57 protein-coding genes (1 of these 57 cut by a window edge) are annotated in these 57151 nt (G+C 57.5%); 41 read left to right on the top strand and 16 right to left on the bottom strand.

All coding sequences use genetic code 11. The annotated features are described in order from the left end of the window. A partial coding sequence (locus VOI23_RS09525) for a hypothetical protein (RefSeq protein ID WP_323784517.1) occupies positions 1-722 on the bottom strand: 722 nt, incomplete at its 3' end. A gap of 140 nt (positions 723-862) precedes the next feature. Here VOI23_RS09525 and flgB point away from each other — a divergent pair. The 13 genes from flgB (at position 863) to VOI23_RS09590 (ending at position 13232) form a co-directional block, all read left to right on the top strand. Beyond that, positions 863-1246, top strand: coding sequence for a flagellar basal body rod protein FlgB (flgB, locus tag VOI23_RS09530; RefSeq protein WP_323784518.1), 384 nt, complete (start codon positions 863-865; stop codon positions 1244-1246). Positions 1247-1249: 3 nt separating this feature from the next. Continuing rightward, the gene (gene flgC / locus VOI23_RS09535; protein ID WP_416376520.1) at positions 1250-1660 is read left to right on the top strand and encodes a flagellar basal body rod protein FlgC; all 411 of its coding nucleotides are present in this window, start codon (positions 1250-1252) and stop codon (positions 1658-1660) included. A 47-nt stretch (positions 1661-1707) separates the two neighbouring features. Further along, complete coding sequence (locus VOI23_RS09540) at positions 1708-2319, top strand: flagellar hook assembly protein FlgD (protein WP_323784767.1); 612 nt, start codon at positions 1708-1710, stop codon at positions 2317-2319. Positions 2320-2358: 39 nt separating this feature from the next. Further along, positions 2359-3618, top strand: a complete 1260-nt coding sequence (locus tag VOI23_RS09545; RefSeq protein ID WP_323784519.1) for a flagellar hook protein FlgE — start codon at positions 2359-2361, stop codon at positions 3616-3618. 24 nt (positions 3619-3642) lie between these two features. Then, positions 3643-4407 (top strand): flagellar hook-basal body complex protein, encoded by a 765-nt coding sequence (locus VOI23_RS09550; RefSeq protein WP_323784520.1) that lies wholly within the window; start codon positions 3643-3645, stop codon positions 4405-4407. 89 nt (positions 4408-4496) lie between these two features. Further along, positions 4497-5285 (top strand): flagellar basal-body rod protein FlgG, encoded by a 789-nt coding sequence (gene flgG, locus VOI23_RS09555; protein WP_323784521.1) that lies wholly within the window; start codon positions 4497-4499, stop codon positions 5283-5285. Between the two features lie 12 nt (positions 5286-5297). Beyond that, entirely contained in the window at positions 5298-5972 is a 675-nt protein-coding gene (locus VOI23_RS09560; RefSeq protein ID WP_323784522.1) for a flagellar basal body L-ring protein FlgH, read from the top strand. 59 nt (positions 5973-6031) lie between these two features. Next, positions 6032-7135 carry a flagellar basal body P-ring protein FlgI gene (locus VOI23_RS09565; protein ID WP_323784768.1) on the top strand — a complete coding sequence of 368 codons (1104 nt, stop codon included), beginning with the start codon at positions 6032-6034 and terminating at the stop codon, positions 7133-7135. A gap of 13 nt (positions 7136-7148) precedes the next feature. After that, the gene (locus VOI23_RS09570; protein ID WP_323784523.1) at positions 7149-7481 is read left to right on the top strand and encodes a rod-binding protein; all 333 of its coding nucleotides are present in this window, start codon (positions 7149-7151) and stop codon (positions 7479-7481) included. Further along, positions 7478-9802, top strand: coding sequence for a FlgK family flagellar hook-associated protein (locus VOI23_RS09575; protein ID WP_323784524.1), 2325 nt, complete (start codon positions 7478-7480; stop codon positions 9800-9802). The genes VOI23_RS09570 and VOI23_RS09575 overlap by 4 nt, the downstream gene beginning before the upstream one ends. An 8-nt stretch (positions 9803-9810) precedes the next feature. Then, the gene (gene flgL, locus VOI23_RS09580) at positions 9811-11088 is read left to right on the top strand and encodes a flagellar hook-associated protein FlgL (RefSeq protein WP_323784525.1); all 1278 of its coding nucleotides are present in this window, start codon (positions 9811-9813) and stop codon (positions 11086-11088) included. 14 nt (positions 11089-11102) lie between these two features. Beyond that, the gene (locus VOI23_RS09585) at positions 11103-11984 is read left to right on the top strand and encodes a lytic transglycosylase domain-containing protein (protein WP_323784526.1); all 882 of its coding nucleotides are present in this window, start codon (positions 11103-11105) and stop codon (positions 11982-11984) included. Between the two features lie 177 nt (positions 11985-12161). Continuing rightward, a complete protein-coding gene (locus tag VOI23_RS09590; protein WP_323784527.1) occupies positions 12162-13232 on the top strand; it encodes a sigma-54 interaction domain-containing protein in 1071 nt (356 codons plus the stop codon). Between the two features lie 150 nt (positions 13233-13382). Here the strand turns inward: VOI23_RS09590 and fliD are convergent, their stop codons facing one another. The 3 genes from fliD to VOI23_RS09605 form a co-directional block, all read right to left on the bottom strand. After that, complete coding sequence (gene fliD, locus VOI23_RS09595) at positions 13383-15692, bottom strand: flagellar filament capping protein FliD (protein WP_323784528.1); 2310 nt, start codon at positions 15690-15692, stop codon at positions 13383-13385. A gap of 75 nt (positions 15693-15767) precedes the next feature. Further along, complete coding sequence (locus VOI23_RS09600; RefSeq protein ID WP_323784529.1) at positions 15768-16961, bottom strand: OmpA family protein; 1194 nt, start codon at positions 16959-16961, stop codon at positions 15768-15770. Positions 16962-16982: 21 nt separating this feature from the next. Then, a complete protein-coding gene (locus VOI23_RS09605; RefSeq protein WP_323784530.1) occupies positions 16983-17744 on the bottom strand; it encodes a motility protein A in 762 nt (253 codons plus the stop codon). 210 nt (positions 17745-17954) lie between these two features. On the opposite strand from VOI23_RS09605, the gene VOI23_RS09610 reads away from it, so the two are divergent. Together VOI23_RS09610 and rpoN are read left to right on the top strand one after the other, a co-directional pair. Next, positions 17955-19439: a flagellin gene (locus VOI23_RS09610; RefSeq protein WP_323784532.1), complete on the top strand. Its 1485-nt coding sequence runs from the start codon at positions 17955-17957 to the stop codon at positions 19437-19439. Between the two features lie 185 nt (positions 19440-19624). Further along, positions 19625-20953, top strand: coding sequence for an RNA polymerase factor sigma-54 (rpoN, locus tag VOI23_RS09615; RefSeq protein WP_323784533.1), 1329 nt, complete (start codon positions 19625-19627; stop codon positions 20951-20953). Positions 20954-21164: 211 nt separating this feature from the next. Here the strand turns inward: rpoN and VOI23_RS09620 are convergent, their stop codons facing one another. Together VOI23_RS09620 and VOI23_RS09625 are read right to left on the bottom strand one after the other, a co-directional pair. Next, entirely contained in the window at positions 21165-21899 is a 735-nt protein-coding gene (locus VOI23_RS09620) for a hypothetical protein (RefSeq protein ID WP_323784534.1), read from the bottom strand. Beyond that, positions 21899-22663: a hypothetical protein gene (locus tag VOI23_RS09625; protein ID WP_323784535.1), complete on the bottom strand. Its 765-nt coding sequence runs from the start codon at positions 22661-22663 to the stop codon at positions 21899-21901. The genes VOI23_RS09620 and VOI23_RS09625 overlap by 1 nt, the downstream gene beginning before the upstream one ends. Before the next feature lie 155 nt (positions 22664-22818). Here VOI23_RS09625 and VOI23_RS09630 point away from each other — a divergent pair, with 155 nt between their 5' ends. Beyond that, the gene (locus VOI23_RS09630; protein ID WP_323784537.1) at positions 22819-23421 is read left to right on the top strand and encodes a hypothetical protein; all 603 of its coding nucleotides are present in this window, start codon (positions 22819-22821) and stop codon (positions 23419-23421) included. Positions 23422-23551: 130 nt separating this feature from the next. Here the strand turns inward: VOI23_RS09630 and VOI23_RS09635 are convergent, their stop codons facing one another. After that, positions 23552-24148, bottom strand: a complete 597-nt coding sequence (locus tag VOI23_RS09635; protein ID WP_323784538.1) for a gamma-glutamyl kinase — start codon at positions 24146-24148, stop codon at positions 23552-23554. Between the two features lie 196 nt (positions 24149-24344). On the opposite strand from VOI23_RS09635, the gene recA reads away from it, so the two are divergent. The 3 genes from recA to VOI23_RS09650 all read left to right on the top strand — a co-directional run bounded on the left by recA (position 24345) and on the right by VOI23_RS09650 (position 28572). Then, on the top strand, positions 24345-25415 hold the full coding sequence (recA, locus tag VOI23_RS09640; RefSeq protein WP_323784540.1) for a recombinase RecA: 1071 nt from the start codon (positions 24345-24347) through the stop codon (positions 25413-25415). A gap of 129 nt (positions 25416-25544) precedes the next feature. After that, positions 25545-28193, top strand: coding sequence for an alanine--tRNA ligase (gene alaS / locus VOI23_RS09645; RefSeq protein WP_323784541.1), 2649 nt, complete (start codon positions 25545-25547; stop codon positions 28191-28193). A gap of 91 nt (positions 28194-28284) precedes the next feature. Then, the gene (locus VOI23_RS09650) at positions 28285-28572 is read left to right on the top strand and encodes a DUF1330 domain-containing protein (protein ID WP_323784542.1); all 288 of its coding nucleotides are present in this window, start codon (positions 28285-28287) and stop codon (positions 28570-28572) included. Positions 28573-28715: 143 nt separating this feature from the next. Here the strand turns inward: VOI23_RS09650 and VOI23_RS09655 are convergent, their stop codons facing one another. The 3 genes from VOI23_RS09655 to ssb form a co-directional block, all read right to left on the bottom strand. Then, positions 28716-29297 (bottom strand): VOC family protein, encoded by a 582-nt coding sequence (locus VOI23_RS09655; protein ID WP_323784543.1) that lies wholly within the window; start codon positions 29295-29297, stop codon positions 28716-28718. Between the two features lie 60 nt (positions 29298-29357). Beyond that, positions 29358-31178, bottom strand: a complete 1821-nt coding sequence (gene typA / locus VOI23_RS09660; RefSeq protein ID WP_323784545.1) for a translational GTPase TypA — start codon at positions 31176-31178, stop codon at positions 29358-29360. A 188-nt stretch (positions 31179-31366) separates the two neighbouring features. Then, positions 31367-31891: a single-stranded DNA-binding protein gene (gene ssb, locus VOI23_RS09665; protein WP_323784547.1), complete on the bottom strand. Its 525-nt coding sequence runs from the start codon at positions 31889-31891 to the stop codon at positions 31367-31369. 211 nt (positions 31892-32102) lie between these two features. On the opposite strand from ssb, the gene VOI23_RS09670 reads away from it, so the two are divergent. The 5 genes from VOI23_RS09670 to VOI23_RS09690 all read left to right on the top strand — a co-directional run bounded on the left by VOI23_RS09670 (position 32103) and on the right by VOI23_RS09690 (position 35410). After that, complete coding sequence (locus VOI23_RS09670; protein WP_323784548.1) at positions 32103-32366, top strand: PepSY domain-containing protein; 264 nt, start codon at positions 32103-32105, stop codon at positions 32364-32366. Positions 32367-32431: 65 nt separating this feature from the next. Continuing rightward, entirely contained in the window at positions 32432-32962 is a 531-nt protein-coding gene (locus VOI23_RS09675; protein WP_323784549.1) for a cytochrome b/b6 domain-containing protein, read from the top strand. 4 nt (positions 32963-32966) lie between these two features. Then, positions 32967-33521: a helix-turn-helix transcriptional regulator gene (locus VOI23_RS09680; protein WP_323784551.1), complete on the top strand. Its 555-nt coding sequence runs from the start codon at positions 32967-32969 to the stop codon at positions 33519-33521. A 60-nt stretch (positions 33522-33581) separates the two neighbouring features. After that, positions 33582-34166, top strand: a complete 585-nt coding sequence (locus tag VOI23_RS09685; protein WP_323784553.1) for a lytic transglycosylase domain-containing protein — start codon at positions 33582-33584, stop codon at positions 34164-34166. A gap of 101 nt (positions 34167-34267) precedes the next feature. Further along, positions 34268-35410 carry a cytochrome-c peroxidase gene (locus tag VOI23_RS09690; RefSeq protein ID WP_323784555.1) on the top strand — a complete coding sequence of 381 codons (1143 nt, stop codon included), beginning with the start codon at positions 34268-34270 and terminating at the stop codon, positions 35408-35410. Positions 35411-35415: 5 nt separating this feature from the next. On the opposite strand, the gene VOI23_RS09695 is transcribed toward VOI23_RS09690, so the two are convergent. Beyond that, positions 35416-36252 carry a helix-turn-helix transcriptional regulator gene (locus tag VOI23_RS09695; protein ID WP_323784557.1) on the bottom strand — a complete coding sequence of 279 codons (837 nt, stop codon included), beginning with the start codon at positions 36250-36252 and terminating at the stop codon, positions 35416-35418. Positions 36253-36340: 88 nt separating this feature from the next. Beyond that, positions 36341-37222 carry a tRNA (adenosine(37)-N6)-dimethylallyltransferase MiaA gene (miaA, locus tag VOI23_RS09700; RefSeq protein WP_323784559.1) on the bottom strand — a complete coding sequence of 294 codons (882 nt, stop codon included), beginning with the start codon at positions 37220-37222 and terminating at the stop codon, positions 36341-36343. A gap of 139 nt (positions 37223-37361) precedes the next feature. Between miaA and pyrH the strand changes: the two genes are divergently transcribed. The 13 genes from pyrH (at position 37362) to lpxB (ending at position 49435) form a co-directional block, all read left to right on the top strand. Then, complete coding sequence (pyrH, locus tag VOI23_RS09705; RefSeq protein WP_323784560.1) at positions 37362-38111, top strand: UMP kinase; 750 nt, start codon at positions 37362-37364, stop codon at positions 38109-38111. A gap of 63 nt (positions 38112-38174) precedes the next feature. Further along, positions 38175-38738, top strand: coding sequence for a ribosome recycling factor (gene frr, locus VOI23_RS09710; RefSeq protein ID WP_323784561.1), 564 nt, complete (start codon positions 38175-38177; stop codon positions 38736-38738). 14 nt (positions 38739-38752) lie between these two features. Further along, complete coding sequence (uppS, locus tag VOI23_RS09715) at positions 38753-39478, top strand: polyprenyl diphosphate synthase (protein WP_323784562.1); 726 nt, start codon at positions 38753-38755, stop codon at positions 39476-39478. Further along, positions 39475-40263: a phosphatidate cytidylyltransferase gene (locus VOI23_RS09720; protein ID WP_323784563.1), complete on the top strand. Its 789-nt coding sequence runs from the start codon at positions 39475-39477 to the stop codon at positions 40261-40263. Before uppS ends, VOI23_RS09720 begins: the two co-directional genes overlap by 4 nt. Next, the gene (gene dxr / locus VOI23_RS09725; RefSeq protein ID WP_323784564.1) at positions 40260-41429 is read left to right on the top strand and encodes a 1-deoxy-D-xylulose-5-phosphate reductoisomerase; all 1170 of its coding nucleotides are present in this window, start codon (positions 40260-40262) and stop codon (positions 41427-41429) included. The genes VOI23_RS09720 and dxr overlap by 4 nt, the downstream gene beginning before the upstream one ends. A gap of 22 nt (positions 41430-41451) precedes the next feature. Continuing rightward, a complete protein-coding gene (gene rseP / locus VOI23_RS09730; protein ID WP_323784565.1) occupies positions 41452-42795 on the top strand; it encodes an RIP metalloprotease RseP in 1344 nt (447 codons plus the stop codon). A gap of 129 nt (positions 42796-42924) precedes the next feature. Further along, the gene (locus tag VOI23_RS09735) at positions 42925-43050 is read left to right on the top strand and encodes a hypothetical protein (RefSeq protein WP_323784566.1); all 126 of its coding nucleotides are present in this window, start codon (positions 42925-42927) and stop codon (positions 43048-43050) included. A gap of 245 nt (positions 43051-43295) precedes the next feature. Continuing rightward, positions 43296-45542 carry an outer membrane protein assembly factor BamA gene (bamA, locus tag VOI23_RS09740; RefSeq protein ID WP_323784567.1) on the top strand — a complete coding sequence of 749 codons (2247 nt, stop codon included), beginning with the start codon at positions 43296-43298 and terminating at the stop codon, positions 45540-45542. Further along, complete coding sequence (locus VOI23_RS09745; protein WP_323784568.1) at positions 45542-46117, top strand: OmpH family outer membrane protein; 576 nt, start codon at positions 45542-45544, stop codon at positions 46115-46117. The genes bamA and VOI23_RS09745 overlap by 1 nt, the downstream gene beginning before the upstream one ends. 77 nt (positions 46118-46194) lie before the next feature. Further along, entirely contained in the window at positions 46195-46665 is a 471-nt protein-coding gene (fabZ, locus tag VOI23_RS09750) for a 3-hydroxyacyl-ACP dehydratase FabZ (RefSeq protein ID WP_323784569.1), read from the top strand. 4 nt (positions 46666-46669) lie between these two features. Continuing rightward, entirely contained in the window at positions 46670-47455 is a 786-nt protein-coding gene (gene lpxA, locus VOI23_RS09755) for an acyl-ACP--UDP-N-acetylglucosamine O-acyltransferase (protein WP_323784570.1), read from the top strand. Between the two features lie 4 nt (positions 47456-47459). Then, positions 47460-48266 (top strand): LpxI family protein, encoded by an 807-nt coding sequence (locus tag VOI23_RS09760; RefSeq protein ID WP_323784571.1) that lies wholly within the window; start codon positions 47460-47462, stop codon positions 48264-48266. Then, positions 48266-49435: a lipid-A-disaccharide synthase gene (gene lpxB / locus VOI23_RS09765; protein ID WP_323784769.1), complete on the top strand. Its 1170-nt coding sequence runs from the start codon at positions 48266-48268 to the stop codon at positions 49433-49435. The genes VOI23_RS09760 and lpxB overlap by 1 nt, the downstream gene beginning before the upstream one ends. A 40-nt stretch (positions 49436-49475) precedes the next feature. Here the strand turns inward: lpxB and VOI23_RS09770 are convergent, their stop codons facing one another. Both VOI23_RS09770 and VOI23_RS09775 read right to left on the bottom strand, forming a co-directional pair. Beyond that, positions 49476-50102, bottom strand: coding sequence for a thiamine phosphate synthase (locus VOI23_RS09770; RefSeq protein ID WP_323784572.1), 627 nt, complete (start codon positions 50100-50102; stop codon positions 49476-49478). 137 nt (positions 50103-50239) lie between these two features. Then, positions 50240-50434, bottom strand: coding sequence for a hypothetical protein (locus VOI23_RS09775; RefSeq protein WP_323784574.1), 195 nt, complete (start codon positions 50432-50434; stop codon positions 50240-50242). Between the two features lie 176 nt (positions 50435-50610). Between VOI23_RS09775 and VOI23_RS09780 the strand changes: the two genes are divergently transcribed. From VOI23_RS09780 to VOI23_RS09795, 4 genes are all read left to right on the top strand, one after another. After that, positions 50611-51357: an RNA methyltransferase gene (locus VOI23_RS09780; RefSeq protein WP_323784770.1), complete on the top strand. Its 747-nt coding sequence runs from the start codon at positions 50611-50613 to the stop codon at positions 51355-51357. Between the two features lie 77 nt (positions 51358-51434). Beyond that, positions 51435-52577, top strand: coding sequence for a heme A synthase (ctaA, locus tag VOI23_RS09785; RefSeq protein ID WP_323784575.1), 1143 nt, complete (start codon positions 51435-51437; stop codon positions 52575-52577). Position 52578: 1 nt separating this feature from the next. Beyond that, a complete protein-coding gene (locus VOI23_RS09790) occupies positions 52579-54054 on the top strand; it encodes a carboxypeptidase M32 (RefSeq protein ID WP_323784576.1) in 1476 nt (491 codons plus the stop codon). Between the two features lie 61 nt (positions 54055-54115). Further along, entirely contained in the window at positions 54116-54580 is a 465-nt protein-coding gene (locus VOI23_RS09795; RefSeq protein WP_323784578.1) for an MAPEG family protein, read from the top strand. Between the two features lie 41 nt (positions 54581-54621). Here the strand turns inward: VOI23_RS09795 and VOI23_RS09800 are convergent, their stop codons facing one another. Then, positions 54622-55317, bottom strand: a complete 696-nt coding sequence (locus VOI23_RS09800) for a hypothetical protein (protein WP_323784580.1) — start codon at positions 55315-55317, stop codon at positions 54622-54624. A gap of 131 nt (positions 55318-55448) precedes the next feature. Further along, positions 55449-57151, bottom strand: partial view of a DNA gyrase subunit A gene (gyrA, locus tag VOI23_RS09805; RefSeq protein WP_323784581.1) — the 3' portion only. It continues 1054 nt past the right edge of the window; 1703 of the gene's 2757 nt are visible here — the last part of the coding sequence; the start codon falls outside the window, past its right edge; the stop codon is at positions 55449-55451.

A 57151-nucleotide genomic window follows, 5' to 3' on the forward strand; every position in this document is an offset into this window, starting at 1 on the left:
TGCATGGCGCCCATCAAAGCGGAGAGGTCGTCGTCGGAGGCGTCCGCGCTGGTGTCTTCGTCCTGCGGCTCTGGCTCCGCAGTCTGACCGGACATCGCGCTCATCAGTGCCGACAGGTCATCATCGCTTGGGTCTTCGCCGGTATCGCCCAGATCGTTCAGGGCCGACAAGTCGGGCATTTCAAAAGCCCCGGATTTCGAGGCGGAGGGGGCCGTGTCATCACTTTCGTCTGGGTCGATTTCTTTTTGCTGAGAGACGGCGTCTTGCGTATCGGGTGTTGGCGCGTCATCGGACATCAGCGCATTAAGTTCTCCGAAATCAACCGATCCGGTTCCGTTCTGTTTCTTTGGGGGGGCAGGGGGCGGCGCCGCTTCTGCCGCTTCGGCGCTGCGCTCGACAGCACCGAATAAAGCGCCGAGATTGTCCAGATCAACCGCAGTGACCGTGCCGGTTTTTTCCTCTTCGGGTTCCGGTTCGATCTCGATGACTTCTTCTACCACGGGGGCCGGTTTCGGCTTGCGCTTGCGTCGGGTGCGCTTGGGCTTTTGCGTGTCTTGCAGAAGTTTGATCCGTGCCTGTAGCAACAGGACCTGATTTTCAACCGAGTCCTCATCATCGGCCGCTGCCTGCAGGAGGCTGGCGGCTTCTACCGGCGGTTTGTCTTCGATCGCCTTCAAGATTTTCGATATGACCGCAGGTACACGCTTCTTGGTCCTGACCATGGTTTTTCCTCACTTCGCCCGGTTGGCATTGTCCTTGCATGGATCGCTACGAATGGCAGTCCGCTGGACGAAACAGGAAATGCAAGTATCGCACCAACCGGACCGGCCACCGAAAAAAAGCAAGTACAAGAGGTCAACCGATGTCTCTCATCCGCGATCACCTGAACGTCCATGCCCAGGCTTTGCAGTTGCGCGAACAGCGCGGCAATATCCTTGCCTCGAATGTCGCCAATGCCGCGACTCCGGGTTTCAAGGCCCGTGACATCGACTTCCAGGCCTCTTTGAAACAGGCCATCGGCAGCGGGGAACTGAAGACCACAAGCGTTGGTCACATCCCGGTCAGCGGCAACGCAGGCGATCAATTGCAATATCGTCAGCCGACGATCACATCGCTTGACGGCAACACCGTCGAAATGGGGGTCGAGCAGATGGAGTTCGCGGAAAACACTGTGCGGTATCAATCCAGCCTAGAGTTTCTCAATGCCAAAATCCGGGGCCTGACGCGGGCGATGAGAGGAGAATAACAGATGGCTATGAACGTTTTTGACATTTCTGGCCGCGCGATGTCGGCGCAGATGCTGCGGCTGAACACTGTGGCCAGCAACCTGGCAAACGCCAATACGGTCAGTACCAACAAGGAAGACGCCTATCGCGCCATCCGCCCGGTGTTCGAGACCGAATATAACGATCAATTGCAGCAAACCGGATTGTCCACGGTGAACGTGACCGAAGTTGTGCAGCTTGATCGTGAAGTCACACGCAGCTTCCAGCCCGATCATCCGCTCGCCGATTCCGAAGGCTATATCTACGAATCCGCGGTCAACACAGATGAAGAAATGGTCGAGATGATGGAGGCCAGCCGCCAATATCAGAACACTCTGGAAGTCGTTTCAACCCTGCGGACCCTGATGGCCAAGACGATGAGGATGGGACAATGACCGGAGCTAGTATCAGCGGTGTCAGCGGTATTCGCACCTTGTCGGATATGAATTCCAGCTCTGCTGCAACAAACAGCGCGGACTCAATGGGGAGTTCGGACTTCCTGACCTTGCTGACGACGCAATTGCAGAATCAGGATCCGTTCCAGCCGATGGAAAATGGTGAATTCCTGAGCCAGCTGGCGCAGATGTCCACCGTACGCGGGATTGATGATCTGAACGGCACCATGGGAGCAATGGCGGCGAGTTCGCAGATATCCGAAGCGTCGGGTATGCTGGGGCAGCGGGCGTTGGTCGACGGGTCGGTGATGCGCGCTGATGGAACCGGTACCGTCGCGGGACGCGCTATCCTGGAACAGGATGCGGATTCTGTCGTTGTTACCTATACCGACGCTGAAACCGGTGATGTTTTGCACAGTGATACGATCAACGACCAATATGCTGGAAATGTTGATTTTTCATGGGATGATGCCCCCACGGACGGTCGTCGAATTCGGGTAAATGTCACTGCTGCCAACGCAGATGGCACGCAAGATGCAACAACCCAAGTCTACGCCTTGATCGAAAGCGTTGAACTTAATGCCTCCGTCGGTGGCATGACGCTGCAGATCCAAGATTATGGAGCCTATCTGGGCTCAGAAATTACCGCTCTGCGCTAAGCGCGGACATTCACAAGTTCGCAACCGAAGAGGACGCAAATGACCAGTTCAATCGCATTGTCGGGCCTGAACGCCGCACAGGCAGACCTGAGCACGACGTCGAACAACATTGCCAATACAAGCACCTATGGTTTCCATGCCAGCCGGACGGAATTTGCCGATCTGTTCACACGTTCGCCCTATGCGAATTCGGGAACCGAAAGCGGTTCGGGCGTGCGGGTGAACTCTGTACGACAGAGCTTCACGCAAGGTGCAGTTAACCAGACTGCGAACACGCTCGATCTGGCTCTGCGGGGGCAAGGTTTCTTCGCGGTTAGCGAAGGTGCGGAAAATGGCGATGTCAGCTACACCCGTGCGGGTGCCTTCGGGGTCAATGCCGACAATTATCTCGTGAACGCATCGGGCGGTTTCGTGCAAGGCTATCCGAGCAACGCCGATGGCAGCATTTCGAACGAGATCGATATTCAAAGCATTCGGATCCCGTCGGAAAACGGTGAACCGAGCGCCACAACTGCCGTTGATCTGGCGGTGAACCTACCATTTGGCGATGCGGGGTTTGGCAACCAAGATGCCGTGCCGCCGACAAACGCCTTCGATCCGAGTGATGATACTACCTTTGCCGCATCCGCCGCAGTGAATGTCTGGAATGACGAGGGTGAAGCGGTGCCGGCGCAGGTCTATTTCATTCAGAACCAGTCACCGACGGCGGCTGATCCTTCCACCACCTATGAAACCCGTATGGTTGTGGGCGGTGAAGTTCTGACCACTGCGACGACTGCAGAATCGGAAATCAACTTTGATGAATACGGCACACCTTCAACGCCCATTTCTTCGATGGCGTTTTCCTCGACCAGCTGGTCGCTCAATCTGGATATGACCGATACTGGAATGAGCGACGAAAGCTTCGAGGTGATGACCAGCGCGCATGATGGCCAACGTCCAAGCGGCCTGTCAGGTTTGGAAATTGCTGAAGATGGTGTCGTTTGGGCTTCGTATGCGGGTCAGGGCTCTATTCCCTTGGGGCAATTGGCTGTGGTCAACTTCCCTAATGTGCAGGGTTTGAGGCAGCTTGGCGACGCCAGCTATGCCGCGACCGTTGATTCGGGCGATGCGATCTCTGGCCGCGCCGCGACCAACGGCATGGGTAAGATTGAATCGGGTTCTCTGGAAATGTCCAACGTGGACCTGACCTCGGAACTGGTGAACCTGATCACTGCGCAGCGGAATTATCAGGCTTCCGCCAAGGCTCTGGAAACCTCGAATTCGGTGACCCAGACAATCATGAACATCCGGAGCTAATCCGTAAAACAGTAAGCTGAAACCATGGACCGTATGATTTATACGGCGCTGAACGCCCTGAGCAATCAAAGGGATCAGCGCGTCACGCAAGCTCAGAACCTGGCCAACCAGAATGTGCCGGGCTATCGCAGAGACCTTAATAACGAAGGTAAGGCCTGGTTTGCGAATGCGATGGATACGGCCATGGTCCGGGCGTATCAGACAGAGACCGGGCCGGCGGGGTTTTCCCCCGATTCCGGCCCCCTCCAACAAACCGGCGAAACGCTGGACATGGCAGTTGTCGGCGAAGGCTATTTCTATGTTCAGCCTGACGGTGTCGGCGATCCGGCACTGTCACGCCGCGGCGATATGCGCCGGAACGCAGATGGAACATTGGTGAATGGGGGCGGCGATGTACTGCTCGATACCGCCATGCTGCCGGTCAAACTACCGCTTTATAAAGATCTCCAGATCACCGATATCGGTGAAGTCTGGGTTCAGCCGGTCGATGCAGACGCAGGAGAAGAGCCTCTTCTTATTGCGACATTGGCCACCGTTATACCGGACGAAAACCTGCAACTTCTCAAATCCGACGATTCCCAAATTCGGGCGGTTAACGGCACTGTGCCCGCGCCCAATCAGTTGGCGAAACTATCGCAGGGCGTTTTGGAAGGCAGCAACGTCAACACTGTCGAAGAACTGGTGAACTCCATCGAAATGCAGCGGAATTTCGAACTGGGTATTCGCATGGTCACTACCGCCAGCAAACTTGACGAAGCTGGTGAACGGCTTCTTCGGTCGCCCGAATAACCCTTTAAAATCATTGCGTCTCTTCTTGGCACGGCTTTTGCACCAGTAAGTGTAATCAAGCACGAAAAGCCGCCCGAAGGAGGATTGGCATGTCAACCAGCGCAATGCATGTGGCCAAGACCGGCCTGAACGCCCAGCAATCGCGGATCCAGGTGATTTCGAACAACCTGGCCAACGTGAACACAACCGGTTTCAAACGCGATCGGGCGAATTTCGAGTCTCTTCTGTATCAATCTTTCCGTCCCGCCGGGGCCCAGACCTCGGAAACGACCGTGCTGACGGCAGGGTCAGAAATCGGCACCGGTGTTCGCATGGTGAATACCGAAAAGATTTTCCAGCAGGGCAATCTGATGACCACCGACAACGCGATGGATATCGCGATCGATGGCGACGGATTTTTCCAGGTGCTGCTGCCTGACGGCCAGATGGGCTATACCCGCAACGGTACGTTTGGTCGCAATGCAGACGGGCTTCTGACAACGGCCAGCGGTTACGCTGTGCAGCCTGAAATCATCATCCCGGATAACGCGATGGAGGTGAATGTCTCCAAGGACGGTATCGTCAGTGTGCTGCAGTCCGGTGATGTCGCTCCGCAGGAAATCGGCCAACTGACATTGGCCCGCTTTATCAATCCGCGTGGTTTGACCCCGATCGGCGAAAATTTCTCGGTTGAAACACAGGCCAGTGGCCCGGCTGTCGTCGCTGAACCGATGTCGGAGGGCACCGGTTCGTTGATGCAGGGTGCGCTAGAAGCGTCCAACGTGAATGTGGTGCAGGAACTGGTGGAAATGATCGAGGCGCAGCGCGCCTACGAGGTGAACTCGAAATCGATCTCGGCCACCGACGAAATGATGCGCTTCCTGTCCAACAAGCTATAAGGAGAGACGGCTATGAATTTTCATAAAGTATTGGTTTTGTTAAGTGTTCCTGCCGCTATGTCCGTTTCTGGTTGTAGCACGGAGATGGAGGCGGCGGCTTCTGCGGATTGGGAGCCGGTCTATGCAGAACCGATGCAACAGCCCAGCAGCAGGATGGCCAGTGGCGCGATTTTTTCAGGCGGTCAGATGGGGCTCTTCGCCACCGACCGCCGTGCCGCACAGATCGGGGATATCCTTACCGTGGTGCTGAAGGAAAAATTCGCCGCCAGCAAGGCGCAGGGTGCTGCGACTTCGAAATCCGATAGTTTCTCGGTCAAGTTGCCGACCGCACTGGTGGGCGGGTTCGACAATGCCAGCCTGAGCGCGGGCACAGACCGGTCCTTTGATGGCAGCGGTCGTGCAACCCAATCGAATTCATTGACCGGCCGGATGTCAGTCAGCGTCGTGCGGGTCATGCCCAGCGGAAATCTGGAAGTGATGGGGCAGAAGAAGCTGACTTTGAATAACGGTGACGAATATGTCCGTCTGCGCGGTATCGTGCGGCAGGCCGACATTACCGCCGATAATACCGTGGATTCCGACCGTCTGGCCAATGCGGAAATCAAATATGTGGGCGCCGGAGATATTGCGGATACCAGCAAAAAGGGCTGGTTGCGGCGCGGTCTCGATACGGTTTCGCCGTTCTGATCGGTTGAGGACATAAAATGACACGCAATCCCAGAATATGGAAACTGATCAGCGCTTTGATGACGGTGCTGTGCATCTTCGCAGGTGCGGCAATGGCGCAGGCAGACCGGATCAAGGACATGGTCGCGGTCGCAGGCGTGCGCAGCAATGCTCTGGTCGGCTATGGGCTGGTGATGGGGTTGGCGGGAACTGGCGATGGTGGATCGCGGCTGACGCAGCAATCGATGCAATCGCTTATCTCGCGTCTGGGTTTGGATACCCAACCAACCGATCTGGATACCAAGAACGTCGCGGCGGTCATGGTAACGGCCGATATGCCGCCCTTTATCAAGCCTGGTCAGGTGCTTGACGTGACCGTGTCTACCGCGGGCAAGGCCAAATCGCTGAAAGGCGGAACCTTGTTGATGACGCCGTTGATGGGAGCCGATGGCGAAGTCTACGCCATTGCACAGGGCAATCTGGTCGTCGGCGGTTTGGGTGTCGAGGCCAAGGACGGGTCTTCACTTGTAATCAATGTACCGACCGTGGGCCGGGTGCCGGGTGGCGCAACCATTGAACGGATGGTCGAAACCCCGTTTCTGGAAGCCGAATATCTGGTGCTGAACCTGCATCGTGGGGATTTCAGCACCGCATCGGCAATGGTCGAGGCAATCAACGAAATTTTCGGCAAGGGCGTCGCGGTGGCGCTGGATGGCACATCCGTGAGGGTGCGTGCCCCGGCCGATCCGGCTCAGCGCGTGTCCTTCATGGGGCTGCTGGAAAATATCGAAGTTGTCCCCGCCGAAGCGCCGGCGCAGGTGATCGTGAATGCCCGCACGGGTACCGTGGTGATTGGCGGTTCGGTTCGGGTGACGCCGTCGGCGGTCAGCCACGGGTCGCTAACCGTTCGTGTGAACGAAGACTTCAATGTCGATCAGGGGGCTACAGTAGTGGCTGGAAATGGTGAGGTCGTGGTCGCCCCAGGCGAACCTGTCGTCACCCCCGATTCCCAGATCGATGTCACCGAAGCTACCAATCCTGCCTTTGTTTTCGATCCTGGCGTTTCGCTGTCTTCGCTGGTCGATGCCATCAATGCCGTCGGGGCAAGCCCCGCCGACCTGGTGGCGATCCTGGAAGCTCTTCACAAGGCCGGGTCGCTGCGGGCGGAGCTGATTATTATCTAAGGAGGTACCCGTCATGGTGGGGCCACTTACATCCAATACCGTACTCCCGGCCATCAAGACGCCGGATACCACCGGCAACAACACCGTCGAGGCTGCCAGAGAAATGCAGCGGATGCGCGATTCCGCCGAGGGTTTTGAAGCCCTGTTCCTGCAGCAGATGCTGAAAGCGGGCAGGGCGGCATCTCTGGGCGATGATTTGCTGGGGAGCAGCGGCGTTGATCAGATGCAGAGCATGCTCGACACGACCTTGACCGAAAGCGCTGGCAGTCAGGCCGGTCTGGGCATGGCCGACGCCATCGTGCGTCAGTTCTCGCCCTATATGAAGCACAAGGCCGATAACGCATGAGCGATCTCTTCAACGTCGCGAAATCCGGCATGGTGGCCAGCCGCGTCGCGCTGACCACCACCAGTGAAAACGTGGCCAACGCGAATACCGAAGGTTATTCGCGGCGCGAAGTGATCACCAGTGAACTGTCCGGAAGTTCGGCAAACCCTTTGTTCAGTTCGCTGAACGGTCACGGCGTGATGATTGAGGATGTGCGCCGGGCCTTCGACGCATTGGTGATTGGCCAGGTGCGTCAGACAACTTCGGCGCTGGCATCTGCCGAAACAATGGAACCGGCTCTGGAACAGTTGGAAAACCGGATGTTGCCCGACGCGGGCGGGGTCACCGAAATGCTGGACAGCTATTTCGAAGCGCTGGAAGGGTTGACTGCGGTACCCAACGACGCCGGTCTGCGTGGTGTTGTGCTGAGCGCGGGATCGGCGCTGGCCAGTTCGGTTGCCGATATGGCCGACGATATTACTGATCTGGCGGAATATCTGCAGGGTCAGGGCAGTCAGGTTCTCGACCGGGTCAACGGTATCCTGAAGGAAATGCACATCCTGCATCAACAGCTGGGCGTGTCTGCGGTACCTGGTGCCAATAATTCGGTACTGGACCGCCGTGACAAGCTGCTGACGGACCTGTCCGAACTGGTCGAAGTTCAGGTCAGCTATGGCGACGCAGGGGAAGCGACCATCACGCTGGGAAATTCGCCTGGCGGTCCGACACTTCTGGACAGAAGCGGAGCTGCCCGGGTGACGATGAACAGCGACCTAGCGCTGGTGGTTCGCCCTGCCATCGCCGCAAGTCCGCCTGAAAACACCGTGACCCGCTACGCCACTGGTGGGCAATTGCATGGGTTGTCCGGCGCGTTGAGCGCGGTCAATGCGTCACTGGACGATCTTAGCGGCTGGGCGGTGACGCTGACTGAACAGATGAACGCAGTTCATATGGCGTCGCGCGATGCAAATGGTGATCCCGGTGGCCGGTTGTTTTCGCTCAATGGCTGGGCTGCGGATCCCGCCCCGGCCAATCGCGGCACCTCGATCGTTACCATATCAGAGGTTGAGGGTGAAACGCCGCCCAGCGGGGATATCCGGTTGGTCCGGGACGATACCGCCGGATTGTGGATGGCCTATGACGATAGCAACACGTTGTTGGGATCGGGCGCCAATCAGGTCGTGCTTGATGGCATGGTTATCGACGTAACGGGCGACCCCATCGAAGGCGATGTGATCGATATTCAGGCCAATCATGGTCGGGCGCAGAATATGCGGTTTCTGCTGAACGATGTGGATCAGGTTGCTGCCGGCGGCGGGGTGACCGTGGTGACCGATGGAGCCAATACCGGGGATGCGGAGCTGTCGGTTTCGACCGTAGAGCTGACGGCCAGCAGTCAGCCGAACCTGTCCGATATCCTGCCCTCAGATGGCAGCAGCGCTACCTTGGCATCCGCCGGTGTTGTCGGCATGGTCCCGGCTGGTGCCACCGAATTGACGCTGGCCAGTCTCAATACCGGGGGCGGGGCCTCGGACATCATGGTGTTCACCCGTGAAGGCACGCAGATTGCTGGCCCGCCGATGAGTGCTGCGGCAGCGGGGTCGCTGATGACCGAAGCCAACGGATTCGCGCCGGGCGCGATCTATGACGATACGCTGACAGGACAGGCCGATAATTACCTTGGAACCCAGCTGTCTACCGATGGCAGCACGGCTTCGGCGCAATGGCTGCGGTTGACCGATCTGCCATATGAAGACCTGATCATCGTCGCCGGAGCGGGTGATCTGGAAATCGGCGGGAATGTCACCCTGGGTAACGGCGCTGAACCCGATGACCGGTCGGTCACACTGGAAGTGCTCAATGCCGGGACCGGTGAAGTGGAATTGCGCGATCAGGCAACCGGTCACCGGCTTGGCGGCGGTCTTTTGGATGCAAACGGGAATGTTGAAATCGCCGGGTTCAGTCTGACTCTGACCGGCACGACCCAAACCGGCGATCAATACGATATCGGCGCCACCAGTAGCGGGGCCGGTGACGCGCGTGGGCTCAGCGCTCTGGCTGCGCTTCGCAGTTACGATTCCGCAACCGGGGCAGGCGGCTATGACGCCCTTTTCGCCGGTATCAGGACCGAGGTCGGCGGTGCGCTGGCCGGTGTTCAGACCAAGTTGCAGGTGGCGCAAGCTCAGCATGAAGCCGCGCAGCTCGCCCATTCCGAAGCGTCCGGCGTCGATCTTGATACCGAAGCCGCCGCGTTGATCAAATACCAGCAGGCCTATCAGGCCAACGCCCGGGTTATGTCCGTGGCGCGTGACATTTTCTCGACCCTGCTCAATAGCCTCTGAGGTGAAACATGACGATCGGGACTTCTCTTCAACATACCCTCGCCAGTAAACATTTTACCCGGCTGGATTCGGAAATTTCCAGCCTGCAGTCGCAGATCGCGGCGGGCAAATCCGATCCCCGGTCTTCGGTTGATCCCGTGCGGGCGCTCAACATGTCGGCGGCGCAGGATCAGAAGGGGTTGCTGGAACAATTCGAAAAGAATCTGGAAACCGCAGACCAACGACTGTCGTTGTCGGATTCGGTGCTGGAAGAAGTCGGTAACATTCTGGAACGGTTTTCAGAAATCGCCATTCGCGGTGCTTCGGCATCGGTGTCCGATTCTGAACGCGACGCGCTGAGGATCGAAGCGGTTCAATTACGCGATAACTTCGTTTTGCTGGCGCAGACCCGCGACGATACCGGCAAAGCGCTGTTTGGTGGTTACCAGACTCAGGGCGATCCTTTTGTCGATAACGGGTCTAATGTGGAATATGTCGGCGATACTGGCCGCCATACATTGCGGGTGTCCGATAACGCCCTGCTGCCGACGTCACTGCATGGCGATGAACTGTTCATGCAGGTCGAAGTCGAAGGCGCTGATGGTTCTGCGACGACGCGTGACATCTTTTCCATCATCGAAGATACGCTGAGTACGTTGTCAAAAGGGGGAGGTGCGCGTCAGACCGGCGTCACCGTCGCGGATGACCTGCGCTTCAAGCCGGGTGGTGCGGCGGCGGAAATCACCATGACGATCGAAGGCCCGTCAGGCAGCGCCACTATCTCCGCGCCCTATATGGCGAGTTCCCCCGATGCGTTGCTGGCGGCAGTGAACGCGGTCAGTGCGACAACCGGTATCAGCGCAATCATCGACCCCTCCGATCCGGCCGCGCTCCGGCTGAGCGGGGGCGGTGACATCACCCTGTCCGATCTTCGCATGGAAGGCGGTGGCGCGCGGCAAGACAAAGAGGTGAAGATCACTCCAATGACCGGCGGTACCGAAGGCAATCTGACTATGTTGGTGCCCAAAACCCTGTCTTCGAATGCGCAGATCGGTGCAATTGGCGCGGCGCTCAATCATATTGCTGATAAGCGGGCCGAAGTTGGTTCGATCCAGCAGGTTGGCGAACGCCAAAGCGCCGCGCTGGACAACCGTAAGGAAATGGTGGAGCGCGCTCTGGCTGGCTATGAGGGATTGGATGTTGCCTCTGCGGTTACCGAATTGCAGGCGCTTTTGCTGAACCGCGAAGCGGCGCAGCAGACATATGCCAAGATATCGTCTCGGACGTTATTCGATTTTCTGGGCTGATCAGGGGAGCGGGCATGAATAATCTGGTGCAGGCACTGATCCGAAGCGGGTTTGCGTTAGTACTGGGGCTGTGTGCTCTCGGACCGGCTCCGTCCTGGGCCAGTACCGTAGATTGCGAAGCTCTTGCTGCCAAAACCGGGGTGCGTCACGGGTTGCCGCGCGATCTGATGCCAGCGATTTCCCGCGTCGAAACGGGGCTCAAACAAGGGGAAAAGGGCGTGCGCGCCTGGCCCTGGACACTGAACGTGCAGGGCAAGGGGTACTATTTCCCGACCCGGCAAGCGGCACTGAAGAAACTGCGCGAGGTGCTCGACAGCGGTGTCCGCAACGTCGATGTCGGCTGCATGCAGATCAATTATCGTTGGCACAGTTCTCAATTTGCATCGGTAGAAGAGATGATGTCGCCGCCGGCAAATACCGAATATGCTGCGAAGTTCCTGACCCGGTTGAAGGACCGGCACGGGTCTTGGGATGCCGCCACACGGCACTATCATTCCGCCGACGGTGATCGTGGCGAGGCCTATTTGAGCCGGGTTAACCGGGTGGTTGCAAAACTTCCGCAACAACAGCCTTCTTTCGTGGCCTCGACCGCTGCTGGCCGACCGGTAACTGAACCTCTGGCCACGGTGCAACCGGTGCGACGCAACGCTGTCGTGACCCAGCAGCATGGGGTTTTGGCCCTAGCCAGCACTCCGCTGATCGCCATTGACGGGCAGGATCACCAGAGCAGCCAGAGCGGGCAGGCAGGCTATCCTGATCTGCCAGCAAGCCCGCTGCCGAAACTGGTCGATATGAATCAACCGCAACGCAATATGCGCGGCCAGCGCAATCAGCAGCAGGTGTCAGCGGGACGTCACGATCTGGTTGCGCAGCTGCGCATCGAATTTGCCGATTAAGGACGACATTCAAGTCCCCAAAATACAAACGAAAGTATGTAAGGCACTCCTTAAGAGAGCCGGCCGTCAACGTCTGAGATATGGCGTCAATGTCGGCTTTTTGACTATGATGTGAATAAAGATGACGTGTCATTTTATTGAGTGACAAGGCGTCAATTCATCATCGAGGGTCGGTAAATGACGAATGTCTTCAGCAATCTTTTTTTCGATGCAGAAGCGCCGATTTTGTATGAGATTGATGCACTTATCGTAGGATCTTCACCCGCGACCCGCCGGATGAAACAGATGTTGACGGCTGTATCGCCTTCAGATGCACCCGTGATGTTGAGCGGAGATACCGGGTCCGGCAAGGAACGCGCAGCCACTGCTATTCATCAGGCGTCGGGCCGCAGCGGCAAACTGGTGGCGGTGAATTGTGCGGCGATCCCGGGAGAACTGCTGGAATCGGAATTGTTCGGCTATGAAAAAGGTGCCTTTACCGGTGCAGAGGAACAGCGTGTCGGGCTGATCGAAATGGCTGATGGCGGCACCTTGTTCCTGGACGAAATCGGCGACATGCCGATGGCGCTGCAGTCCAAATTGCTGCGGGTCCTGGAAGCACGTGAAATTCAGCGCGTTGGTGGACGTGAAAGTATCGCGGTCGATTTTCGTCTGATCACGGCGACGCATCGCCGTCTCACCGATTCCGTGGCCGAGGGCAAGTTTCGCGCTGACCTGTTTTATCGTATCAATGTTCTGCCGGTTCCGGTGCCGCCACTTGCAGAGCGGCTGGACGAAATCCCCGAATTGATCGACCGGATGTTGAGTGATCACACCAAGCAGCACCCTCATGCCAATCTGCCGCATTTCGCTATGGACGCGATCGAACGGTTGCAAGCGCATAACTGGCCGGGCAACATACGCGAATTGCGTAATGTCGTGGACCGCGCCATCGTGATGTTCCCCGGTCGCATGCTGCATGCCGGCGAGGTCGACAATTTCCTGCTGCTGATCGAGACCGAAGGTGAAAATACCGGCAAGGGTCCAGGTAGCGGCTTTGCCGTTGGCGATCAGGATGCGGTTTTGAAAATGCTGCGGGACAAGGGTGCGATCGATATTCGTCTGATCCTGCGCGATATGGAAATCAGCATGATCGAAGGCGCGTTGCAAATGTGCGAAGGCAATGTGACCGGCGCCGCCCAGGCACTGGGCCTGCAACGCACCACCTTGATTGAAAAAATCAAGAAATACGGCATTCAGAAACCTTAGTAGATCAAGAAATCCTCCCTCCTGTCAGACTGAAAGGCCGCTTCGTAAGAAGCGGCCTCTTTTTTGCGTCCCGACGGTGCGCGGGTTCCGAATTCATTGTGAAAGGGAAGGGCGGGCGGTCGGTTCGGGCCCCGATCCGCCTCAGCCGGATCAACCTTTGGCCGCAGCTTCCCATGCGTTCAGCAGACTTTCGATATAGCCGCCAGTATTGTTCAACTGCGTGATCATCGTTTCCATCGCGGTGAATTTCGACACATAGCGCGCTTCGATAGTGGTGTATTTATCATCAAGCACGACCAGTTCGTCTTCGTTATCGGTCAGGTTGTTTTTAAGTGCTGTTTCTCTTGACGCTATGGCGCTGTCGCCCAGCAATGTATCTTTGATCCGGTCAAGCATCTCCTCTGCAAAGCTGCGACCATAGGAAACCTCAAATTGAGTGACACCATCAGGAACGGTCAGAGAAATTCCCGACATGTCCCCCGAAGCGGCGATATAGAACGTCATACCGGCACCGGGAAACAACGAGGTCAGTTCCGAAGTGCCCAGATAGGCCGGGTCGAGGTCACCGGTACGTTGAAACGTTTGGGTCAGGGTGGCGGTTCCAGTTGGTGGCTTACCGGCAATCGATACCGATGGATCTGACGCGACGACCTGCGATTCAAACAGGGCCATGACCTTTTCCGGGGTATCATTCATGACAGTATTGAATGCTTTTTCATCTAGTTTCAGCGTCCCTTGACGCGTCGTCGAGATGCCAAAATCGCTGAGATACATCGTTTCATCACCGAAGCCGTTGATCCCAGAACGCATCATGCTTCGGATACTGCTTTTTACCGCTTCGATCGTGGTTTCACCTGCAAGTTCACCCGGTTCGGCACCTTCCAGGATACCGCGTGATGTTTTTTCCGTGAGATATTCCAAGGTTTCGTTGACCTTGGCGACTAGAACCTGTGCCCGCGCCAGAGCTTCCTCGTAATCGATCGCGGTGGTGATCGTCGCGGCACCGCCGGTAACGTCTTTGAGGTCAAGCGTTACGCCGTCGATCAGGTCGTCGACTTCGTTGGAAGAACGGTAGACGGTGATGCCGTTATATTCGAGAACTGCATCAGAGGCGGCGCGGATCTGATGGTCGGTGATCGTTGTGGTGAGATCGAAATCAGTCAGCGCGATTTCCGCATCCGAGTTCACAGTGGATGAGTTCGTCGCAGCGCCGAAGAAAGATGCCTGACCGGTCACGCTGTCCGCAACAGTGAAACTATCGGCCGAGGACATTTCAACCTGACCGGTGACAAAAGCCGAATTTGTCGGGCCAGTAGTGTCCTGCAGCGTGGCAGTCGTTCCGGTCGCGGAAAGGTCAGCATTGAGCGATTCAATGGTCAGTCCGGTGTCGTTAACGCTGGTGTCGTAACCGGTTAGGGCGATGTCGTTGCCTGCGCTATCGGTCAGGATAACCTCGCCATTGGTGTCGCCAAATGCGGCGGTCACGCCGGTCAGACCAGACTGGGCATTAATTGCGTCACGCAGCCCCGTCAGGTCAAGAGGGTCCGCGATGGTCACGTTACCAAGGGCGGTGCCGTTGATCGACAACGACAAGTCGGTCGCGGCAGTCAGTCCCGACAATTTGGCGTTGGTTACCGCCGTTGCTGACACATTGGTGCTGGCGGTCGCTGCGTTGACGGAGTCTGCCAGTTCCTTGGCTGACATGCCGGCAGTCGTGGTGATCGTGGTTGCCCCGGCGGATCCGGTAATGTCCAGCGAGGTCCCGGCCGCGATCTGTGTATCGGTCAGCGAGTCGCCAGCGGTGAGACCGGCAACCGTTTTCATCGAGCTCGACCCGGTACCGCCGCCGGTGACGCTGAAACTCAATCCGTTCACGCCGCCTGAATTACTGAGGATGCCGAGCGTGAAGGTCCCGTCGCCGACATCAATGATACTTGCGGTGACGCCGACGACATAGTCGAACTGCTCGGCTAATTGCTTGAGCGTCGTGCCATCTGCGACATTCATCGAAACTTGGGGACGGTCGCCCTGGTAAAAGACCGGAGGTGTATCCGCAGTCCAGACCCCGAAATCGATGTTGATGGTCCCGGCTTGCACAATCGCGCCTTCGCCGCTGAAACCCTCGAATTGAAGGACTTGTTCTTTGGCGGTCGCTACCACGCCGATATTTGCGCTGCCGGCTTTGACCTTGCTGGGGTCGGTGACCGTGGCAGAAATTGCCGAACTGCTGGAATTGGTCTGGATCAGAGAATCGCCGGTGATCACGTTCAGTGAATTTTCCAGATCCTCCAGCATCAAACGTGCTTCGGCCATTGCCGAAATGGATACTTCGATCCCGTCGATCCGATCCTCGACAATGCTGCGGCGGGGGCTGACCTCGGCGTTGGCGAGGCTTTTCGACAACTCTGAAATATTCAGGCCGCTACCATTGGTATTCAACGAGCTAAGAATGTCGGACATAACTGTCTCCACTTTCCCGCGATAACGTCGGCGGTGCGTTTTTGTTTAGGTATTGGTGCCCAGTTCGCGGGCGGCCTAGAAGCTGATTTCGATTTCGATCCGCCGGTTCAGTTCGCGCCCTTCGGGGGTGGAATTGTCGGCAATCGGATTGCTTTCGCCTTCGCTCGTTGCCGTCAGGCGCGTGGGATCGACAAGGTTGGTCGCCGCCAACTCGCGCACCACGCTGGCCGAACGGGCCGCAGCCAGTCCCCAGTTGTCGTGGAATGGCGACGAGGGGTTCAGCGGAATATCATCGGTATGACCGGTCACGGTGATGGTGCTGGCATCATTCATAGCTGCAAAAGCGATGCGTTCCATTATACTGCGTGCCTCTTGGGTCAGGTCGGCCTGTCCCGATGGGAAAGCTCCACCAGCGCCGACAGTGACGTAGACTTTGCCGTTCCGTTGTTCGACCGAGACCAGACCTTTGCCGACCTCGCGCCGCAGGGCCACCTGCAATTTATCGTTGGCGACGGCCGCTTTGCCTTCACCGGGATCGCCGGTCGGCTGATCCGAGGCGCCTTCGGCTGCGGAGGTGCCTTCCAATTGGGTTTCCATTGCCTGCTGCGCGATCGTGTTGATATTCTGCAGGACCTCGGCCAGCAGGTCTTCGGTCTGTTGCATCTGTTCCTGCTGCTGGGGTTGGCCAGTTGCCTGTTCGATCGAATCGGAGGGCTGGGTTTGCGGTTCACTTTGATCGAATGTGTTGGTGCCGGGCTGATAATCCAGAACCACCTGGTCGTTTTCGATCCGCGCCATCAATTCGCCGTCCTGCAACGCCTTTTTCAGCATTTCGGCAAGTTGACGTTTCTGTTCGTCCTTGTCCTGTTGATTGCTTTGAGTGTCGCGTCTTTGCTTTTCGTCCTGATCGGAACGAATCTTGGGTTGTTCGGTTGTGGTGGTGTCCTGCGTCATGGTGTCGGTGATCGAGGGTTCTGGTGAGGGGCTGAAATTGAGTTCCAGCACCGTCGTGCCGCGCGGCTGTTCCATCACCGGGATTTCACGCTGAACACCAAAGGAATCCTTCAGAGAACCGGCAATCATCTTGAACTTGGGCTGGTTGAATTCGGCAAAGGACAGAATCAACACGAAAAACGCCATCAGCAGGATGGCGATATCCGAAAAGGTGGCCATCCAGGCGGGGGCACCGACCGGAGGGCATTTGGGGCAGTCTTCCTGCGGCGGTTGTTCGACCGGCTGAACCGGCAGCGGGATCGGTTTCTTCGCCATTTTCAGTCCTTATATATAATGTCAGGCTGCCAGCAGCTTTTCGGCGACTTTCGGCGGAAGCGACGCGACCATCTGATCCTGAACCGCACGACCGGATTCGCCCTTGGCAATATTGCGCAGCCCTGCGACCACCAATTCGCGGTAAATCGTTTCGTCGGCGCTATAGGTTTCCAGCTTGGACAGGATCGGCCCAAAGATCACGTTGGCCAGAAAGGCACCATATAGAGTCGTCAACAGCGCCACGGCCATGGCCGGGCCAATCGACTTGGGGTCTTCCATGTTGCCCAGCATCTGTACCAGACCAATCAAAGTCCCGATCATCCCCATCGCCGGGGCGATGTCGATCCAGCCCTTGACCACGCCTTGGCTGGCTTCGTGCCGGGTTTTCATGGATTTGATTTCCTGTTGCAGCTGTTTGACCATCTTTGGTTCGTCCGCGCCGTCGACCAGCATCTGCAGACCTTTCTCAAAGAACTTGTCAGGCACTTCCTGGTTTTCCAAAGCCATCATGCCTTCTTTGCGCGCGAGATCGGAAAGCTCGACCATGGTTTCGACCAGCTTGCCATGTTTGGGGAGCTTGGGCATGAACGCTTTGGCCATGGAACCAAAGCTGCCAAGGAAAGTTCCCATCGGCGCGGTGAACATGACAGCAAAGAAAGTGCCGCCGCCCACGATCAATAACGAAGGCACATCAATGAACGGACCTAGGCCGCCGGCAACGATCATTGAACCGATGATCATGCCAACTGCACCAATCAGCCCTACAAGGGATGCGATATCCATATCGAATGCTCCATTCTCTATACAGGAAAGAACTGAGCAAGAAGCATACCAAGCCCGTAAAAACCGGGGTCAAGAAATATGCAAGGAAATAAAACGCAATAATATCAATGCGATAACTACTAAACTGATAGTTTCCTTTAAACTTTTTTGCCGTTTGTCGTTGGTAATTTCAAGCGCAGGACAGCGCTAGCCAACTTAATGGAGACGGCCATGACTACTATTAACACGAATATTGGCGCGCTTTCGGCACAAGCAACGATGTCGCGTGTGAATATGGAATTCCAAACCTCGATGGAGCGCCTTTCGTCGGGTCAGCGGATTAACTCCGCTAGCGACGACGCCGCAGGGATGGCGATTTCGGAAAAGATGACCGCGCAGATCAAGGGTCTGAGCCAAGCAATCCGGAACGCCACCGACGGTAAGAACCTGCTGGACACCACCGAAGGTGCACATGTCGAAGTTTCGAACATGCTGCAGCGTCTTCGCGAACTGTCTGTTCAGTCCGCGAACGACACGAACACTGCTTCGGACCGGAACAACCTGGCGTCGGAAGGTACGCAGCTGATTACTGAAATCAACCGCGTCGCCAAAGACACGACCTTCAACGGGATGAAAATTCTGGACGGTTCGTTCACCGGCAAGCAGCTGCAAATCGGTGCTGACTCGGGTCAGACCATCAACATCGACGTCGACAGCGCGGCAGCAACCGACATTGGTGCCCACACAGTGAACACCAAGGTGTCGCTGGCTTCCGGCGGAGCCGATACCGGTATCGCCGCAGGTACCACTCTGGACATCACCGGCTACTCGGGGTCGGCATCGATCACTACCACGGCGGGTCAGTCGGCCAAATCGCTGGCGGACGAAATCAACTCGCAGTCGGCCTCGACAGGTGTGGAAGCGACCGCAGTGTCCAAAGCCAAACTGTCGGGCTTCTCGGCCGCATCGACTGTGACCTTTGAAGTGAACGGCACCACGATCGGTAACGTGAACATCTCGGATACCGGCGATCTGCGTGGTCTGCGCGATGCGATCAACACTCAGGCTGGTCAGACCGGCGTAACCGCCACCATGGGCGACAACAACGGCGAAATCGTCCTGACCGACAAAGAAGGCAACGATATCGAGCTGACCAACTACGATACCGGCGTCGATGATACCACCCTGACTGTGACCGCTCTGAATGCTGACGGTACTGCAGCAGGTGCGGTGGCAGACACCCACACCACCACGCTGATCGACACCACCGGCGCGATCACCTCGTCGCATATCTCTGGCCAGGTTTCGATGACCTCAACCAAGGGCTTCTCGGTTGGCTCCTCGGTAATCGCCGCCGGCACCAGCTTCTTCGAAGCCGCCGCAAACTCGTCGACGCTGGAAGATGTCGCTTCGATCGACCTGACCACCGCGCAAGGCGCATCGAACGCGATCAAGGTGATCGACGTGGCGCTGAACAAGGTCAACCAGGCACGGTCCCAGCTGGGTGCGGTTTCCAACCGTCTGGACAGTACGATTTCGAACCTGACCAACATCTCGGTCAACGTCGAAGCCGCCCGGTCCGGGATCCGGGATGCCGACTTCGCCAAGGAATCCACTGCCCTGGCGCGCGGCAAGATCCTGTCGCAAGCTTCGACCGCGATGCTGGCTCAGGCCAACTCGTCCAAGCAGAACGTGATGCAGCTGCTCCGCGGCTAATCACAATCCCTGACGGGATTTTGACACCACTGACAAGATTTCGGCGCTTCGGCGCCGAAATTCATTTTTATCAACAGGTTAACCACCCATACTTTATGATGGGTTATATCCTGAAGGCTAAGTCAAACGTTTTACGTTGTTTAGGGCTAAAATGGACTTCATCCTTGTTTGCAAGGAGATGCCCAATGCAGATTTCAACGATTCAACATCTAGGTCAGCGTCAATCTGTCGTCATGACCGCACAGCTTCAGAAAGCGATCTGTCTGCTGCAGTATAGTAACGTAGATCTGCATTCGGTGATCGAAAGTGAATCCGAAGATAACCCGTTCATCGAAGTGAAGGCGGGGGCTGCGGGCGACAACCAAAGCATGCGCGGGACCGGTAGCCGGACGAGCGGCGGCGGTATCGATCAGGGCGATGTTCTGGCCCGTATCCAGGAACATGATCAATCGCTTTACAGTCACGTCGCGATGCAGTTCGACATGATGTTTCCCGACCCTGCGGATCGAATAAAGGCCGATATCTTCCTCGAAGCGCTGGAACCCAGTGGATGGCTGGGCGAACCGCTGGAAAATCTGGCGATGCGTCTTGGTGTGTCGCTGGAAGACGCCGAGGATTGGCTGGTTCACATCCAGCAGGTCGAACCCTCGGGTCTGTTTGCCCGTTCATTGGCCGAATGCCTGGCACTGCAGGCCGAAGAAAAGGGCGCGATGACGCCGTTGTTCCGTACGTTATTGGAAAACCTACCAAAACTGGCTCAGGCGGATCTGAAGGGGCTGATGCGCGCCTGTAACTGCGATATGGATAAACTGCGCCCGGCGTTGAAACTGTTGCGCAGCCTGAATCCCAAGCCGGGGGCCGATTTCAATGGGCCGGTGACGCCGCAGCGCGCGCCCGATCTGATCGTCAGCCGGGCAGACGAAGGCTGGAAGGTCGACCTGAACAAGTCCACCCTGCCCAGCGTAGTGGTCAACGAAAAGAAAGCCGCGACGCTGAAGGCCGCACATGGCGATTATGTCAACGATACGCTGTCTGTGGCGCTTTGGTTGCGCCGCGCGGTGGCGCACCGCAATCAGACCACGCTGGCCGTGGGCGCGGAAATCCTGCGTCGTCAGTCCAAGTTCATGGGGCAAGGGGCCTCGGGCCTTGTGCCGATGACTCTAAAGGATGTTGCCGAAGCGATTGGTGTTCATGAAAGCACCGTCAGCCGGGTGACCACCGATCTGCTGATGCAGACTCCGCAGGGTACTTTCCCTCTGAAATACCTGTTTTCCGCGTCGCTGCGCAAAGACGAAGGCGAAGGCGGTGAATCCGCCGCTGCCGTGCGCCATCGCATTCAGCAACTGGTCCGCGAAGAAGATGGCGCCAACCCGCTGAGCGACGATGCCATCGCAAAGATCATCACTGGCGAGGGTACTCATCTGGCGCGGCGGACTGTGGCGAAATACCGTGATATCCTGAAAATCCCGTCCTCTTTCCAACGCCGTCGCAACGCTTTGTTACAGGCGGATTGATCCAAGTTCCACTCTCGGACCGAGGGCGCAGTGATAGACGGTTAATCCGCCGATCTCTGCGCCCTTACCGCGTTTTACGGGGGGGCAGGGGCAGTGGACATGCGCCCTGCATTCAGATTGTGGCCGTGCAGTAGCTGCGGTCGCTTCTGCGCGGGGCGGGCATCCAGGGATAAAGGGTTATGAGCTGTCTTTCATGCCAGTCCGGAAACCGTCAGGCATTCGCTTCGCTGTAATCGCCAAGATCGCCGGGCACTGCAGACGGTTGTGCGACCGGGACGGAAACTCCGCCGAACAGGAACTGATCGTCCGGTTCCATATTGCTATAGGCGGTATGCGCCGCAGCTTCGCTTTCTGCTGCGACCACTGCATAGGGCACCAATCCTCGGGCCAGCCTGTCTGATCGGATCAGGTAGGCATAATTGCGCCGCACATAGACCGAGGACAGGCCGTACAGGACGATGGATGCCCACCAGCCCGCAGGCCACCCCAGAAGGACCAGCGCAACCAGACCGCCCAAATGCGGCCATAGCCTCATCTGGGCCAGCCAGATAGGTGCAACCATCCATGCCAGCGGTGAAACCCGGTGGCGGAACAAGTCGTAATGGCCGCGCGAAGAGCGCAACACTTCCCAGTTTTCAAGTCGCTCAGGGGCAATGTCGGGAAACTGTGGGTTGCCGACAGCCGGACAGGGGTGCCAGCGCCCCAACTTCGGGGTCACACTTATTACCGTCAGGTCCAGATCGCCGCGCTGGAAATGCAACACGACCTTCCGGGTCTGCATCGGTGAAAACCGGCGCGAGAATTCCCGCGCCCCATCGACGAAGGGCGTACCGTCAATCCCGACCAATTTGTCACCTGGGCGCAGGCCCAGTGAATTGCCCGCAGAGCCGACTTTGATCAGCTCCAGATGAATCTCGGAGGGCAGTTCTGGGGGCTGAGGCAGCATTACGGGTACTTGAACGGGTTCGTTGCGGATTTCGAGGTGGTTTTACGCGGAGTGGTCGCGGTCGCAGGTTTGCTGCGTGGCTTGATCACTTTTTTGGGCTGCGGCTGTAGGCGCGATGACGGTGATACTGCCGACAGCCGGGAATTCGGCTTGGTTCCTGCGGCCGGGGCCGAGGTGAGAATCTGATTGGCCAGCGTCGACAGCTTTTGCGACAAGGCCAGTTGCAGATCTGAAATCCCGGCCAGTACGTCATCGCGCGATTTGCCGATTTGCGGCTCGATCATGCTGCTCATATAGGTGGCAAATCCTTCGGGGCCCTGGCCCAGCGTGGATGTGATTGCGAGATTGGTGTCGGTCAACTGCGCTTCGAGCGCGTCGATCCTGCCATTCATGCCATTCAGCGCGGCGGTAACCTCTTGGCGTTCTGAGGATTGAGATTCGATCATCTCTGACGCCATTTCGACGGTCATTTTCAACTGATTGACGTTCTGCGTGAACAAATGCAGCGCCTCTACATGGGTGTCGCGCGCAGTGCGCAGGTCACCCAGAGTGCGGTAGAAAATCATCGCGCTCAGCCCGGCACACAGAATGATCCCGGCGATGCCGCCAATGGCGGCAGGGATCAGTTTGCGGTCCACCCAATCGGCCTTGTCGCTTAGCCGTTTCGAAGTATCTTCCGCCAGCGACGCCGCGTCGCTGGCGGTTTCCGCCGACGCGAGCGCGATCTTGATGGCTTCGCTTGCATCTGGTTGTTCGGTGCTCATTGCGCACTCCATGTCTGTCCGACAGACTGAATGCAGTTTTCGTGCCATTCATTCCGGCGTTTGGTCGGAAAAAAACAGCTGCCGGAAGTAAAAGCGTGGCGAATTGCGCCGTTTGTGAGATCAGACGATTGCGTTACCCCGTTTAGGAGGCACAGATGACGGTACATCACCCGACCTTTAGCAATGCTGGGCTTGCTGCGTCCCCCGAGGGGGCAGGCGCTGCAACAGAATCTGCGCTTGAGGTCGCGCCTTTCGCCCGACTGACCATTGGCGAAGCTGCCTATGACGTGGGCACAGTAAAAAACAGTCCCGAAGAGGCAACCCGTGAAATTCTGGCCTTCCGCTCGGGCGCAGATGCGCCCTGGAGACAACTCAAGGCAGGGCTTGATGACGGATGGCGACCGGTAGCTGCTGAAGTGGTCCGTAATACCCGCGACGCTCTGCAAGATTATGTGCGTATGCATATGATCCGCCGATCCGGAAAATTCACCGCCGGCGACAAGGTATCGCTGACGCTGTTCGGATTTGATTGGGAAGTGCGGGTTTCATCAGACGGTAAACGCGCTCAGGTCAAACTGCCCGAAACCGGTTGGGAAGAAGTGGACCGGTCTCTGCTTCAGGACTATTCCGATTTAAAGGAACTGGCGATCGCGGCTCTGATCAAATTTAGCCCGACGATCCACGAAGTCTTTGAAGACGATGTCGATGCCTGGGCCTTGCGCTTGGCTGCGGGGGCTTCGGTAACACCGATCATGTAACGCCGATCTGGGGTCTGACGATCTGATCATCTTAAACAGGAGCGACGCTCACGGCGTTCTGAACGGTCTTGAGCGTTCGTTGTCACAGGGTTTCCATTCTGGCTGAACATCCGTTCCTGCTGGCTAGAGATCAGGTGGTGATGCTTTCCCACAGTTCGAATTCCTCGCTCCGCGCCTGGCGCAGCTTGGCTTCGACGTCGCGCGATAACTGCAACTCCATCTTGGGGGATACGTTTTCGCGTGGCAACTCCAGTTTGATTGACAGCCGGTTTTCAAGAAACGCTATCAAACCGTCCTGATCTTCATAGCGGAACAGGTGGTCAATCGAAGTGCCGTTCGGTCGAGGTTCCAGAAATTTGGCCTGACTGCCGACATTCGCGAAACCGGGCGGTTTTCCCTGACAATAAGCGCTGACAAAGTCGTCGAAACTGACCTCGTGGGTCGAATTCGGTTTGCCTTCCATGAAGGGACGGCGGCGATATCTGTACCAGCTTCCCAGCCAACTGACCGGTTCGCGCATCACTGCCATGGTTTCCATCTGCGTGTTGCAGGCCTTTTCGAACATCGGCCGGAAAAACCGATTATATCGATAAAGCGGCGCATGCTTGAGTTCAGGAGGGTCCAGTACCGTCATTGATGCGATCGGGCCAAGCGCCTTTTCATAGGCCGTTGTGCCGGTTTTCGGAACAGACAGGAAAACCAATTTTTCTTTCCAAAACACCAGCATATCCAGATCTCTGCCCTTTTTGTTCAAGTCACCGCGCCCGATTAAATCATTCCTTAACCTAAACGGTCAAACCTGAATATGAAAAAAATATCATTGCAATGTTCTTGTTTTGATCTCATAAACGGCGACAAGAACAAGTGCAGAACATTATGGTGATTGCCGCACCGTCGCGGGTGTGGGATAAGGGACCGGAAAAATGGCAATGGCAGATCTACTTTCCATGGATAATAAACGTAACGCGGACAAGCAGAAGGCGCTGGACAGCGCTTTGGCCCAGATCGAACGGCAGTTCGGTAAAGGCTCGATCATGAAACTGGGCGGCGAAAATGCCGTGCAGGAAATCGAGGCGACATCGACAGGGTCCTTGGGCTTGGATATCGCGCTCGGAATCGGTGGCATCCCGAAGGGCAGGATCATCGAAATTTACGGGCCGGAAAGTTCGGGTAAAACCACGCTGACACTGCATTGCGTTGCGGAGGAACAGAAAAATGGCGGTATCTGTGCTTTTGTCGATGCCGAACATGCGCTTGATCCGCAATATGCCAGGAAACTGGGGGTCAATCTTGACGAGTTGCTGATCAGCCAGCCCGATACTGGGGAACAGGCGCTGGAAATCGTGGATACACTGGTGCGGTCCGGCGCGGTCAGCATGGTGGTGGTCGATTCGGTTGCCGCGCTGACGCCGAAGTCGGAACTGGAAGGCGACATGGGCGACAGCAGCGTCGGTGTGCAGGCCCGGCTGATGAGCCAGGCGATGCGCAAATTGACCGGGTCGATCAACCGATCGAAATGCACGGTGATCTTCATCAACCAGATCCGGATGAAGATCGGAGTAATGTTTGGCAGCCCGGAAACCACCACCGGCGGCAACGCGTTGAAATTCTACAGCTCGGTTCGGCTGGATATTCGTCGGATCGGCGCGATCAAGGACCGGGAAGAGATTGTCGGCAATGCCACCCGGGTCAAAGTGGTCAAGAACAAGGTCGCACCGCCCTTCAAACAGGTGGAATTTGACATCATGTATGGCGAAGGCATTTCCAAAACCGGCGAATTGCTGGATCTTGGCGTGAAGGCCGGGGTGGTGGAAAAATCAGGTGCCTGGTTCAGCTATAACGATGAACGCTTGGGGCAGGGGCGTGAAAACGCCAAGCAATTCCTGAAAGACAATCCCGATGCCGCGATCGAGATCGAAGACAAGATCAGGGCCGCCCACGGTCTGGAATTCGACATGAAGCGTGAAGAAGGCGACGATATCATCGAAGCCTGAGCGTTTCGAAATCGTGCAATTGGAAAGGCCGGGTGCGTTCTGTGCGCCCGGCCTTTTACTTGCTGTGGACACGGGGCCGTCGGAGGGATAAATCAGCTTGACCATTGTCTTGCCCGGGAACCCCAACCGATGCCCAGCCTCAACGACGTCCGTTCGACTTTCCTGAATTATTTCGAAAAACAGGGGCACGAGGTCGTGGCCTCCAGCCCGCTTGTGCCGCGCAACGATCCGACGCTGATGTTTGTAAATTCCGGCATGGTTCAGTTCAAGAACCTGTTCACCGGAGTAGAGCACCGCGACTACAAACGCGCCACCACAGCGCAGAAATGCGTTCGGGCAGGGGGAAAACACAACGATCTGGACAATGTCGGTTATACCGCGCGGCATCACACTTTCTTTGAAATGCTGGGCAATTTCAGCTTCGGCGATTACTTCAAGAAGGAAGCGATCCCGTTTGCATGGGATTTGGTGACCAAAGAATTCGGCATCGACAAATCGAAGCTGCTGACAACTGTCTATCACACCGATGACGAAGCGTTCGAAATCTGGAAAAAGGTCGGCGTGCCCGAAGACCGGATCATCCGCATCGCCACGTCGGACAATTTCTGGCAGATGGGCCCAACCGGCCCCTGCGGACCCTGCACCGAAATCTTCTATGATCACGGCGATCATATCTGGGGCGGGCCTCCGGGATCGCCCGAAGAGGATGGCGACCGGTTCATCGAGATCTGGAATGTCGTTTTCATGCAGAACGAACAGTTCGAGGACGGCTCGATGCGTGAACTGGACATGCAGTCGATTGATACCGGCATGGGGCTGGAGAGGATCGGCGCCTTGTTGCAGGGCAGCCACGACAATTACGACACCGATCTGTTCAAATACCTGATCGAGGCCAGCGCCAATGCGACCAACGTCGATCCGTATGGTGACAAGAACGTTCATCACCGGGTGATCGCGGATCACCTGCGTTCGACTTCGTTCCTGATCGCGGATGGGGTGATGCCCTCCAATGACGGGCGCGGTTACGTGCTGCGACGGATCATGCGCCGGGCGATGCGGCATGCGCACCTCTTGGGGGCAAAAGATCCGGTCATGCATCAGCTTGTCCCGGCACTGGTCACCCAGATGGGGGCGGCCTATCCCGAGCTCCGGCAGGCCCAGCCGATGATCGAGGAAACGCTAAAACTGGAAGAAACCCGTTTCAAGCAAACGCTAGAACGCGGGTTGAAGCTTCTGGACGACGAAATAGAAGCGTTGCCCGAAGGCGCGGCATTGCCCGGCGCGGCGGCATTCAAGCTGTATGACACTTTCGGTTTCCCACTCGACCTGACTCAGGACGCGTTGCGCGAAAAGGGCCTGGGTGTCGATACTGACGGGTTCGATACAGCGATGGAAGAACAAAAAGCCAAGGCGCGCGCCGCCTGGGCCGGGTCGGGCGAAGCGGCAGACGCGACCATCTGGTTCGACATTGCTGAAAACAAGGGCGTGACCGAATTCCTCGGCTATGACACTGAAACCGCCGAAGGTCAGGTGATCGCGCTGGTCAGGGATGGCGCCCAGGTCGACAAGGTCGGCAAAGGCGACAGTGTACAGATCGCAATGAACCAAACGCCGTTCTATGCAGAAAGCGGCGGTCAGGTCGGCGATAGCGGGGTGCTGAAAGCTGAAAACGGCACAGCCCGGATCATCGATACCAAGAAAGCTGCCGGAGTCTTCATCCATTTCGCCGAAGTGACTGAAGGAGAAATCGCGCTCAATGAAGGCGTGGTACTTGAGGTTGATCATGGCCGACGCACCGCGATCCGCGCCAACCATTCAGCGACCCATCTGTTGCACGAAGCGTTGCGCGAAACGCTGGGGAACCACGTGGCGCAGCGCGGGTCACTCAACGCGCCGGACCGTCTGCGGTTCGATTTCAGCCATGCCAAGGCTCTGTCTGATGCGGAACTGAGCAAAGTCACTGAAGATGTGAATAGTTTTATTCGTCAGAACACGCCGGTTGAAACCCGGATCATGACACCGGATGACGCCCGCGAAATCGGTGCGCAGGCCCTTTTTGGGGAAAAATACGGTGATGAGGTGCGCGTGGTCTCAATGGGCCGGGCGGCAACCGGAAAAGGGCAGGATGGTCAAACCTATTCGCTCGAACTCTGTGGCGGCACCCATGTGAAACAGACCGGCGATATTGGGATGTGCGTGATCCTCGGTGACAGCGCTTCCAGCGCCGGTGTGCGCCGGATCGAGGCGCTGACCGGGCAGGCGGCTCTGAACTATTTGCATGAACAAGCCGAAACGCTGGCCTCGGTCACGGCGGCGCTGAAAGCGCAGCCTTCGGAAGTCGCCGACCGGGTCGAGGCGCTTTTGGCCGAACGCAAGTCGCTGGCCAACGAAGTCGCGCAGCTGCGCCGCGAACTGGCGATGGCTGGCGGCCAGGGGCAGGGCGGCACCGATGCCAAAGACATCAATGGGGTGAAATTCTTCGCCCAGGTCCTGACCGGCGTGTCGGGCAAAGACCTGCCTTCACTGATCGACGAACATAAGGACCGGCTCGGCTCAGGCGCAGTCCTGCTGATTGCCGATACCGGCGATAAGGTAGCGGTGGCCGCAGGCGTGACCAAGGACCTGACCGACAAGGTGTCGGCGGTCGATCTGGTCCGCGCGGCGGTCCCGGAATTGGGCGGCAAGGGCGGCGGAGGACGTCCTGATATGGCGCAAGGGGGCGGCAAGGATGCGACGAACGCAGATGCCGCGATCAAGGCAGCCGAAGCCGTTCTGTAATTTTTTGATCAAGCGGTCGAAATATTCTCGATCTCTGTCCTGAACGGCGTATGCTGCCTCGAAAGTTCCGACCTGACGCAAGGAGAAGATAATGGGCGCACTTTGGATTGCACATGTGACAGTCACCGATGACGAAGCCTACGGAAAATACGCCAAATTGGCTGGCCCCGCCATTGCCAAACATGGCGGTGAATTCATTGCCCGCGGTGGCCGTTTCGTGCAGCTGGAGGGCAAGGAACGCCCGCGCAACGTGGTCGCGCGCTTTCCCGATGTGGACACGGCTGTCGCCTGTTATCACAGCCCGGACTACCAAGAAGCGCTGAGCCACGCGCGCGGTGCCTCTGAACGCGAACTGATGGTGGTTGAAACCAACGACTAAGGGATGCCCACCTGGCATTCATCTTGGTCAAAATACTCCGGGGGTGAATGTGGTGAAACTCTGCAGGAGTTCACCACAGAGGGGGCAGCGCCCCCTCAAACCCGCCCACGGCGGGCGCGAAAGGGGCGACGCCCCTTTTCCCCTCAATAGGGATCCTTCGCTGAGCGGTCTACTGACAGCGAACTCTGCCGCCGCGCCACCAATATTTCGATGGCATCGGCCAGATGCTCTTCCTGAATATTGTAATCACCGCGTCCGACCCGTAATTTGTGCGCCTCGATCATGACATCGGCATGCGAGCTCCCCATCGGCGGTTCAAACCGATAACAGGCCAATTCGATCAGGAACCCCATGGGATCTTTGAAATAGATCGAATCCATGAAGCCGCGATCCTTGACCCCGGAATGGGTGATGCCGCGTTCGTCCAACCGTTTCACCGCCTGAGAAAACGTCGCTTTGCTGATGTTGAGCGCCAGATGGTGCACGCAGCCGGGATCTGTCGGTGTCCGGCTTGGGTCGGGCTTGCGGGTTTCATTGGTGAACACCGTGATCAGGCGCCCATCCCCGGGGTCGAAATAGAGATGGCCTTCATCCGGGTTGTCGAGATTGGGCTGATCGAAAACAAAGGGCATTCCAAGCAGCCCTTCCCAGAAATCGATCGATGTCTGCCGGTCGGCTCCGGTCAGGGTGATGTGGTGAATGCCTTGGGCCTGCAATTTGCGCATAACAACCGTTCCTCCCTGAAGCAGTGTTAATCAGACAGTAGCGCAAGATCGGGTTTTGTGTCAGCTATTCGTTTTTGCCATGCGTTTGCGTTCATGCGGATCAAGATAGCGTTTGCGCAGCCGGATCGCATTCGGGGTGACTTCGACCAATTCGTCGTCGTTGATATAGGCGATCGCCTCTTCCAGCGACAGGGTTATTGGCGTGGTCAGGCGGACCGCTTCGTCGGTGCCCGAGGCCCGCACGTTGGTCAGTTTCTTGCCCTTCAGCGGGTTCACTTCCAGATCGTTGTCGCGGCTGTGCTCGCCGATGATCATACCCTGATAAACCTTGGCCTGCGCGCCGATGAACATCTTGCCGCGATCCTCGAGGTTCCACAGCGCATAGGCTACAGCTTCGCCGTCTTCCATCGAAATCAGGACGCCAGCGCGGCGGCCCGGGATCGGACCCTTGAACGGGGTCCAGCCGTGGAACACGCGGTTCAGCACACCGGTACCACGGGTGTCGGTCAAAAATTCACCGTGATAGCCGATCAGGCCGCGCGACGGGACATGGGCGATGATCCGGGTCTTGCCGGCGCCAGCCTGACGCATTTCGACCAGTTCGCCTTTGCGGGCACCGGTGATCTTTTCGATCACTGCGCCAGAATATTCGTCATCGACATCGACAGTGATTTCTTCGACGGGTTCCATCCGCTGACCGTTTTCTTCGCGCATGATCACTTGCGGGCGCGAAATGGACAGCTCAAAACCTTCGCGGCGCATGTTTTCGATCAGAACGCCCATCTGCAATTCGCCACGGCCGGAGACTTCGAAAGCCTCGCCGCCGGGGGTGTCGGCGATCTTGATCGCGACATTCGATTCCGCTTCTTTCATCAAACGTTCGCGGATCACCCGGCTTTGCACCTTCTTGCCATCGCGGCCTGCCAGTGGGCTGTCGTTGATGCCGAAGGTGACGGTGATGGTGGGCGGATCGATCGGTTGCGCATCAAGCGGTTCTTCGACCGCCAAAGCACAGATCGTGTCGGCCACGGTGGCCTTGGACATGCCCGCGATGGACACGATGTCACCGGCCATCGCTTCTTCGATATCCTGCATTTGCAGACCGCGGAAGGCCTGGATCTTGGTGACGCGGAACTGTTCGATTTTCTGACCGATGCGGCTGAGCGCCTGTACGGTCGCGCCGACTTTCAGCTTACCGGTTTCGACCCGGCCAGTCAGGATACGACCGACGAAAGGATCGCTTCCCAATGTGGTGGCTAGCATGCTGAAATCTTCGCCCTGATGCGCGATCTGTTTCGGCGCGGGGACGTGATTGACGATCAGGTTATACAGCGCATGCAAATCCTTGCGCGGCCCGTCCAGTTCAGGATCCGCCCAGCCATTGCGGCCCGAAGCATAAAGATGCGGGAAATCCAGCTGATCTTCATTCGCGCCCAGGCTGGCGAACAGATCGAAACATTCATCCAAAGCCCGATCCGGTTCGGCATCGGGTTTGTCGACCTTGTTCAGAACCACGATGGGCCGCAGGCCCAAGGCCAGTGCCTTGGAGGTCACGAATTTGGTTTGCGGCATCGGGCCTTCGGCGGCATCGACCAGCAGCACCACGCCATCTACCATCGACAGGATACGTTCGACTTCGCCACCGAAATCGGCGTGGCCGGGGGTGTCGACGATGTTAATGCGGGTATCTTTCCATTCCACCGAAGTCGGCTTGGCGAAAATGGTGATACCGCGTTCGCGTTCCAGATCGTTGCTGTCCATCGCGCGTTCTGCGACGGCCTGATTTTCACGAAATGCACCCGATTGCTTCAGCAGCTCATCCACCAGGGTGGTTTTGCCGTGGTCGACGTGGGCGATGATGGCGATGTTGCGCAGATCCATGGGTAGTCCTTGGGTTGTTCGCGGCCCGGCTATACCGGATCGGGTCAAAAGGCCAGAGAGAAAGGGGTATCAGTGGTGTTTTTCGCATCTGCAGCATTGCAGGGTGGAGGCCGTGCAATGCCCGGCTGTCCTGAAACGAGAAAAGCCGCCCGGTGTTGGGCGGCTTTCAAATTGGTATCTGATGCCGATCAGAACGGGATTTCATCATCCAGATCACGCGACGGCGCACCGCCGCCCTGACCTGACGGACTATCCTGTCCACCACCCTGGTTTCCGCCGCCATAGTCGCCACCACCATAACCGCCGCCGTAACCGCCCTGATCACCACCGCCATAGCCACCACCGCCACCGCCTTCGCCGCCGCGACTGTCGAGCAGGGTCAATTCGCCACGATAGGGGCGCAGCACCACTTCGGTCGAATAGCGGTCCTGCCCGGATTGGTCCTGCCATTTACGGGTTTCAAGCTGGCCCTCGATATAGACCTTGGACCCTTTGCGCAGATATTGTTCGGCGATCCGCGCCAGCGGTTCGGAAAAGATCGCCACCGAATGCCATTCGGTGCGTTCGCGCCGTTCGCCTGTATTGCGGTCCTTCCAGTTTTCCGAGGTCGCAATCCGCAGATTGCAGACTTTGCCGCCGTTTTGGAAACTGCGCACTTCGGGGTCACGGCCCAGATTGCCCACCAGAATTACTTTATTTACCGATCCGGCCATTTTTCATCTCCCCGTCGAGTCGTTTGAGCAATGCTTACACCACGCCCTGAAGGAAAGGTAAAGTTTTCCAAAAACGGATGCTAACACGGATAAACCAGAGTTATAGAGCGGCAGATTGCGTGGATTTGGCACCTTGGTTCAATGGCGTTCTGCATCTGCGTTCTGCATCTCAGGGGCATGGGTGATCGTCGCCCCAAAAGGAGATACAGTAATGAAAACTATCATCAAAGCACTCGGGTTCGGTTTGGTCATGACCTTGAGTGGATTACCTGCACTGGCGGCTCAGAACGGGGTGACCCTGACGCCGGAAATCCGTGCTCAGATTGTCGAGAAACTGACGAATGATGGCTATGAGGTGCGCAAGATCAAGGTCGAAGACGGTTATTACGAAGCTTATGCGCTGAAGGACGGCAAGAAGTTGGAGCTCTATCTGGATGCCGCGTTGAAAGTGATGAAGACCAAAGGCAACGACTAAGGCGATCATCGCAGGTACCGCTTTGCAGCAGTGCCTGCGCCAATCATATAGAAGAGGGTAGGGCCATGGAAAATCGCAAAGTCTGGGATCCGGTCGTTCGGCTGACGCATTGGGGCGTTGCGCTTGGAATTGTTTTGAACGGCGCTGTCATTGATGATGAGAGCAAGTTCCACACCCGCGTCGGCTATACCGTTCTGGCTCTGGTGGTGTTGCGACTGGTTTGGGGGCTCGTGGGGAGTCGCCATGCCCGGTTTGCCGATTTCCCGCCAAATCCGTCCGCATCTATGGATCAACTCTCCGACATGGTCAGCGGGCGCAAACGGATTCATCTGGGCCACACGCCGCTTGGGGCGCTGATGATCTATAACCTTTGGGCATCGATTTTGCTGATAGGGCTGTCGGGCTATATGATGACCACGACCGCCTTCTGGGGAATTGAATGGGTCGAAGAGATGCACGAACTCTTTGCCAACTGGGTCTACTTTTCGGCCCTGCTTCATGTTGTCGCTGTGATCTTGGAAAGTCGCAGAACCGGCGTTAACCTGCCTCGGTCAATGGTGACGGGTGTCAAATCCGTGCCAAGCGAGAAGGTTTGATATCTTGAAGTCTGGCAATCCGATTCTACGCGAAGGAGTGGGCCTTGGGCTGCTGATCCTGGCCCAGAGTTTTGCGGCGTTCTTTTTCCTGTCCGATATCTTTTTCGATTTCATCAAGCAGGGAAGTCAGATCTTCAACTCTGGCGACACCAGTCACCTGATCCTTGAAGTGGCCGCTGCGGTGACGCTGATCGCGTCGGTCGGTTTTGAAGTCCGCTATCTTATCCGGTTGCTGTTGCGGCAGGAAGAACTGACCCGGGGCATGCAGATCGCCTCGGGGGCGCTGCATGATCTGATGCAGGCCTATTATGCTGATTGGCGGCTGACGCCGTCGGAACAGGATGTGGCCGGGTTCGCGATCAAGGGCGCGTCTATCGCTGAAATCGCTGAATTGCGAGGGTCTGCGCAGGGCACGATCAAGGCCCATCTCAATGCAATCTACCGTAAAGCCGGGGTAGCTGGGCGCGGTGAATTGATCAGCCTTTTGATCGAAGACCTGATGTCGGCACCATTGATGAATGGCGGCGTTGCGTCCCAGAACGCCGAATTAGGTCCCTGAGGCTGGAAATTGCCGTGCAGTAGCGTATAATCCGCGCGGACATTGAGGTGGGTGATTGGCATGCAGAAAGTTTGGGCGTTGGGATTGGCGATGGCCTTGGTCGGCGGTGGGGCCGCGCAGGCAGATGTCCTGTCGTCCAAATCGCGCACTAAGCTGTTCAAGTCACAGATTAAAGTTTTGGATACTCGCGCGGCCAGCCAATACAAAGGGTCGGTGCGTCTGAAACCGGCGACGGTGCATACTCCGACAAAATGGGGTAGCGCCGGGTTCAGCGGTGGGTACAAAGGGCCTTATCTTGACATGGCGCGCTCTGCGGCATTGCGCCATGGGGTGCCTGAAGATTTGTTTCTCCGCCTTGTTCAGCAGGAATCCGGGTTTAATTCGCGCGCCAAATCACCCAAGGGCGCGCTGGGACTGGCGCAACTGATGCCACAGACGGCGCGCAGGTTGGGGGTCGATCCACACGATCCGTCGGAAAACCTTGATGGTGGCGCGCGGTATCTGGCGCAACAGTATCGGCGTTTTGGATCGTGGCGTCTGGCGCTGGCGGCGTATAATGCCGGGCCAGAAGCCGTTGAAAAATATGGTGGTGTCCCACCCTATCAGGAAACCCGGAATTACGTGAAAGTCATCTGGGGCAGCTAGTCTTTTAATTCTGATTTATTTTGTCAGGAATTTGCGCTATGTAAATCAGAATCGCGCAAACCTTTGGTATTGCGGATAGAAAACGCACACAAAGGTAACCCATGCTGAAGCTTGGAAATTTTATCATCGGGAGCGCACTTCTGGCGACCGCCCTGACGGTGCCAGCGATCGCCGCAGAGCCTGTTTTTGAAACCAAGACCGCCCTGGGCGAGGCGCTGTTTTTTGACATGGAGCTGTCGAAGAACCGTAGCCAGGCCTGTGCCAGCTGTCATCAGCCAGAATATGGCTTTGCCGATGCTCGCGGCGCGGTTTCGATTGGCGACGATGGCAGCTCACTTGGGGATCGCAATGCGCCTACGGCCAGTTATGCTGCCTTTTCACCGCAGTTTCACCAACGCAAGGATGGCGTGTGGGTTGGTGGTCAGTTTCTGGACGGACGCGAACCGGATCTGGCCGGGCAGGCCGGCGGCCCGCCGCTTAACCCGATTGAAATGGGAATGCCGGACAAGGCCAGCGTGGTGGCACGGTTGCTGGAAAACCCTGATTACGTTGTATCGATGCGGGCGCTGTTCGCAGAAGACGTGTTCGACGATGCTGACCGCGCCTATGCGGCGATGACCGAAAGCATCGCGGCCTTTGAACGGACCGACTACTTTGCCCCGTTCGATTCCAAATACGACCGGTTCTTGCGCGGCGAAGTTGAATTGACACAGGAAGAAGAGCTGGGCCGCCTGTTGTTCTTTTCCGAACAGTTCACCAATTGCAATCTGTGCCATCAGCTGAACACCAGTCAGGTGTCGCGGAATGAGACCTTCAGCAACTATGAATACCACAATATCGGCGTCCCGGTGAATGTCGCAGTACGGCGAGAAAACGGGTTGGGTGGCGATCATGTCGATCGTGGATTGTTGGAAAACCCTGCGGTCGACGATCCCGGTGAGGCGGGTAAATTCAAGGTGCCGACGCTGCGCAATGTCGCGGTGACCGGGCCTTATATGCATAACGGCGTGTTCGAAGACCTGCGCACCGTCCTGCTGTTCTATAACAAATACAATTCCAAGTCGGCCAAGCGTCAGATCAACCCCGAAACCGGCAAACCCTGGGCACAGCCGGAAGTTCCCGGCACCTTATCGGTTAAACAATTGACCCATGGCCCGGCATTGGAAGACGACCGGATCGATGCGTTGGTGGCGTTTCTGAAAACACTGACTGATGCGCGTTACGAAAATCTGCTTAAGGATTGAAGTACCTAACGTGTCACCAGCCCTCGATGTTGACCGAGCGGTCCGGTGTTGCGCCGCAGGTCGCGGGGAGATTTTCCGGTATGGTTTTGGATGAACCGGGAAAAATAGGTAGCACTGCCAAAACCCAGCCGGTCGGCTATATCTTTGAGCGGGGTGTCGGTGGTTTCGATCATATCTCTCGCGGCATAAAGGCTGCGCTGCGCCAGAATATCGGCGGCAGTGATGCCAAGGCATTCCTTGCAGCAGCGCGACAGGTGGGTCGGCGTGACGCCCAGTATTCGGGCGAAGTCGGCCATTGTCATGACATCGGCATAATGTTTGCTGACCAGTGCAAAGAAGGCGTTGACCAGACGCTGTGCACCGGACATGCGCGGCGGCTCCGGCAATGCGGCAATGCGACGGCGCAGGCTGACAGATAGCAGCGCTGCATAGGCGTGGCACGCATCATCGTAAAACGGCTGGTCCGACTGAACCTCTTTCTGTATTGCGTCCAGTGCGCCGGTGACTTCGGCCTGTTCCTGAACGCTGCGTAGCTGCAGCACACGGGGTTCGTCCGGCAGCTTGGCTTCTCCTGCCCAGGCCGGTTTCAGCGCCAGTACCAGCCCACTACCGGTGCGTCCCAGATCAAGTGAGAACAATGTGCCGCAGGGTACGATGATGGCGCAATGGGCACCGATCCCGCGTCTGCGGCCATTCAACGCTGCTACCGCCTGTCCCTTGGTGGTCCAGATCAACAGGTAATCGGAAACGTCATGCAACAGCGAAAGCCGCCAAGGCGCACCACGGGTGAACTGCGCGGTCGTATTCAGCGAAATTTTGCGGGTATCGGGATCAGGTATCATCAAAGCGCAAAAGGGGACGAGTTGTGGGAACCGGTGGGTGCGCCGCCAGTTTGACAGAATGTTGTAATATGTAAAGAATTCCTGCGGCTCAGGCCGCTGCAGGATTGAATTTGGTCCAATCTTTCATCCTGGACCGGAACCATGTGCGTTGCCTTTTGGCAAATTGACGGGTGGCGATGGTGGCCGCCTCGCGGGCTTCAGCCAGCGTCAGCTCGCCCTTGATATGGGCGATCAGTTCGGGCGCGCCGATGGCTTTCGACGACAGCCGGGTAGGATCCCAGCCGGTCAGGTTAGCTTGGGCTTCGTCAAGCGCACCTTGGTCCAGCATCTGATCAAAACGCCGGGCGATCCGGGCGTTCAGCCAGTCCTTGTTCACGTCGAAGAGGATCGGCGTTGCGTTGTGCAGTGGTAACAGCGGCGGTGGCGTATCGTCCTGCCATGCGGCGATGCCACGACCGGTCGTGCGCAGCACTTCCCAGGCGCGCTGCACTCGCATCGGGTTCAGTTCGTCGATCCGGTCGCGGCTTGCGGGATCAAGGTCTGCCAATAGCGCCTCGCGTCCATCCCGCGCCATGCGCGCATCGGCCTCGGCGCGGATCGCGGGCGGGGTGAGGGGAATATCGGCCAGACCTTCGGTCAGGGCCGTGAAGTACAGCCCGGTTCCGCCAACGATGATCGGGCGTGCATCGCTTGCTAGAATCGGCGCGACTTCGCGCAGCCAATGGCCGACAGAATAGTCGGCCTGCGCCGGGATATGGCCATAGAGAAGATGCGGCAGCTCTGCTTCTTCCTCACGGCTGGGGCGGGCGGTCAGGACCCGCCAGTTGCTATAGACCTGGATCGCGTCGGCATTGACGATGACGCCACCATGTCGTCGCGCGATATCCAGCGCCAGGGCTGATTTGCCCGAAGCGGTCGGCCCGGCAATCAGCACCGGACGGTCGGCAGGTATGTCGTCGATGGAAAACATGGAGGGGAGATACAGCCAATTTCTGTGTTTTTTAAGAGGGAAGACGAGAATTCCGCTATTCGCCGTATCTGTCATTGAACCCGGCGGCGATTTCCGACATTTTGCGGCCAATTCCACGACCTGAAAAATGGAGCATGTAATGGCCGCCGATGCCGAAACCCTCTCGACCCCGGTCCCCGAAGCCAAGTTCAAACGGGTGATGCTGAAAATTTCAGGTGAGGCGCTGATGGGGCCGCAGGGTTTTGGGCTGCACCCACCGACCGTCGAACGGATCGCGCGCGAGGTCAAATCGGTCCATGATCTGGGCGTTGAAATCTGCATGGTCATTGGCGGTGGCAACATTTTCCGTGGATTGCAGGGATCGGCGCAGGGGATGGAACGCACCACCGCCGACTACATGGGGATGTTGGCCACGGTGATGAACGCACTGGCGATGCAATCGTCGCTCGAAGCAATGGGGGTCTTTACCCGGGTGATCAGTGCCATTCCGATGGATCAGGTCTGTGAACCCTATATCCGCCGTCGCGCCGTGCGCCATTTGGAAAAGAAACGGGTCTGCATTTTTGCCGCCGGGACCGGCAACCCCTATTTCACCACCGACACCGCTGCGACGCTTCGGGCAAACGAAATGGCCTGTAAGGCGATTTTCAAGGGCACCAAGGTAGACGGGGTTTACGATAAAGATCCGGTGAAATTCCCAGACGCCAAACGATTCGACCGGGTCAGTTATGACGAAGTTTTAGCCCAGCATTTGGGCGTGATGGACGCCTCGGCCATTGCCCTGGCGCGCGACAATAACGTGCCGATCATCGTTTTCAGTCTGGATGAACCCGGCGGCTTCCGTGGTATTCTGGCCGGGCAAGGTACCTATACAACGGTTCACGGTTAGGGCTAGTCTGACGCCAGCCGGACAAAACGGCAGGCGCACGCCACGCAGATAAGGAAAAGCAAGATGTCCGAAGATTTCATGATTGATACCGATGACCTTGAGCGCCGGATGCAGGGGGCTATGGGCGCGCTGAAAACCGAATTCGCGTCGCTGCGGACTGGCCGCGCCTCGTCTTCGATGCTGGAACCGGTGATGGTCGAAGCTTATGGCCAGAAAACCCCGATCAATCAGGTCGGCACGATCAACGTGCCCGAACCACGCATGGTCACCATCAACGTCTGGGACAAATCGATGGTGGGCGCGGTCGAAAAGGCGATCCGCAACAGCGGCCTGGGTATCAATCCGCAGCTTAACGGCACCATCATCATGCTGCCGATCCCGGAACTGAACGAAGAACGCCGCCGTGAGCTGACCCGTGTGGCCGCGCAATATGCCGAAAGCGCCCGTGTGGCGATCCGCAATGTGCGTCGCGATGGGATGGATCAGGTGAAAAAAGCGAAATCGGACGGCATGTCGGAAGATGACCAGAAATTCTGGGAAACCGAGGTGCAGGACCTGACCAACAAATACATTGCCAATGTCGATCAGGCGCTTGAAGGCAAACAAGCCGAGATCATGCAGGTCTGAATCGGATTGATTTGATGCTGAAGAAATCCGCCCCCGAAACAGGCCCGCGCCATGTCGCCATCATTATGGATGGCAATGGCCGCTGGGCTCAGGCACGGGGCCGGCCGCGGTTATTCGGGCATCACGCCGGGGCCCGCCGGGTGCGCGAAATCGTCGAAGCCTGCCCTGATCTGGGGGTGAAATTCATCACCATCTTCGCCTTCTCCACCGAAAACTGGAAACGAACCCAGGTTGAAGTGGCCGGGCTGATGAGCCTGTTTCGGCGCTATATCACCAAGGAAGCCAAGGCACTGCATGACGAAGGTGTGCGGGTGCGGTTCATCGGTGATCGGGTGCGGCTGGACAAGAAACTAATTGCCATGATGGACGAATTGGAATTGTTGACCGCCGAAAATGACCGGGTGCATCTGACCATCGCGCTGAACTACGGCGGCCGGGATGAAGTCGCCCGCGCGACAAAGCGACTGGCGCAGGATGTGGCGGCAGGCAAGCTCGACCCCGAAGAGGTGGATGAGGAAACGCTACCCAAATATTTGGACACCTGCGTTTTGCCGGATCCCGATCTGGTCATCCGCACAAGTGGCGAAGCGAGGATTTCCAATTTCCTGTTGTGGCAGTCTGCCTATGCTGAATATGAATTCATCGATACGCTCTGGCCTGATTTCAGCCGCGAAATATTTGCCGAGCTGGTCAAAAAATATGGTGCCCGTGATCGCCGGTTTGGCGCGGTCAAGGCATGAGCGCGGCTTCAAAATGGAATGATTTGCTGCCGCGGTTGCTGTCGGCGCTGGTGATGGTGGCTGTCGGAGTCGCGGCGATCTGGATCGGGGGCACGGTATTCATCGCGCTGATCGCGGTACTGGCCGGTCTGATGGTCTGGGAATTGATGCGGATGCTGGAGCCCGAGAATGGTTCTGCCAGGATATGGATGGCGCTGCTGGCTGCCGCTGTCATGGCGGCGGTGTTGTTCCTGCCGCCACCCGCCCGGTTGCCGGTGGTTCTGGCCCCGGTTCTGGTCGGGCTGTCTTCGGTCCGTGCACATCGGGTGATCTGGCTGGGGTATGGTTTGGTTGTAATGCTCGGGGCCTTTAGCGCGCTGAACCTGCGTGAAGGGGGTGCGATCTGGGTCGTCTGGCTGGTTTCGGTGGTCGCCATTTGTGACATTGCCGGGTATTTTGCAGGCCGGCTTCTGGGTGGCCCGAAATTCTGGCCCCGGGTCAGCCCGAAAAAAACATGGTCGGGAACGGTCGCGGGCTGGATCGGAGCGGCGCTGGTCGGCGTCTGTTTCATGGCTTACAGCCCCGCTGGACCGGAATTGGTGATTGTCAGTGTGATCATGGCGTTCGCGTCGCAACTGGGCGATGTTGCCGAAAGCGCGATCAAGCGGACCGTCGGCGTCAAGGACAGCTCCAATCTGATCCCGGGCCATGGCGGGGTTCTTGATCGATTCGATGCCATGCTGGGGGCGTTGTTGCTGGCGCTGTTCGCCGGGTTTTTCACCAGCTTTTTGCCGGGGGTCGGATGAGGCGGGTTTCGATCTTTGGGGCAACCGGATCGATCGGTCAGAACACCATCAATCTGATCGCCGATGCGCCCGAATCCTATGACGTCGTGGCGCTGACTGGTGGGCGTAATATCGTGCAATTGGCGCGCGACGCACAGGATTTGCGGGCCGAAGTGGCAGTGACCGCTTTTCCCGAACTGTTGCCCGATCTGCGCGACGCATTGGCCGGATCCGGGATTGAGGCTGCGGCTGGGCAGGCGGCTTTGCTGGAAGCTGCCGACCGACCCGCTGACTGGGTTATGTCGGCGATTGTCGGCGCTGCGGGATTGGCGCCGGGGTTGAAGGCGCTGGAACAGGGCGCGACGCTGGCGCTTGCCAACAAGGAATCGCTGGTCGCAGCCGGGCCGTTGTTGATGGAAACCGCGCGTCGGCACAACGCAAGTGTGTTGCCCGTGGACAGCGAACATTCGGCAATTTTCCAAGGCCTTGTTGGGGAAGACATTGATACGGTCGAACGCATCATAATCACCGCCAGCGGCGGCGCGTTCCGCGATTGGCCGCTGGAAAAGCTGGCATCGGCGACGCTGGACCAAGCGTCCAGCCATCCCAATTGGGATATGGGCCAGAGGATCACGATCGACAGCGCGTCAATGTTCAACAAGGCGCTGGAAATAATTGAAGTAAAAGAATATTTCCGTGTTCGTCCTGACCAGATCGAAGTGTTGGTGCATCCCGAATCTCTGGTTCATGCACTGGTTGGGTTCAACGATGGGGCGTTGATGGCGCATCTGGGGGCGCCGGACATGCGTCATGCCATTGGCTATGCCCTGCACTGGCCGGAACGCAAGCTGCTGCCAGTCGAACGGCTGGACCTGGCCAAGGTCGGACAGTTGAATTTCCGGGCCCCGGATCCGGCACGGTATCCGGCGCTGCGGCTGGCCTATGACGTGATGGAAACCGGCGGTTTGGCAGGGGCGGCGTTCAACGCAGCCAAGGAACGGGCGTTGGACTTTTTCATCGCGGGGCGTATCGGTTTTCTCGACATGGCACGAATCGTGGAAGAGGTGCTGTCGGATATTTCATCGGATACGGGCCTGCTCCGGGCGACCGTCACCCTTGATAACGTTACCCGGATCGACCAAATGTCCCGTAAGAGTGCCGACCGGTTGATCCGGCAACGCGTGTAAAACGAAAAAAAGAGGCAAGAGCTTGGACATCATATCGCAGATCCCCGTCTTTGGCGGCGTGCTTTCAACTTTGCTGGCTTTTGTTGCGGCCTTGTCGGTGATCGTGGCGGTGCACGAATATGGCCATTACATCGTGGGGCGCTGGTCTGGTATCAAGGCCGAGGTGTTTTCGCTGGGTTTCGGACCGGTCTTGTTTTCCCGCGTGGACAAACGCGGCACTCGCTGGCAGCTGGCGCTTTTGCCCTTCGGTGGATATGTCAAATTTCTGGGCGATTCCAATGCCGCTTCGGTTGGCGGCGATGAAGCCGTGTTGCAAGAAATCAGCGCTGATCAGTCGCGCAATACCATGCTGGGGGCTCCTTTATGGGCACGCACGGCAACTGTTGCTGCGGGTCCGGTGTTCAATTTCATCCTGTCGATAGCCGTTTTCACGCTAATCGGATTCAGCAATGGGATGGTCAAGGATCCTCTGACCGTTGGTAATCTGCATCCTATGCCCGAAGTGCTGGCTCTTCAGCCAGGCGATGAACTGGTGTCAATCGCCGGGATTGATGTGCCTTCGTATAACGACGAAGCTTTTTCCGATTTCTTTGACGCTTTGCCGCTGCAAAGGCAGCTGGACTATGTCGTGCGCCGCAACGACGCACTGGTCACGCTTTCTGCGCCCTATCCGATGCCTGCGGCGATCCGGCAATTGGCACCGCGATCTGCAGCATATGAAATTGACCTCAAGGTGGGGGATGTGATCACCAGTGTCGATGGTGAGCCGGTTTTCGCATTCGCACAATTGAAAGATGCGGTCGAAAGTGGCGAAGGCAAACCTCTGGCGCTGACCGTTTGGCGCGCGGGCGAAACACTCGATTTTACCTTGTCTCCGCGTCGGGTCGATGAACCGCAACCCGATGGTGGTTTTCAAACCAACTGGCGTATCGGGATTGTCGGGGCAATGCTGATGGAACCGGCGACCGAATCTCCTGGCATTGGCACTGCTGTGCTGAACGGGATATCGTTGACTTGGGATATCGTACGCAGTTCGCTATCCGGTCTTTATCATATCATCACCGGCGCAATCAGCACCTGTAACATGTCCGGTCCCTTGGGGATTGCCGAAGTATCGGGCGCGATGGCCAGCCAGGGCACCCAGAGCTTTGTCTATTTCATTGGGGTTCTGTCCACTGCGGTCGGTCTTTTGAACCTTTTCCCGATCCCGATTCTTGATGGCGGGCATCTGGCTTTCTACGGGTATGAGGCGATCAGCGGCAGGCCCCCCAGCGAACGGGCATTAAACATCATGATGCGGGCTGGATTGGCGCTGATCCTTGGGTTGATGCTGTTTGCGTTGACCAACGATATTTTCTGCCCCTGATCCGGGGCGATTTTGATCCTGTCCCTTCATCGGACGGTTCCTTGCCCAATTGCTGCCGTATTTTTAGGTTAGCAAGACATTGCACGGACGTTTCCGACGTCCCAACTGTCGAGAGCATGGAGCAGTGTGATGAATACTATTCACAACGGATATCGGGGACTCAGCCTTGTTCTGCTGTTGAATTGGGACCGTATTCTGGTTCTTTCGGCGATAGCGATTGCGCTGATGGCCACGGCATTTATCAGCAGCCACTGACAAATCCCAAAGATTCCAAGCCGACAGCCGCCGGACCTTCCGAGAGGAAGTTTGTGCTTTTGACAAGCGATGCCAATACCGGTAGTCAGGCGGGGTATGGGATGTCTGACGGGATTGACTGAATGACCTACTTTGTTGGGCGTCGGCACGGTAAGCGTGTTTTGACAGCAATTGGACCGCAGCAATTGGCTGCAGCTCTTTTTCTTATCGTTTCTATGGCTTTTGTGGCATCACCGAATGTTGCTATGGCCCAGGATTATCGGTTCAACAGGGTTACTATCGAGGGTAACCAGCGGATCGAAGCCGGCACCATCCTGACCTATGCGGGAATCGAACGTGGGAAAAACATTTCCGCGGGTGAATTGAACGCTTCCTATCAGCGCATTCTGGCCAGCGGTTTGTTCGAAACGGTCGAAATCACCCCGCGCGGCGGAACCTTGGTTATCGCGGTTAAGGAATACCCAACGATTAACAAGATCAATATCGAGGGCAACCGTCGGCTGAAGGACGAAGACGTCCTGCCGTTGCTGCAATCGAAATCGCGGCTGGTTTTCAATCCCAAAGTTGCCGAACGTGATGCCGCGACCATAGCCGAGGCCTATAATCAGCAGGGTCGGCTGTCAGCGACCGTATCGCCCAAAATCATCCGTCGCAGCGACAACCGTGTCGATTTGGTCTTTGAAGTGTTCGAAGGCGGCATCACTGAGATCGAGCGCATCAGCATCATCGGTAATGAAGCCTATTCTGATGGCCGCCTGCGCCGGGTCCTGCAGACCAAGCAGGCCGGCATTCTGCGCGCTCTTATTCGCAGTGACACGTTCGTGGAGGACCGGATCGCGTTTGATAAACAGGTGCTTCGGGATTTCTATTTGTCGCGCGGCTACGTCGATTTTCGTATCACCGGTGTAAACGCCGAACTGACACGCGAACGAGACGGGTATTTCATCACCTTCAACATCGAAGAAGGGCAACAATTCCGGGTGGGCGAGGTCACTGCGACCAGTGAACTCGCCGATGTCGACAGCGATGAATTTCTCAAGGCGCTGAAAATGCGCTCGGGGATGGTCTATTCGCCTACCATTGTTGAAAACTCCATCTCCAGGCTGGAACGTCTGGCCAACAAGAAGGGTCTGAATTTCGTCCGTGTCGAGCCGCGCATTACGCGTAATGATCGTGATCTGTCGCTGGATGTGGAATTCGTTCTGTCGCGCGGACCGCGGGTTTTTGTTGAACGGATCGATATCGAAGGCAATACGACCACGATGGACCGCGTGATCCGTCGGCAGTTCAAGATCGTCGAAGGCGATCCGTTCAACCCGCGCGAAATCCGCGAAAGCGCAGAGCGGATACGGGCGCTTGGTTTCTTTTCCAACGCCGATGTGAAGGCGCGCGAGGGATCGAGCCCTGATCAGGTGATCGTGGGCGTCAATGTCGAAGAACAACCGACCGGATCGCTGTCTTTTGGCGGCACCTATTCGACCAATACAGGTTTCGGTCTTGTGGTGACCTTGAAAGAGGACAATTTTCTTGGCCGGGGTCAGAAACTGAACCTGTCTCTTTCGGGAGCCAGCGACAATCAGGTCTACGCTTTGAACTTTGCCGAACCGGCCTTGTTGGGACGCGATTTGCGTTTCGATCTGGATATCGGCTATCGCGAGACCCAAACCGCTTATGCGAATTTCGATTCGACTTCGGTCCGGTTTAAACCGGAGGTCAGTTTCCCGGTCAGCGATAACGGGCGGTTGAGCTTGTTCTATACGGCTGAAGGGATCGAGATGATCGATGGCGGTTCGTCTGCATTTGGCGGTATCGTCAGCAACGAAATCGCTCAGGCCGATGTCTGGTCCAGCAGCCTGGGGTACAGTTACAGCTTTGACAGCCGCCGCAGTGGGCTTAATCCCAATTCCGGCGTGCTGTTCCAGTTCGGGCAGGAATTCGCCGGGTTGGGCGGGGACGTGACCTTCACCAAAAGCACAGCCAAGGCCGTGGCTCAGACCAGGGTTTTGAATGAAGAAATCACATTGCGCGCGAGCATCGAAGGCGGGTTGCTGGATTACAATACTGGGTCCAGCCGTTCGGTCGACCGGTTCCAGATAGGTAGCGGGTTGATCCGTGGTTTCGATCCGGATGGGATCGGCCCGCGTGAAATCGTATACGACAGCAGCGGCAATGTGGTGTCGAACGATTCGCTTGGTGGTGACATGTTCGCGGTCGCCCGGTTCGAAGCCGAATTCCCGCTGGGTCTGCCTGAAGAATATGGCATTCATGGTGGCGTGTTCTACGATGTTGGATCGGTCTGGGGACTGGGGAATACCAGTTCGGCGACTGGAACGGTGTTGTACGAAGATTTCTCGCTGCGCCATGTGATCGGGCTTTCGCTGTTCTGGAAAACACCGGTGGGGCCGCTGCGCTTCAACTGGTCCAAAGCCTTGCAAAAAGAAGCGGAAGACATTGAGCAGACCTTCAACTTGACGATTTCGACCGAATTCTGATGTCCGGAATCTGGCGTCACCGGATTTTTGCAATCTGGCTTGGTTTATGTTGTGCTGCGATGGCGACGCCGGGTGCGGCACAGGATGCATCATTGGTGCGCAGTCCGGTGCTGACCATCGATTCCGAAAAGCTTTATTCGGATTCCCTGTTCGGCAAGCGGGTACAGAATGAATTCGAAGCAGATGTCGCGGTGCTGGAAGCAGAAAACCGCCGTATCGAAGCCGAGCTGATCGAAGAAGAAAAACAGCTTACAGAAAAACGCGCCAAGATGACGCCGGAGGATTTCCGCGTATTGGCGGATGAATTCGATGCCAAGGTACAACGTATTCGCAATGAACAAGCCACTAAGCTGCGCAATCTGGCGCAGACCAACGATGCTGGGCGGCGGCAGTTTCTTCAAGCGATCTCGCCAATTCTTGAGGGCATTATGACCGATGCTGGAGCGGCCGTGATCGTTGAAAGCCGCAACGTGTTTCTCAGCGCCAAAATCATTGATGTGACCGAGGACGCGGTGGCGCGGATCGACGATCAGATCGGCGACGGTGCCCAATTGACCGAAGCCCCCCCCGAATAGTCAGCCGCTTGCCCATTGCCCGGCATGTTGCTAGGGAACATGGCAAAGGCGACAGGTTTGTCGGAAAGGAAAGACCAATGACCGAGCAGCTTCTGACGGCGGATATCGCCTTGATCCAGCGGATCATTCCGCATCGTTATCCTTTCCTTCTGGTCGATAAGGTCGTGGACATCGACGGCTTTCAGTCGGGCTGCGGGATCAAGAATGTCACCATGAATGAACCGCATTTTCAGGGCCATTTCCCGGGCAAGCCGATTATGCCGGGCGTTACCATCGTCGAAGCGATGGCGCAAACCGCGGCTGTCATGGTGGGCACTGCGCTCGATATGGCCGACAAGAATATGCTGGTATATTTCATGGCTATCGACAAAGCCAAATTCCGCCGCATGGTGGTGCCGGGCGATATTCTGAAAATGAACGTGACCACCACCCGGGGCAAGCCGGGCGGTAAGGTGTGGAAATTCTCGGGCGTTGCAACAGTCGATGGTGAAATGGCCTGCGAGGCTGAATTCACCGCGATGATGGATTTGAGCGCGAGCCAGGAGTAACCGTATGGCTGCGCATATTCATCCTTCTGCCATCATTGAAACCGGAGCGCAGATTGGCGATGGTTGCACTGTCGGACCGTTTTGTATCGTGGGATCGGATGTGGTTCTGGAAGACAGGGTTATTCTGAAAAGCCATGTCGTAGTGACAGGACAGACACGGGTGGGCGAGGAAACTGTGATTTTCCCTTTTGCCTGCATCGGAGAAATTCCGCAGGATCTGAAATTCAAAGGTGAAACGTCACGGCTGGAGATTGGCAAGCGCAATCGGGTCCGTGAACATGTCACCATGAATCCCGGCACCGAGGGCGGTGGCGGTCTGACCAAGGTTGGCGATGACGGATTGTTCATGGCCGGATGCCACATTGCCCACGACGTGATCGTTGGCGACCGGGTGATCGTGGTGAACCAATCGGCGATTGCGGGGCATTGCCAGCTTGGGGACGATGTGATCATCGGTGGGTTGTCCGGTGTTCATCAATGGGTGCGGATCGGGCAGGGGGCCATCATCGGCGCGGTTACCATGGTGACGGCAGACGTCATTCCCTATGGTCTGGTTCAGGCTCCGCGTGGCGAACTGGACGGGCTGAATCTTGTTGGGTTGAAGCGCCGCGGCGTTCCGCGTGCCGAAATCAGTGCGCTTAGATCCGCGCTGAAGGCGCTGGCCGAAGGCGAGGGCGCCTTTCAGGACCGCGCACGCGCCTTAGGAGAAAACAACGACAGCGAATATGTTCGTCAGATCGTTGAATTCGTCACCGGGGCGAGTGACCGTTCGTTCCTGACCCCGCGCTGATCCGATGACCGGACGGCTGGCGATCCTTGCAGGGAACGGTGTGCTGCCGGTGGAAATCGCTGCGGCGTATCCCGACGCGGTGAAGGTCATCTTCAACGGTGTGCCGCATCAATTGCGCGGCAACCTTAGAACTCATGCGTTTGAAAAGCTGGGCGGCCTTTTCGAAGATCTTAGATCGCTTGGTGTTACCCGCGTTGTGATGGCCGGATCAATGACCCGGCCGCCATTGGATGCGACGGCTTTCGATCCCCTGATGATATCATTGGCTCCGCGTCTGTTATCGGCGATGCATGGCGGTGACGATGCGCTGTTAGGTTTGATCATAGAGATCATTGAGGAACAGGGGTTCGAGGTTCTGGGCGCGCATGAACTGGTCCCGGGACTGACCGCCAAAGAAGGGCTGTTAGCCGGTCGAGCGCCGACGCCGGAACTGATGGCCGATGCCGATCGTGGTGCCGATATCCTCAACGCCCTCGCTCCGGTGGATGTCGGGCAGGGCTGCGTGGTGGCGGGCGGATTATGCCTTGGCGTAGAAACCATCCAAGGCACAGATTTCATGTTGTGCATGGTGGCCAACACGCCCGACTCCTTGCGCCGTGGCGCGCCCGGCGTTTTCATAAAGGCGGCCAAGCGCGGCCAGGATCTGCGCGTCGACATGCCCGCAATCGGTCCCGCTACCGTTGCACAGGTGCAAAAAGCCGGATTGGCCGGGATTGTGGTCGAGGCCGGGCATGTATTGATCCTTGAGCGGGAAAAGACGTTGCAAGAGATCGAAAATGCAGGATTGTTCCTGATGGGGCGCGTGTTGTGATCCGGGTGTTTGTGATTGCGGGCGAAGCGTCGGGGGATAAGCTCGGCGCGGCGCTGATGGCGGGCCTGAAGGAGCTCACACAGGTAGAATTCATCGGTGTTGGCGGTCCCTTGATGCAGGCTCAGGGATTGGAAAGCCTGTTTCCAATGGACGAGCTGTCAGTGATGGGCATCGCCGAGGTATTGCCGAAATACCGTCACCTGATGCGGCGGATAAATCAGACGGCCAAGGCGGTGTTGCTGGCGAAGCCCGATGTTCTGATCACCATTGACAGCCCTGATTTTTGCCTGCGCGTGGCGCGGCGGGTCAAAGCGGCATCGCATATCAGAACTGTGCATTATGTCGCCCCGACCGTTTGGGCCTGGCGCGCCGGACGGGCCAAGAAAATGGCCAAGGTGATTGATCACGTGCTGGCACTGTTTCCGTTCGAGCCTCCGTTCATGCAGGCCGCCGGTATGGACTGCGATTTCGTTGGCCATCCCGTCGTGGCCGAACGTGTCGCATCCATGCAAGACGCAACTGATTTCCGGGCGAAGCAGGGCGTGGGCTCCGCGCCTCTGCTGCTGGTCCTGCCGGGCAGTCGACGCGGTGAGGTGTCAAGGTTGACCCCGGTTTTCGGCGAAGCATTGCAGCGGATCATGACGCACCGGCCTGATTTGCATGTGGTGATCCCGACCACTGGCAATGTAACCGACCTGGTACACGATGCGGTGGCAGATTGGCCGGTTGCGCCGCTGGTTTTGGACCCGCGCGGGATGGACCCCGAACTGTATAAGCGGCAAAAAGCGGCGGCTTTCGTTGCTGCCGACGCGGCGCTGGCGGCGTCGGGGACGGTGTCGCTGGAATTGGCGGCATGCGATACGCCAATGGTGATCGCCTATGATATGAACTGGATCAGCCGTCAGATCATTAGCCGGATGTTGAAGGTCGATACGGTGACTTTGGTCAATCTGGTCAGCGATACCCGCGTGGTGCCTGAATTCATTGGCAAGGACTGTCAGCCGGGCCCGATTGCTGACGCCGTGCTCAGCGTGCTGGACGCGCCCGGAACGCAACGCGCGGCGATGCGTCTGACGATGGAGCGGTTGGGCAAAGGCAGCGAAGCGCCGGGACTGCGCGCGGCGCGGGCCGTCTTAAAGGGACTGCCCGGCGTGCGGAGCGAAATCTGACGCCGATTTCCCAGTATTCCCCGCACTTGGAAACCCGTATTCAGCCTTGGACGAATTGCGCTTTAAGTTCTTCCAGTGCCTTGACCGCATTGTCCTGCGACCAGATTTCTTCGCCGATGCCAAAGAAATCGGTTAAAGGCGACAGGGTGCGGATTGCCTCGGGCGTCAGAGCGCCCTCAGCCACCACCGGCACTTCGATCACTTCCGACCACCATTTGAATAGTTCGGTTTCCGCGATGGTGCCATCGCCCAGATCGGTGGCGCTGACCGGACCGAAACTCACATAATCTGCCCCGGCTTCGCCTGCATTCATCCCGTCATGGCGCGATCCGCCACAGAAGGCGCCGACGATGGCGTCGTCGCCAAGGGTTTTTCGGGTCTTGCGGACCAGCCGCGACCCGTCGCTCAGATGCACGCCGTCCAGTCCCAGTCGTTCCACCATCAGAATATGGTTTTCGATCACCAGAGCCACGTCGCGCTCATGGGTCACCTCGCGCAGCGCGTCGGCAGCCCGTGCGATCCGGTCTTCGTCGCGGCTGGCCTGCACCAACCGCACACAGGCGATTTCATGCGCGTCCAAAACCGCTGCCAACTGGTTTGGAAAGCTCGACAATTCGAATTCAGACGGGGTGATCAGATAGATTTGCGGCTGCTCGATCTCGGCCATGGCGCGGTTCCTTCTGTGATCTTTCGCGCCGCTATACAGCGGAATTTACCGCTTGGCTACTTCGGAGGTAACGCGCGTGCATTGGCGATCGCTAAACCCATCAGCAAGGCGCGGCGATCATCATCTGCCACTCGGTCTTAATCGGCATCGACAAAGCCGCCCATTGGGCGGCCGGTGAAATTCATCGTCCGGACGCCATCGATGGTCAGCGCCAAAGAGTGCTGCGGTTTACCGACGCGAAACAGGCCGCCGAACATTCTCTTTTCGCTGATACCGCTTTCTTGGTCCAGATCGTCGCGCATCAGCTGTGGAAGACCCTTGTCATATGCCATCAGTCGTCCCCCCGTCATATGACGGCAGAATAGCCCCTTCGCGGCTCAGCACCAAGTTCCAGTGGCGTTTCGGGAAGGCGTGCAGATTTGGGTATTTTTTCCAAGATGTAGGGGCAGGGGTTGGATTGGTCCCGGCGGTGTTCTATCAGGCGGCGGTGGAGTATCCGGAGATGATCATGCCAAGCGAATTGCCGCAGCCTTCTATTGTTCTGGTGCGCCCGCAGATGGGCGAAAATATCGGTGGGGCGGCCCGGGCGATGTGGAACTTCGGTCTCGACCGGATGCGTATCGTGGAACCACGCGACGGGTGGCCAAATCCGCGCGCGGTGGCGATGGCCAGCGGCGCGGGCCGGTTGCTGGACGAAGCGGGACTATATGGATCGGTCGCCGAGGCGCTCGACGATTGTTCCTTTGTTTTTGCGACCACCGCGCGGGGACGGGGGCTGACCAAGCCGGTCTATAGCCCGGAAAAAGCTATGGAACTGGCACGACAAAAAATTTCCGCCGGGGAAAAGGTCGCCATCATGTTCGGCCCCGAACGGGCCGGTCTGGAAAACGAAGACGTGGCGCGCGCCAATGCAATCATCACGGTGCCGGTGAATCCAGAATTTTTCAGCCTGAATCTGGCGCAATGCGTGTTGCTGACCGCCTATGAATGGCGGCGGCAGTCGGTTGAGATCGAGCATGAGCGAGTTGAACTGGTCAAAACCGACTGGGCCAGCGCGATCGAGGTTGAAAAGCTGGCCGAACATTACGAAGACCGGCTGGGCGAGGCCGGGTTCTTCTTTCCCCCGGAAAAGGCCGAAAGCATGAAGGTCAACCTGCGCAACCTGTGGAGCCGGATGCGGATGACCCGCGCCGATGTACAGATGTTCCACGGTATCATGCGCCAAATGGTGCGGTGGAAAAACCGTCAGGACTGATTTTGCAGGGGGGCAGGGTGACGCACTTGCGCAGGCCCCGATCCGCACCATATCCTGCGCCGGAACCGGAGGGCAGAATGAGCCAGAAACGTAACATATTCGAAGAAGTTGGCAGCGAAAGCGTGGCCAAACCCGAACCCAGGTGCGGCATGATCGATGCCACCAAACGTGGGGCGCGGAAGGGCATCCGCGCTTGGCTGATGGTCTTGTTTGCGCTGGTCGTGACGATGATCGCGGTTGGCGGGCTGACCCGGTTGACCGACAGCGGGTTGTCGATCACCGAATGGAAGCCGATCACCGGGGCGCTGCCGCCGATGAGCACCGCCGATTGGCAGGCTGAGTTCGACAATTACAAGGCAATCCCTGAATTTCAGGTTCAGAACAAATGGATGGAACTGGCTGATTTCAAAGCGATCTATTGGTGGGAATGGGGCCATCGCCAGCTGGGCCGGGTGATCGGAATGGTCTGGGCGCTTGGCTTTTTCGGCTTCTTGATCGCGCGTCAGATCCCGGTGGGCTGGACGCAAAGATTGCTTCTGATCGGCGGACTGGGTGGATTGCAGGGTGCTGTCGGTTGGTGGATGGTCAGTTCCGGCTTGTCCGGTTCGATGCTGGATGTGGCGAGCTACCGGTTGGCAACCCATCTGGGATTGGCGTTCGTGATCTTGGGATTCATCGCCTGGTACGTGTTTCAGTTGGGCCGGGAAGAGCGGGATCTGATGCAGGCGCGCCGCTCGAAGGAAACGAAATTGTTTTCTCTGTCGACCGGTTGGCTGCATTTCGCTTTCCTGCAAATCCTGATCGGTGCGCTGGTCGCGGGTATCGATGCCGGGCGCAGCTACACCGATTGGCCATTGATGGGCGGACAGTTCATTCCGCCCGATCCGCTGATGATCGACCCCATGTGGAAAAACTTCTTTGAAAACCCCGGGCTGGTGCAATTCATCCATCGCTGTGTCGGGTATCTGTTATTCGCATTTGGCATCATGGTGTTTCTGCGCGGGCGTAGATCGGCCCATGCAAGGACACGTGCCGCCTATACCGCTGCCTTCGTCGCGCTTTGTGCGCAGGTGGCTTTGGGGATTTATACCGTTATGACCGGCGCTCTGTGGCAGGTGGCTATCGTGCATCAGGTCGGGGCGATACTGGTATGGGTTCTGGTGCTGCGCGCCCGGTTCCTGAGCGGCTACCCGGTAGTCGATACGATCCGGAGGAACTGAGATGAGTGCATATGATAATCTGATGGCGTTCCAGCGCGATACCTCGGCGCTGGCACAGGTGGCGGGCCGCTTGGGCTGGGATCAGGAAACCATGATGCCGCGCGGGGCCGTCGATCAGCGGTCCGAAGAATTGGCGGCGATGGAAAAAGTGCTGCATGCGCGGCGCACCGATCCAAAGATGGCCGATTGGCTGGCAGAGATCGATGACCGGGCGCTGGATCAGGTCGGGCAGGCGCAAATGCGTCATATCCGCAAATCTTATGCCCGTGCGATGCGAGTCCCCGCCGATCTGGCGGTCGAAATCGCCAAGGTCACCAGCAAAGCCCAGGGCCAATGGGCGCAGGCGCGGGCGGACGAAGATGTCGCCGCTTTCCTGCCGGTGCTGGAAAAGGTCGTGGGCCTGAAGCGCCGCGAGGGCGAGGCGCTGGCTGATGGCGGCGATGTCTATGACGCCATGATCGACGATTACGAGCCGGAAATGACCGCCGCCGAGCTGGAGGCGATGTTCGGTGCCATGCGACCGCGTCTGGTGGCACTGCGCGAAGCGGTGCTGGCAGCGGACGCTCCAAAGACACTCAACGGGCATTTCCCGGCCGACAAGCAGATGGCTTTGACCGCCAAGCTTGCCACGACATTTGGGTATGATCTGTCCCATGGACGCATCGACAAGGCGGTACATCCGTTCAGTTCCGGTTCGGGTCATGATGTTCGGATCACCACAAGAACGAGCGAACTTGACCCGTTCAACTGCCTCTACTCGACCATCCACGAGGTCGGCCATGCCTGTTACGAGCAGAATATCGACGACGCCTATCTGCTGACGCCGCTGGGCGGCGGCGTGTCGATGGGGGTGCATGAAAGCCAAAGCCGGATTTATGAAAATCAGCTGGGTCGATCGCGCGCTTTTACCGGTTGGCTTTATACCCAGATGACCGAAGCTTTCGGTGATTTCGGTATCGACAATGCAGAAGAATTCTATCGCAGCGTCAACCGGGTGCATGAAGGCTATATCCGGACCGAGGCCGATGAGGTGCAGTACAATCTGCACGTCATGCTGCGCTTTGATCTGGAACGGGCCCTGATGCAGGGCGATCTGGGGGTATTCGATCTCGAAGCTGCGTGGAACGATCGGTTCGAGGCCGATTTTGGCTACGCAGTGGATAAGCCTTCGAATGGGTGTTTGCAGGATGTTCATTGGTCGGTGGGGCTATTTGGCTATTTCCCGACATATAGCTTGGGCAATGTCTATGCTGGTTGTCTGTATCAGACGCTGCGGGCGGCGGTGCCGGGGCTGGACGGGCAATTGGTTGCGGGCGATCTGGCGCAGGCGACCGGGTGGCTGAAAGAAAACCTGCAGACCCATGGCGGCCTTTTTGAGCCAGCCGAAGTGGTGCAGCGGGCCAGCGGTATTGTGCCCAGCTCGGAGCCGTTGCTGACATATTTGGAAGACAAATTCGGCGGCTTATACGGTCTGTAGCGTCGGTTTTGGTTGTGTCGCAATACCGTGTTATCCTTCGGTCGGCATCGGAGGATAGCACGTGGACTATTTTAGCTCGGACAACCCGGTTTTCATAACATACGCCATTGCTTCGGCCCTGATGGTTCTCAAAATCATGGGGCAGGGATGGATGACTGTCTACCGCATGATGAAAAGCGACACTGGGCTGGTGAATCCCGAAGACCTGCGCAAGACACCGCTTAATCCCAATCCCCGCGCCGACCAGCTGGAACTCGACGATTACGTTGACCGGTCACGCCGGATGCACCGCAACGATCTGGAAAACATCCCCGGTTTCTGGATGGCGGGGGCGCTTTTCGTCATGGTTGGTCCGCCGCTATGGCTGGCGCAGGTGCTGATGTATGGGTTCGTCGGTGCGCGGGTGTTGCACGCGCTGGCCTATCTCACCAAACAAAATCATGAGGTCCGCGCCACCTTCTACACGATCGGATCTCTGATCGTGATCTACATGGCGCTGCACGCGGTGGTCGGTTTGGTCAGCTGAGCGTGCATCTGCATACCGCTTGGATGCAGCTTCGTGCGGCCCTAATACGACGGGAAGGCTGCGTACCAATCCCGCCGATTGAAACGCGCCCCGCGACCAAGCGCAACGCGCGCCCCGACGGTGATGACCGTATCGGTCCCATCAGTTTGCGCGACCCGCGCTTCGACTTCGAAATCGTCTCCGAAACGGCGGGCCAGTCCGAGGTAAACAGTATCCACTGTGGTTGCACCCAGATCGGCATAATGACCGCCACCGATCAGCGACCACTGATCGGTGCTGCCGAAAGCATAGCTGAGATCGAGACCGGCCAGTTCTCCGTGAGGGCCTGCCAGAATCGGATCCTGAAATGCGACATAGCCCTCGGCGCGAAATGGGCCGGTGTCATAGGCCATTTCCAGCCCTTCAATCGTGTAGCTGGTGCCAAGCCGGTCTTCGCCCGATATGAACAGACCCAGATCGACCTTTTCTGACGGTTGCCAGAGCAGGTGCAGGGCAAGAAATGGAGAGGTGGAATTCACCGCCTCGTATTTGCTCATCCCAAGATCAATCTGGAAATCGAACTTACCGTCGAAATCTGACGCGAACGATCCTTCAACGCGTTTGAAAAACGTGCCTGTGGTTGTGTTTCGGGAAATGCCAAGTTCAAGTTCCCCTGAAAAAAGATCCTGAGCGTGGGCGGTTAATAGTGCGGCGGATGTGAAAATGGTTGCCGCAGCAAGGAAGAAAAACTTGCGCATTTGATTTCCAATCGCGTTGTTGCCGAACAAAAAAGAGGATGGGCTAATAATAGCCCATCCCCCGGAGAAATTGAAAAAAATGGTGGAAACCTGACAGTGTTTCCCGAGAGAAAACCGAATTTGAGCGGTTTTTAGCCGTCTTGTGCCTCACTGTCCTCGACGTCATCAGCTTCGTCCTGTTCAACGATCCGGGCGACGGACACGACCATTTCACCCTTGCCGGTGTTGAAAACTTTCACGCCTCCAGCGGATCGCGAGCGGAAGGAAATACCGTCCACGGGCACCCGGATTGATTGACCCTTGGAGGTGGCCAGCATGATCTGATCGTCAAGTTCGACCGGGAAAGAGGCCACGATATCGCCGCCACGCATCGCTTTGTCCATTGCCTGAACCCCCATGCCGCCACGCCCGCGCACGGGGTAATCATGGCTGGATGACAGTTTACCCGCGCCGCCCGTTGTGATTGTCAGCAGCAAGTTTTCGGCGGCGGACATTTCGGCGTAGCGTTCTTGGCTCAACTCGCCCGGTGCTACCTCGTCATCGTCTTCGATTTCAGCATCATCGGCAAGACCCGCCATTGCACGGCGCATCTTGAGATAGGCCGCACGCTCGTCCGCTTCGGCCTTGAAATGGCGGATGACGGACATCGAAACGACCTCGTCATCGCCTTGCAGGCGGATGCCGCGTACACCGACCGAGTTGCGGCTGTTGAAGACACGCACTTCGGTGGTGGGGAAGCGGATGGCGCGGCCCGAATTGGTGACCAGCATCACATCATCGTCTTCAGAACAGATGCGCGCGTTGATCAGTCGGGTATTGGCATTATCGTCTTCGAATTTCATCGCAATCTTGCCGTTGCGCATGACGTTGGTGAAATCGGACAGCCGGTTGCGCCGGACACTGCCCGCAGAGGTGGCGAAGACGATTTGCAGGTCGGCCCATTCTTCTTCATCGCGGTCGACCGGCATGATCGCAGCAATCGAAACGCCCGAGGGTATCGGCAGGATATTGACGATCGCCTTGCCTTTGGAGGTGCGCCCCCCCTGTGGCAGGCGCCAGGTCTTCAACTTGTAGGCCATGCCGTCGGTGGTGAAGAACAAAAGCTGGGTATGAGTATTGGCCACGAAGAGAGTGGTAACCACGTCCTCTTCCTTGGTCTGCATCCCCGACAATCCCTTACCGCCGCGTCGCTGGGCGCGGAAGTCGGCCAAAGGTGTGCGTTTGATATAACCGCCGGAGGTGACCGTTACGACCATGTCTTCTCGTTCGATCAGGTCTTCGTCTTCCATGTCGCCCGACCAGTCGACGATTTCTGTCCGGCGCGGCACGGCGAACTGGTCTTTCACTTCGGCCAGTTCGTCCGAAATGATCGACATGATCCGTTCGCGCGATGCCAGGATTTCCAGGCATTCGCGAATTTTCTCGGCCAGGGCCTGCAATTCGTCGGTGACTTCCTTGACCCCGATTTGGGTCAAGCGCTGCAACCGCAGTTCCAGAATGGCGCGGGCCTGGGTTTCGGACAGGTTATAGGTCCCGTCCTCGTTCATCTTATGGGTCGGATCGTCGATCAGCTGAATATATTCGGCGATGCTGCCAGCGGGCCAGCGCCGTGTCATCAGCTTTTCGCGCGCTTCCGCCGCGTCGGCCGAAGACCGGATGGTTGCGACGACTTCGTCGACATTGGTAACTGCGACGGCCAGACCGCAAAGAACATGACTGCGTTCGCGCGCCTTGCGCAACTCAAAGGCGGTGCGCCGCGCCACCACGTCTTCGCGGAAATCGATGAAGCTGGTCAGGAAGCGGCGCAGGGTCAGTGTTTCTGGCCGGCCACCGT

Source organism: Thalassovita sp. (assembly GCF_034670005.1).
Taxonomy (GTDB): Bacteria; Pseudomonadota; Alphaproteobacteria; order Rhodobacterales; family Rhodobacteraceae; genus Thalassobius.

Bases quoted from the DNA above. Each gene is read 5' to 3' on its own strand.
- miaA (WP_323784559.1), bottom strand. From the start codon at position 37,222: ATGTTTTCCATCGACGACATACCTGCCGACCGTCCGGTGCTGATTGCC.
- uppS (WP_323784562.1), top strand. From the start codon at position 38,753: ATGCTGAAGAAATCCGCCCCCGAAACAGGCCCGCGCCATGTCGCCATC.
- alaS (WP_323784541.1), top strand. From the start codon at position 25,545: ATGCCCAGCCTCAACGACGTCCGTTCGACTTTCCTGAATTATTTCGAA.
- VOI23_RS09735 (WP_323784566.1), top strand. From the start codon at position 42,925: ATGAATACTATTCACAACGGATATCGGGGACTCAGCCTTGTTCTGCTG.
- VOI23_RS09690 (WP_323784555.1), top strand. From the start codon at position 34,268: ATGCTGAAGCTTGGAAATTTTATCATCGGGAGCGCACTTCTGGCGACC.
- VOI23_RS09800 (WP_323784580.1), bottom strand. From the start codon at position 55,317: ATGCGCAAGTTTTTCTTCCTTGCTGCGGCAACCATTTTCACATCCGCC.
- typA (WP_323784545.1), bottom strand. From the start codon at position 31,178: ATGGATCTGCGCAACATCGCCATCATCGCCCACGTCGACCACGGCAAA.
- VOI23_RS09565 (WP_323784768.1), top strand. From the start codon at position 6,032: ATGACGGTGCTGTGCATCTTCGCAGGTGCGGCAATGGCGCAGGCAGAC.
- VOI23_RS09570 (WP_323784523.1), top strand. From the start codon at position 7,149: ATGGTGGGGCCACTTACATCCAATACCGTACTCCCGGCCATCAAGACG.
- flgC (WP_416376520.1), top strand. From the start codon at position 1,250: ATGGCTATGAACGTTTTTGACATTTCTGGCCGCGCGATGTCGGCGCAG.
- VOI23_RS09630 (WP_323784537.1), top strand. From the start codon at position 22,819: ATGACGGTACATCACCCGACCTTTAGCAATGCTGGGCTTGCTGCGTCC.
- VOI23_RS09650 (WP_323784542.1), top strand. From the start codon at position 28,285: ATGGGCGCACTTTGGATTGCACATGTGACAGTCACCGATGACGAAGCC.
- VOI23_RS09670 (WP_323784548.1), top strand. From the start codon at position 32,103: ATGAAAACTATCATCAAAGCACTCGGGTTCGGTTTGGTCATGACCTTG.
- frr (WP_323784561.1), top strand. From the start codon at position 38,175: ATGTCCGAAGATTTCATGATTGATACCGATGACCTTGAGCGCCGGATG.
- VOI23_RS09695 (WP_323784557.1), bottom strand. From the start codon at position 36,252: ATGATACCTGATCCCGATACCCGCAAAATTTCGCTGAATACGACCGCG.
- VOI23_RS09605 (WP_323784530.1), bottom strand. From the start codon at position 17,744: ATGGATATCGCATCCCTTGTAGGGCTGATTGGTGCAGTTGGCATGATC.
- flgB (WP_323784518.1), top strand. From the start codon at position 863: ATGTCTCTCATCCGCGATCACCTGAACGTCCATGCCCAGGCTTTGCAG.
- VOI23_RS09770 (WP_323784572.1), bottom strand. From the start codon at position 50,102: ATGGCCGAGATCGAGCAGCCGCAAATCTATCTGATCACCCCGTCTGAA.
- VOI23_RS09600 (WP_323784529.1), bottom strand. From the start codon at position 16,961: ATGGCGAAGAAACCGATCCCGCTGCCGGTTCAGCCGGTCGAACAACCG.
- VOI23_RS09585 (WP_323784526.1), top strand. From the start codon at position 11,103: ATGAATAATCTGGTGCAGGCACTGATCCGAAGCGGGTTTGCGTTAGTA.
- VOI23_RS09610 (WP_323784532.1), top strand. From the start codon at position 17,955: ATGACTACTATTAACACGAATATTGGCGCGCTTTCGGCACAAGCAACG.
- flgG (WP_323784521.1), top strand. From the start codon at position 4,497: ATGTCAACCAGCGCAATGCATGTGGCCAAGACCGGCCTGAACGCCCAG.
- VOI23_RS09780 (WP_323784770.1), top strand. From the start codon at position 50,611: ATGCCAAGCGAATTGCCGCAGCCTTCTATTGTTCTGGTGCGCCCGCAG.
- VOI23_RS09625 (WP_323784535.1), bottom strand. From the start codon at position 22,663: ATGAGCACCGAACAACCAGATGCAAGCGAAGCCATCAAGATCGCGCTC.
- dxr (WP_323784564.1), top strand. From the start codon at position 40,260: ATGAGGCGGGTTTCGATCTTTGGGGCAACCGGATCGATCGGTCAGAAC.
- ssb (WP_323784547.1), bottom strand. From the start codon at position 31,891: ATGGCCGGATCGGTAAATAAAGTAATTCTGGTGGGCAATCTGGGCCGT.
- VOI23_RS09635 (WP_323784538.1), bottom strand. From the start codon at position 24,148: ATGCTGGTGTTTTGGAAAGAAAAATTGGTTTTCCTGTCTGTTCCGAAA.
- VOI23_RS09550 (WP_323784520.1), top strand. From the start codon at position 3,643: ATGGACCGTATGATTTATACGGCGCTGAACGCCCTGAGCAATCAAAGG.
- VOI23_RS09685 (WP_323784553.1), top strand. From the start codon at position 33,582: ATGCAGAAAGTTTGGGCGTTGGGATTGGCGATGGCCTTGGTCGGCGGT.
- VOI23_RS09655 (WP_323784543.1), bottom strand. From the start codon at position 29,297: ATGCGCAAATTGCAGGCCCAAGGCATTCACCACATCACCCTGACCGGA.
- ctaA (WP_323784575.1), top strand. From the start codon at position 51,435: ATGAGCCAGAAACGTAACATATTCGAAGAAGTTGGCAGCGAAAGCGTG.
- VOI23_RS09790 (WP_323784576.1), top strand. From the start codon at position 52,579: ATGAGTGCATATGATAATCTGATGGCGTTCCAGCGCGATACCTCGGCG.
- rpoN (WP_323784533.1), top strand. From the start codon at position 19,625: ATGCAGATTTCAACGATTCAACATCTAGGTCAGCGTCAATCTGTCGTC.
- VOI23_RS09545 (WP_323784519.1), top strand. From the start codon at position 2,359: ATGACCAGTTCAATCGCATTGTCGGGCCTGAACGCCGCACAGGCAGAC.
- VOI23_RS09775 (WP_323784574.1), bottom strand. From the start codon at position 50,434: ATGGCATATGACAAGGGTCTTCCACAGCTGATGCGCGACGATCTGGAC.
- VOI23_RS09620 (WP_323784534.1), bottom strand. From the start codon at position 21,899: ATGCTGCCTCAGCCCCCAGAACTGCCCTCCGAGATTCATCTGGAGCTG.
- VOI23_RS09540 (WP_323784767.1), top strand. From the start codon at position 1,708: ATGAATTCCAGCTCTGCTGCAACAAACAGCGCGGACTCAATGGGGAGT.
- VOI23_RS09720 (WP_323784563.1), top strand. From the start codon at position 39,475: ATGAGCGCGGCTTCAAAATGGAATGATTTGCTGCCGCGGTTGCTGTCG.
- VOI23_RS09760 (WP_323784571.1), top strand. From the start codon at position 47,460: ATGACCGGACGGCTGGCGATCCTTGCAGGGAACGGTGTGCTGCCGGTG.
- VOI23_RS09590 (WP_323784527.1), top strand. From the start codon at position 12,162: ATGACGAATGTCTTCAGCAATCTTTTTTTCGATGCAGAAGCGCCGATT.
- VOI23_RS09675 (WP_323784549.1), top strand. From the start codon at position 32,432: ATGGAAAATCGCAAAGTCTGGGATCCGGTCGTTCGGCTGACGCATTGG.
- VOI23_RS09745 (WP_323784568.1), top strand. From the start codon at position 45,542: ATGTCCGGAATCTGGCGTCACCGGATTTTTGCAATCTGGCTTGGTTTA.
- fliD (WP_323784528.1), bottom strand. From the start codon at position 15,692: ATGTCCGACATTCTTAGCTCGTTGAATACCAATGGTAGCGGCCTGAAT.
- lpxA (WP_323784570.1), top strand. From the start codon at position 46,670: ATGGCTGCGCATATTCATCCTTCTGCCATCATTGAAACCGGAGCGCAG.
- recA (WP_323784540.1), top strand. From the start codon at position 24,345: ATGGCAATGGCAGATCTACTTTCCATGGATAATAAACGTAACGCGGAC.
- fabZ (WP_323784569.1), top strand. From the start codon at position 46,195: ATGACCGAGCAGCTTCTGACGGCGGATATCGCCTTGATCCAGCGGATC.
- VOI23_RS09575 (WP_323784524.1), top strand. From the start codon at position 7,478: ATGAGCGATCTCTTCAACGTCGCGAAATCCGGCATGGTGGCCAGCCGC.
- flgL (WP_323784525.1), top strand. From the start codon at position 9,811: ATGACGATCGGGACTTCTCTTCAACATACCCTCGCCAGTAAACATTTT.
- VOI23_RS09560 (WP_323784522.1), top strand. From the start codon at position 5,298: ATGAATTTTCATAAAGTATTGGTTTTGTTAAGTGTTCCTGCCGCTATG.
- bamA (WP_323784567.1), top strand. From the start codon at position 43,296: ATGGCCCAGGATTATCGGTTCAACAGGGTTACTATCGAGGGTAACCAG.
- pyrH (WP_323784560.1), top strand. From the start codon at position 37,362: ATGGCCGCCGATGCCGAAACCCTCTCGACCCCGGTCCCCGAAGCCAAG.